We start from the raw sequence: 45,812 nt of genomic DNA, 5'->3' as shown, positions 1-45,812 counted from the left end.
CGGACACATCGCGCCGATTCAAGCACTCAAGGACTGGCAACAACAATGCCCCGAACGCTTCAAAAAGCGTGTCTATAATCTCGCGGGACTTGACAACTACGTTTATCAACAGCGTCCCGAACTGCCGCCAGAATGCGTTGATGCGCGGCTCACATCTTTGCCCGACACACCCTTGAATGCGTTGCGCCACACATTGCGCACCCGTCTGCTATCGGCGATAGCGGTCGATCATCCCTGCTGCACCCTAACCCTCCCCACTGGTACCGGCAAAACTCTGCTTGCCGCAACCTGGGCATTGACGCAGCGCATCCGAGCGCATGTCACCGAATCAACGCCTAAGATCATCATTGCGCTGCCGTTTTTGTCGATCATTGATCAGACTGAACAGGAATACCGCACGCTGCTCGGGCTGAATCCGCATGACCGTGCTCAGAGCAATCAATTGCTGGCCAGTCATTCATTGTCATACAGCGAATATGAGATTGAAGGTCAGACGCTTGGCGCGAATGCCGCCCGCTTTTTTCTTGATACCTAGCAAGCGGAAATCGTTATTACGACCTTTGATCAGTTGCTTTTGGCACTGTTCTCGCCAAAAACCCGACATCAGATGCGCTTTCATGCACTGATGGATGCGCTGATTATTCTCGATGAAGTGCAGACCGTGCCGTGCCGATTGTGGGATCTGGTCGATCAGGCATTGCGCGGTCTGACAACCGAGAGCCGCACGCACATTCTACTGATGTCAGCAACCCAACCGGCGCTATTATCCGGCGCACGCGAGCTGGCGGGTGATCCCGAACAGGTCGCGGCGGTTTTTGCGCAATTCAAACGTTATCGGCTTCGGTTGTGTCATCGCGAACGGCAGGAGCTGAGTGCATTTATTCAATCACTGCAACCGCGTTTAACGGCATGGTGCGCACAGGGAAAACGGGTATTGATTACACTCAATACCCGCGCCAGTGCTAAAGCGGTCTGGCGGGCTATGCGTGCGCAACAGCCAGATATTCCAGTCTGGTTAGTGAGCGCCGATGTTACGCCACGCGACCGGCTGATTAAAATTGCCGCGATTAAAGCATTATCAAATGGTCAGCCTGGAATTGTAGTTTCAACCCAAACCATCGAAGCCGGAGTCGATATTGATCTGGATATTGTGATTCGTGATTTTGCGCCGCTGGATGCGCTCATTCAAATTGCTGGGCGGTGCAATCGTAATAACCGTCTCGGCGATCATGGCGGTCAAGTCGAAATTGTTTCGCTGACAAATCCGCGTGGATGTGAATATGCCCAGATGGTATATGATGCGGGTGATCGTCAAGCTAGATCGGGGCAATTCGGATTGTTAGAAATGACCCGTGAAATATTAGCTGATCTTGATGAAATCGGCGAGGAATCTATTTTAGAACTTCCGTCAGACCGCGTAATTCACAACCCCAATTCTTTCCACCGCGCCTCAATCCGCTTCACCGATACCGGATACGCTGTACCAAGCTGTTGCGCAAACAGCGAAACACGCAATTCTTCTAATAACCAACGAATTTCATCTAGCCGCGCATCATGACGCCCGGCTGTTTTAGCAGCACTATTACGCTCCCGCCAACGTGTTTGAATACCAGCCATCTCTTGCATCCAACGTCGATCACGGTCAGGCGCATGAGCAAGACGTTCAATCCGCTGCGCAAGTGCTTTGAGATAACGCGGATAATCCTCTAAATGACAATATGGAATCTGCTGTGGAAAACCGCGAAAAATTAAGCTATCAAGCTGCTCGCGGATATCAAGGATCGACGGCATCCAATTAACTTGTATTATCGCAGCTAACCGTTTACGCAAGGCATGATAATCGCTCAGAATTGCACCAATTAATTGACAAACCGCTTGCGCAGTTGGAATAAGCTGGGCGCTGCCCGTTGCTAAACGCTGCTCAAATATTGCTTGAGTACGCAGCGGCGGTTGATGATCGATAAAGGTTAAATCCAGACTCAGCGCAATTATTTCATCAGCTAAATCAGCCGGTTGTGCGGCAAAAACAGGCGCTTTAGCATATTGCAAACGCATTCGATCTAAATTCGGCAGATGTTTGCGCAATTGGCGAATATCTGTGCTCAAATGCAGCATAATCAAGCGCCGTAATCCGGCTCTGTGTGCAATCGCGGCATTGTCTGCTGAATCAAGCACGTTAATTGCCACAGTATCGCCTTGATCGACAAGCGCCGGATAGCCGCGCAATTGAATGCCAGCGCGTGTTAAATCGACGGTTTCAGGCAGATCGCCAAATGTCCAGCGCGTCACGCCCGTGCGTTCCAGTGCGGTATCTGTATTCGGCAATTGCGTAAAACCCTGTGCGCCCTGCGCGGCAAATTGACGTTTGAGCGCAAGGGGATCATCACCAATCGCCAGCGCCTGTCCGGTTTCATCAATTAGCCGAATTTTCATACGTAAATGCGGCGGAATCACCGATTGATCCCAAGCATCTTCTGGAATTTGTACGCCGCTGAGTGCGCGAATTTCTTCAGCTAATGCCTGAATTAACGGGCGATCCGATGGTTTAAGTCGTGCCGCCAAGCGTTTTGCGGTATCGGGAATTGGGACAAAGGCTTTACGTAATGTTTTAGGCAGACCACGCAGCAAGGCGGTAATGCGTTCTTCTAATAATCCAGGCACCAGCCAATCGAGCCGATCCGGTGAAACTTGATTAATTAGCGGCAATGGCACAACCAATGTCACGCCATCCGTTATTGCGCCTGGATCAAAACGATATTCGAGCGGCAGAGCCGTTGCGCCAACTGCAAATTGATCGGGAAATACGTCGGCAGTAATTTCCGCTGCCGCATGGCGCATGAGATCGCTCAAGCGTAAATGCAAAATCTTTGGCGTTTGGCGTGTGACTTGACGCAACCAGCGTTCAAATTGCGGTGTGGAATAAATTCCCGTCGGCACACGTTCGGCATAAAACGCATAAATCGCTTCATCATCAACCAAAATATCACGTCGCCGCGATTTAGCTTCTAAATGATGCACGTAATCAATCAGTTCGCGGTTGTGACGCCAAAATGGGGCGCGAGTGTGAAAATCGCCTTCGGTCAGCGCGAAGCGTAAAAAAATCTCACGCGCTTCCGCTGGATTGATTGGGCCATAATTCACACGCCGCTTGGTTACTAAAGTGATGCCAAATAATGTGACGGTTTCAAATGCCGCGACCTGACCGGATTTCGCTTGCCAATGCGGTTCAGAATAACTGCGCTGGAGTAAATGACCGGCGGCGTGTTCAATCCAGCTAGGCTGAATACTTGCGGCAATACGTCCATAGTGGCGCGTGGTTTCAACCCGTTCCGCAACCATCACCCATTTCGGCGGACGTGCAAACAGCGCCGAACTCGGATGAATAAAAAATCGGCTATTGCGCGCGCCCTGAAATTCGCGTTCCGCTTCGCGGAAGCCAATATTTCCAAGCAGACCCGTGAGAATAGCGCGATGAATGGCGGCAGAGCGGTCAGCATCCAGCGGCCAGCCACCAGCAGCCAGCTTGATAGGATCAGCATTCGCTAAGGGCTGATAGTTGGCGGCTGGAAGCTGCTCCCGAAATCCCATTTCTAGCAATTGTTCACGCAATTGAGCATGAATATCGCGCCATTCTTGTACCCGATTCCAAGATAAAAAATGGCGCTGACAAAGCTTGAGGAATTTATTACGTGAGAGTTGATGGCGTTCGCGGTCGAGAAAGTGCCAAAGATTGAGAAAGGTAATAAAGTCCGATTCGGGATGATTAAAACTGGCGTGGATTTCATCAGCGGTTTGCTGTTTATCGTGCGGGCGCTCACGTGGATCCTGTACGCTCAATGCAGCGGCAATAATTAACACTTCAGCGAGACAGTGATTTTCAGCGGCGGCCAGCAGCATCCGTCCAATACGCGGATCGACCGGCAGGCGTGCAAGTTGACGCCCAAGCGTCGTCAATTCGCCGCGATCATCGAGCGCGCCGAGTTCTTCCAGCGTGCGATAACCGTCGTTAATCAGCCGCGAATCCGGTCGGTCAATAAACGGGAAATGTTCAATCGCACCAAAACCAAGCTGCTTCATTTGCAAAATGACCGCAGCAAGATTCGCCCGCGCAATTTCCGGTTCAGTAAATTCGGTGCGGGCGCTGAATTGATCGGCGCTATACAGCCGAATACAAACCCCAGCAGCGATACGCCCACAACGACCACTGCGTTGATTGGCGCTGGCCTGCGAAATGCGCTCCACCGGCAGCCGTTGAACTTTGGTGCGATGACTATAGCGGCTAATACGAGCAAAGCCCGGATCAATCACGTAATGAATGCCGGGCACGGTCAGCGAAGTCTCAGCGACATTCGTCGCCAGAATCACTCGGCGTGTGCCATGCGGCTGAAAAATACGCGCTTGTTCTTGTGGCCCTTGACGCGCAAATAACGGCAGAATTTCAGTTGAAGGCGGATGATGGGCGCGGAGTGTTTCCGCTGTGGTGCGAATTTCGCGCTCGCCAGAAAGAAACACTAATACATCACCGCGCCCAACTCGCGCCAATTCTTCAACAGCTTCGGAAATTGCCCGCTGCATTGATTCATCGCACTCGGCGGCGCTCGCTTCTTCGGGCGGTCGGTAGCGAATTTCGACCGGATAGGTGCGGCCAGAAATCTCAATAATTGGTGCTGGACGATGTTCACTATCAGTAAAATGACGCGCAAATCGCTCGGGATCAATCGTCGCCGAGGTGACAATTAGCTTAAGATCGGGGCGGTGCGGCAATAAGCCTTTAAGATACCCGAGCAGAAAATCAATATTCAGCCCGCGCTCATGGGCTTCGTCGATAATCAATGTATCGTAATCATTAAGCCAACGATCCTGCTGGATTTCAGCCAGCAGCATCCCGTCGGTCATCAGCTTAATCGCGGTTTCGGGGCGTACACGATCATGGAAACGCACCTTATAGCCAACCAGCCCGCTGTTCTCAACGCCCAGCTCCTGCGCGACGCGACTGGCCAGACTGCGCGCGGCAAGCCGACGCGGCTGGGTGTGACCGATGCGCCCAAAACGCCCGCGCCCCAAATCCAGACACAGCTTGGGTAACTGCGTTGACTTGCCTGAGCCAGTCTCGCCGCACAGCACAATCACCTGATGACGCTCAATCAGCGCCGCCACCTCATCGCGCCGCTCGCTGACCGGCAATTCGGGCGGATAGTTAATAATTGGCACCAATGCCTGCCGCTGTGCCACCAATAATTGAGATGCCTGAATACACGCCCAAAGTTTAGTTAGCGCCTCGTCAATTGGCTGACCAGCTCGCGCCCGTCGCCGTAAATTGCGCAGCCGCGATTGAATCGAATAGCGGTCGCGGATTAAACAGCCCGCAATATCGTGCTCAGTGGGGAAATTCATGTTGCGCAGATGCGATCAATAGAGACAGGATTGACAAGATTTTTCAAAATTAAAAAATTTCAAAAACTAAATATATTCTATCCTGTTAATTCTGAATAATCCTGTTTATCCTGTCTGAAATCACCGCTGCCAAAAAGCAGGCGCTAATAATACCAATAATGTAAAAATCTCCAAGCGCCCCAATAACATCGCCACACAGAGAATCCATTTAGCCGTATCATTAAGATCGGCATAATGTGGGCCAACAGTGGCTAATCCAGGCCCCAGATTATTGATGCAGGCTGCTACCGCTGAAAACGCGGTCACTAAATCTAATCCAGTCGCCGCCAGCATCAAATACATCACACTAAAACTGGCCACATAGAGCGAAAAAAAGCCCCAGACCGCATCAACAACACGATGATCGACGGTTTTGCCGCCAATGCGCACCGGAATTTGCGCATTCGGATGAATCAAGCGGCTGATTTCGCGCACGCCCTGCTTAATCAATAACAAAAATCGAATCACTTTAATACCGCCGCCGGTTGATCCTGCACAACCGCCGACGAAACTGGCTAATAACAGCAAAATTTCAATAAATGGTGGCCAAAGATAAAACTCAGCGGTGGCAAATCCCGTCGTGGTACTGATTGACACCGCTTGAAATAAGCCTTTGGTGAAGGCGTCCCACCAAGTCGTATAGGTCTGACTGTCATAAAGTGCCAGTGTTGTAATCGTAATTACACTGCCCAGCACAACTAAATAGAGCCGAAATTCGCTATCCTGAACATAAATCCGCAAATCTTGACGACGCACCACCATAAAATGTAGGGTAAAATTCATACCGGCCAGCACCATAAACCATACTGCAATCAGCTCAATTTCCGTGCTGTGAAAATAGCCAATACTTTGATCGTGCGTTGAAAAACCGCCGATAGCAATGGTCGCAAACGCATGACCAATGGCATCAAATAAACTCATACCCGCCCACCAATAAGCAAGGGTACAGGCAATGGTCATCCATAAATAGATATACCACAGTGCCTTTGCCGTTTCGGTAATACGCGGGGTGAGTTTGGAATCTTTCATGGGGCCGGGCATTTCAGCGCGGAATAATTGCATTCCGCCGACCCCTAACATCGGCAATACCGCGACCGCCAGCACGATAATCCCCATGCCGCCTAGCCATTGCAGTTGCTGACGATAAAATAAAATCGACTTGGGCAGATGATCGAGACCGATAATCACGGTCGCGCCGGTAGTAGTTAAACCGGAAATCGATTCAAATATCGCATCCGTGACTGAAATCGCTGGATTCGGTGCTAACCAAAATGGCAGCGCACCGGCTAATCCCAATACTGTCCAGAAGAGCACCACGACGAGAAAGCCATCGCGTACCCGTAGCACTTGGCGCGAATGCGCCACTGGCAGAAAAATGAATAATCCCAGCCCAAAGATTAAGCCAAATGCGACCCAAAATGGCCAGGCCCAACCCTCGTTATAAATCAATGAAACAATCACTGGCGGGAGCATACTGAAACTAAACAGTATCAGCAGCAGCCCGAATACTTTTTGAACTGCGCCAAAGGTCATAAAAAAGTCACGCCGACCTGAAACAGTCGCTCAACCTCCTGAATCCGGCGCTTATCCTGTAAAAATAAAATAACATGATCTTCGGATTCAATCACAGTATCACTGTGCGCAATTAAAACATCTTCACCACGTACTAATGCGCCGATCATTGCGCCCTTCGGTAATTTTAATTCAGCAATCCGCCGCCCGACGACTTTACTGGAATTTGGATCGCCATGCGCAATGGCTTCAATTGCTTCAGCCGCGCCGCGCCGCAAGGCATGTACCATCACCACATCACCACGCCTTACATGCTTGAGCAAGCTGCCGATGGTGGCTTGTTGTGGCGAAATGGCAATATCAATTGCGCCCGAATGCACTAAATCGACATAGGATGGGCGATTAATCAGCGCCATGACTTTACGCGCTCCGAGCCGTTTCGCCAGCATCGCGGAAATAATATTGGCTTCATCATCATTGGTCACGGCACAGAAAACATCGGTATTTTCGATATTTTCTTCAAGCAGCAATTCTTGATCGGCTGCATCGCCATGCAGCACAATCGCACGTTCTAAATGTTCGGCAATCTGTTGGCTGCGTTTATAATTTTGTTCAATCAATTTAACCCGAAAACTCGGTTCCAGTGCTTTCGCTAGTCGCATCCCGATGTTGCCACCACCGGCAATAATCAGCCGTTTATAAGATGGATCTAGCCGCCGTAATTCGCTCATCACGGTGCGAATATGCGCCGGTGCTGCGACAAAAAAGACCTCATCATCAACTTCAATGCGCGTATCGCCTTCGGGTTGAATCGCATGATCTTGGCGATAAATTGCCGCAACCCGCGCTTTAACATGCGGCATGTGCTCATGCAGAGCGCGTAATTCCTGACCTACTAATGGGCCGCCATGAAAAGCACGCACGGCGACTAAACGAATGCGACCATTGGCAAAATCGAGCACTTGGAGAGTGCCGGGGTTTTCAATTAAACGCAGAATATATTCAGTGACTAATGCCTCGGGACTAATCGCAACATCAATTGGCAGGGCATCACTGCCAAAAAGTTTCGGTTGATCGAGAAAACTTTGCGCCCGCACCCGCGCAATTTTAGTCGGGGTATGAAAGAGCGTATAAGCGACCTGACAGGCAATCATATTGGTTTCATCGCTGTTGGTGACAGCGATAATCATATCGGCATCTTCAGCGCCAGCGCGGGCGAGCACATCGGGATGAGCGCCATGACCTTGCACGGTGCGCAAATCAAAACGATCTTGTAATTCGCGCAATAAATCCGCGTCTTGATCGACGACAGTAATATCATTGGCTTCGCTGACTAAATTCGCCGCGACCGATGAACCAACTTGACCGGCACCGAGGATGATGATTTTCATTGTGAGCGACCAGCTATCAGCCGCCAGCCTCCAGCTTGTTTAATTTGATGATGGGTTGGTGTTGTCGTCATATTAAACTAAAAGCTGGAGGCTGAAAGCTGACCTCACCTCCGCTCCTTGATTTCAATTCCTAATGAGCGCAATTTGCGATAGAGATGAGTGCGTTCCATGCCAGCTTCTTTCGCCATTTTGCTGACATTGCCTTGATGTTTTTCGAGCTGATAATCGAGATAGGCTTTCTCGAATTGCTCGCGGGCTTGGCGCAGTGGCTGATCGAATGAGACCAGACCTTCAAGGCTTTGCGCGTGCATCATCGGTAAAGCGCCGAGGGCGCTTTCGACTTCTTTGAGGCTGATTTCATCGCCTGATCCCAAAATCAGCACGCGCTGGACGAGATTTTTTAATTCACGCACATTGCCCGGCCAATCGTAATTACGCAGAAAATTCTGCGCTCCGACGCTAAAACGCCGATAGGGGAGTTTTTCGTGGGTGGCGAAATAATCGAGATAGAAATTCAATAAATCGGGCACATCTTCAGCATGGTCGCGCAAAGGTGGAAGATGTAGCGGGACGACATTGAGATGATAAAATAAATCCTCACGAAACCGTCCGGCGCGGACTTCTTCTTCTAAATTACGCTGGGTGACAGCGACAATGCGCACATCAATGCGCACCGGTTCACCACCGCCGACGCGCAAGAATGATCCGCTATCCAATGCGCCGAGTAATTTCGATTGCGCATCCCATTCCATATCGGCGACTTCATCGAGGAGTAATGTGCCGCCAGCGGCTTTTTCTAAGCTGCCGTAATGAGTGTGCTCACCTTCTTCGATGCCGAATAATTCGACTGCCGCTTGATTACCCGCGAGCGCCGAGACGCTTAAATCAACAAAGGGGCGTTCGCGGCGGGCGCTTTGGGCATGTAAATAGCGGGCGAAGGTTTCGCGGCCGCTACCGGCTTCGCCGGTAATGAGCACCCAGGTATCGTGTTGGGCGATGCGTTTGACTTGCTCGCGCAGGCGCTGCATGGCGGCACTGCGTCCGACTGGTTCGTGAACCTGTGGAGCGCGGCGTTTGAGGCCGATGTTCTCTTGTTGAAGCTTTTCGGCTTCCAGCGCCCGTTCAATGGTGAGCAAGAGCTTGGCCATCGACAGCGGTTTTTCAAGAAAGTCATACGCGCCCAAGCGCGTGGCTTCGACGGCGGTTTCCACCGTGCCATGTCCCGACATCATAATCACCGGACAGGGTAGCCCGGCATCGTCGCTCCATTCTTTCAGGAGCGAAATGCCATCGAGATCAGGCATCCAGATGTCGAGCAAAATCAGATCGGGGCGGCGGTCGCGCAGGGCGTGGCGGGCCGCTTCGCCGTTTTCGGCCACGGCAACGGCATAGCCTTCGTCTTCGAGGATTTCTTTGACGAGGCCGCGAATGTCGGGTTCGTCATCGACAACCAAGATATGGGTGGCGCTCATGTGCTTGTAATGCTCCCGACTGTTTCTCAAGCTTGCACTGCCGCAGCGGTGGCGTGCCAGACAGGTAGGCGAATCCGAATCAGGGCACCCGGATCGCGGTTTTCGACTTCGATCATACCGCCATGCTCTTCGATTATCTTCTTGACAATCGCCAGCCCCAAGCCTGTCCCCTTTGTTTTGGTGGTGACATAGGGTTCAAACAGCCGGTCGAGCAGTTGCGGGGCAAAGCCAGGGCCGTTATCGACGACCTGAATTTGCACACTCGGCTTGGTGGCGTGAGCAATGAGTTCGGTGGTAAAGGCAATCTGACCCTCGGGGCGACCGTCGAGGGCTTCTTGTGCATTTTTAATCAGATTATGAATCACTTGGCGCAAACGCAGTGGATCGCCGCGAATTTCAACGTCCGGTGCGCCCAATTCCACAGTGAGCGCCGGAATGCCGGCACTGCGATAGAGATCGAGCACCGCCCGCGCCAGCTGATCGAACACCAGCGGCTCGGCCTGTAGTTTCGGGCTTTTGGCATAGTCAGAAAAATCGTTGACCATCGCTTTCATGGCCTCGACCTGCTGAATGATGGTGCTAGTGGCGCGGTCAATAATCCGCGCATCCGTCTCATCCGCTTTGGCCAAGAGTTTATGCCGCAACCGCTCGGCGGAAAGCTGAATCGGCGTGAGCGGATTTTTAATCTCATGCGCCAGCCGTCGCGCCACTTCCGCCCAAGCTGCGTTGCGCTGGGCGACGATCAACGAGCTGATGTCATCAAACACCACCACATGCCCGCGTTGCTCAACATCGGGCAGCGGCAGCGGACTGCCGCGACACATCAGCGTTTGGCTGAGTTCATCGCGTTGCAGCGTGACTTCCGCCCGCCAGGGTTGCGCCTCGGCGATATGACGGCGCACGGTCTCTGTCCAGGGTGTTAGCCAGGGGCGGTCACGTTCTAAGGCTTCAAGCGTGATGGCTTCCTGTGTGACATCGACGGCCAGCGCGAGAATCTGGAGCGCCGCCGGATTCGCCGTGCGCAACTGGTGCGCAGCATCGAACGCGACCACGCCCGAAGATAGCCGCCCGAGGATGGTTTCGAGATGATTGCGCTGAGTTTCAACCGCCTGTTTGCTCTGCGCGGCGGCATCGCGGGCCTGCGCGATTCGCCGTGACATGGCATTAAAGGACGCGACCAAAAACGTCAGCTCATCATCTTGGCGCGGCACGGTGATTTGTTGCTCATACTTGCCATCGGAGATCGAGCGCGTGGCGCGGGCGATGTCGGCAATCGGTGCCACCAGCCGCCGTGCGGTATGAAACGCCGCAATCAGCGCCGCCATCAGCCCAAACAGCAGCACCAGCGACAGCGTGAGCGAAAAGCTGAGTTTGAGCGATTGGCGCAAATAGGCCAGTTCGGTATAGCGGTTATAGGCACTTTCCAGCCGCTCGGAGAGTTCGGTAATTCGCGCCGAGGTCGGAAATAAGCCCTGCATCAGCATGTCGCGGCCACGCGGATCCGGCACCAACGTGCGCACCACTAATTCCCCGCCAACGCGGGTTTCCAGCCCGACATAACTGGCTCCAGCCCGCACGCTGTGATGTAGCTCGCGATCCGATTGACTCGGCACCAGTTGCGTCGGATCTTCATTCGCGGTGCCGAGCACCTGCCCGGTTGCGCCGTAAACGGTCAGCTCAATCGCTCCAGCTCGGCGGCGCAGATCGTTGAGACTGAGCGCAATCGCTGTTGCCGAGCGATCCTCAATGCCAGCTAATAACTGTTCGCTGATTTTGACCAACAGCCGCTGATTGAGATCGAGCGAGGCTTGATTGAGCACCAGTGCATCCTGCATCGCCCGACCGATTTCGACATCAAACCAGCTATCAATGCCGCGCAGCAAAAATCCGAGCGAAAAGTAATACACCACGCCGACGGGTAACAACGAAATCAGCGCAAATAGCACCACGATGCGGGCGGTCAAGCGCGAGCCAGCGGCTTGGCGGCGATAGCGGCGCACCAGCTTGACGATATTGACGACCACCAGCACCGCCAGCGCCAGCAGTCCAGTGAGCACCAGCGCCAGCAGCGGCAAAAAAGCACGACTGAGCGTTTCCGAGTTTTCCACCGCGTCGCGCATCAGCACCAGCACGACGAACAGGCCAAAAATCAGCAGCGCCACCGGCAGCGTGCCTAGTCCGCGATGCCAGCGCAAGCGCCGCCAGTTCCAGTTCAAGGTTTGAAAGGCCATGTTGTCCAGCCGCTCGACAGATTCCAAGACGGCGTTAAATAGGCCATCGGACGCAGGGGCAGCGGTAGCTCCTCAATATCCAGAAACACCTTGATTTGCAACACATAATCGGTATTCGGGTCGAGCCGATCACGGCGCATCAGCACCTGATCGCTCAACTCGCCGAGGGCGCGAATCGCCGCATCCCGCGAAACGAAATCGCGCCCGTCAGGACGCGGCACGCGGTGGATTTCATAGCGTTGTGACAGCGGTCGATAGCGGATCGTGTAGCGGCGCTGTTCATCGAGCACGCTTTCTTCCCAGAGCCAGGCATCAGCGCGGCGCACCTGAAGCTGAAACACCAGCGTCAGCGGCACACCATGATCGAGGGCTTCGAGCACCGGCTCGCTAAACGCAAAGGCCACCTGCGCATTAAATCGTAGCTGCTCCCCATCGCCGCGCACCTGTGCCTGACGAATGCTGAACTCGGCGTCGGCCTGTGCCGCCAGCGAGAGCGTTAGCAACACCCCGAGCAAGCCGGTGAGCGTGAGGCGGGAGACCGAACCGCGCATCAAGTCCCATCCTTGATGAGCCGCGCATAGAAAAAGCCGTCATGTCCGTGTTCCGTCGGCAGCAGTTGCCGACCGCAGGCGCGTATCTGACCCCAATCAGTCGGCAGCGCCACTGCCCGCGCATCAGTGTGACGGGCGAGAAAGGCATTGATTTGCGCAGCGTTTTCTTCATCAAACAGCGAACAGGTGGCATACAGCAGGGTGCCACCGGCTTTCAGCAACGGCCAGAGTGCCTCCAGAATCTGCGTCTGGGTCGCAGCCAGCGCCGCGATGTCATCGGGTCGCCGCAGCCATTTAATATCGGGATGCCGCCGCATCACGCCGGTCGCCGAACAGGGCACATCGAGCAACATCCGGTCGAATGGGCGTTCTGTCCACTCACCCTGAGGCGCGGTGACATCGCCGACCTGCACCTGTGCGTTTAATCCCAAACGGCGCAGCGTCGAATGCACCGTCGTCAGGCGTGTGGGATCACTGTCGAGCGCGATCAAATCGAGCGCATTGCCCGCCCGCTCCAAGATCGCCGCTGTTTTACCGCCGGGCGCGGCACAGGCATCGAGCACCCGTTCGCCCGGCTGGGCATCGAGTAACTGCGCGGCTAATTGTGCGCCGCTGTCCTGAATCGACACCCGCCCCGCCGCAAAACCGGGCAGATTGCGCATCGCACACGGCTGCTCAAGCTGCACGCCGCTGTCGAGTCCGGCAAGCGGATGCGCTGCCAAGCCCGCCGCGTCCAGTTCGGCTAAATAGTCATCACGGCTGATGCGCAACGAATTGACGCGCACCGCCATCGGCGCACGGGTATTACTGGCCAGCAAGATCGCTTCCCAGTCATCCGGCCAGTCAGCTTGCACCCGTTCACGTAACCAAGCGGGACAGAGCCACTGGGCTGCCGGGTCGGTCGCAATCGCTTCCGACAGGGTTTCATGTTCGCGCAAAAACCGCCGCAACAACGCATTGACCAATCCGGCCAGCGTCGGTTTTCCAAGCAGGCGCGTGGCCCCGACCGTCGCCGAGACCGCCGCATGAGGCGGTGTCTGCATCGCGCTGAGTTGATAAAGTCCAATCAAAATCAGGGCTTGAACATCGTTGTCACGCGGTTTGAGCGGGCGGTCGAGCAACTGGTCAGCAAACAGCCGCAGACGCGGTAGCACACGCAGTGCGCCGTAGACCATTTCCTGAATCAGAGCTTGATCGACCAGCGTGCGGCGCGTCGGATCATTGTGCAGCAAGCGCGAGAGCGATTGACCGCGATTCAGCACGGCATGAAGCGCACGGGCCGCTGCTGCCCGCGCTTCAGCACCGGGCACCATTGGGGCGCGAGAGGAGGAAGCAAACCGTTCAGCAGCCAAAACGCGCACCCTCTAACTGACGAGCATTCAAATACTCTGCGGCGCTCATAGGCTTTTTGCCCGGCGGTTGCAGACGAGTCAGACGCAGCACACCGCTGCCGGTGGCCACGCGGATTCCGCGCCGCTCGGCGGTGAGCACGGTTCCGGGCAGGATATGCGCGGGTTGCGCGGCGGTTTCGGTTTCGATTTCGACTTCGGCTGACCAGATGCGCACCGTAGCCCCATCGAGTTGCGTGTAAGCCACCGGCCAGGGATCAAAGGCCCGCACTTGCCGCGCAATCAGCGCCGCCGGTTGCTGCCAGTCGATTGCCGCTTCATCTTTGGTGAGCTTGTGCGCATAGGTCGCTTGGCGATCATCCTGCGGCTCCGGGGCACGCGATCCGGCGGCAATCTCCGGCAGTGCCTCAAGCAATGCCTGTGCGCCGAGTGCCGCGAGCCGATCATGCAACTGGCCGCCGCTCATCTGCGCATCAATGGGGGTCGAGATCCGATGATAGACCGGCCCAGTATCTAAGCCGGCTTCCATGCGCATGATGCAGATTCCGGTTTCCGCATCACCGGCGAGCATCGCCCGTTGAATCGGAGCCGCGCCGCGCCAGCGCGGGAGCAAGGACGCATGGACATTGACGCAGCCCAAACGCGGCGCAGCGAGTACCGCTTGCGGCAGCAGCAGTCCATAGGCGACCACCACCATCAGATCCGCGCCCAGTGCCTGAAGCGCGGCCACCGCTTCGGGATCGCGCTTCAGGCTTTCGGGTTGATAAACCGGCAAACCCTGAGCGAGCGCGGCGGTTTTTACCGGACTCATCTGGAGCTGGCGGCCGCGTCCGGCGGGGCGGTCAGGTTGCGTATACACGCCGATCACAGTCTGTCCCGCCTCTAAAAGTGCGGTGAGACAGGGAACGGCAAACTCCGGCGTACCGGCAAATATCAGGCGCAAGGGAGGCATTGGTATGAGTATCCAGCAGCGTCAGATCGCACGACGGCGAGCGTGCGCCGTGCCATCGCGGTCGGCATCGGCCTGCTGGCGCTCTTTGCGCTGCTTTTCGAGCTTATGGCGAATGCGCTGGCGCTTGATGATCGAGATGTGATCGACGAACAGCTTGCCGTCAAGATGATCCAGCTCGTGTTGAATGCAGACAGCCAGCAGGCCATCGGCTTCCAGCTCAAACGGCTGGCCGTCGCGGTCAAGTGCCGCAACCGTGACGCGCTCGGCGCGGGTGACGGTCTCAAAAAAACCGGGAACTGATAAACAGCCCTCATCCCTCTGCTCGCTGCCCTCGCGGGTAAGCAAGCGTGGATTGATCAGGCACAGTGGCGCGTCTTTGTTTTCCGAAATATCAATGACGATGATTTGCCGCTGCACATCGACCTGCGTGGCTGCCAAGCCAATGCCGGGGGCGGCATACATGGTTTCGAGCATATCGTCGATGAGTTGCCGAACTGAATCATTAACCTCGGCAACAGGCCGCGCTTTTTGGCGCAGGCGCGGATCGGGAAAGGTGAGAATATCGAGTATGGCCATGCGAATACGATTAAGAGATGAATGGTAGGAATGAGGCTGAAGGTCTACAGGTGGTCGCGGGGCAGCGGTGTGCGCTACTATTTGGACTGATTATCTTCAGGATACTACATCCCATTGTGGAGAGACCATGCGCACCCTGTCACGCTCTTTCGTTTGGGTCGGTTTATCTGGGTTGCTCGCTGCACTTGTAGTCGTAACACCAAACGTTTTTGCCGTTGAGCTGGCTGCGGGTGCGCCGACGACCTATACCGTGCGCTCGGGTGACACGCTCTGGGACATCGCTGGACAGTTTTTGCGTGATCCCTGGCGCTGGTCAGCCGTCTGGCGGGCCAATCCCGATCTCGCCGATCCTGACCGCATCTATCCGGGCGATACGCTGATGTTGACGCAGATCGACGGCCAGCCGGTCATCACCCGCGCCGAGCGACGCGGCGGGCCGCGTGTGGTCAAGCTCAGTCCGCAGGTGCGTAGCGAGGCGGTGAGTGCGCCGATTCCAACGATTCGCCTCAATGTGATCGCGCCCTTTCTGACGCAACCCTATGTTGCTGAATCCAATGATCTGAAACGGGCGTCCTATGTTGTCGGCTTTCCTGATGAACATCTTGTCGCCGGTCTCCATGATGCGATCTATGTGCGCAAAATTCGCTCTGAGGCCGTTAAGCACTTTCAGATTCTGCGTCCGGGCGAGCCGCTGACGGCCTTTGATGACCCCGATCAGGTGCTCGGTCATGCGGCAACCTTTGTCGGCAATGCTGAGTTAGAGCGCACCGGCGATCCGGCACGGTTGCGCGTGACGCAAGCGGCACGCGAAGTGATGATCGGGGATCGGGTGATTCCGGCTAAAAATGAACAGCCATTCGTCGATTTTTTGCCACGTCCCGCACCTGCTGGTGCGCGGGGGCGGATTCTCTCGGTAATGAACGGGATATCACAGATCGGACAATATGATGTCGTGATTGTGGATCGCGGCAGTCGGGATCGGATTGAACCCGGGCATGTGTTTACCGTGTTTGCCGGTGGGCAGCGCGAACGCGATGAGGTGCGCACCGGCATCGCTGATTCGGATTGGCTGATGGATAGCCCGGCATCGACATCATTTTGGTACGGGCGCGAATATAGCTTTACTGGCTGGAGCGACGAGCCGCGCACACCAGATTCGAGCTTTGCCAAACATCCTGAGTTTCAGCGCAGTACCGCCGCCTATGTCAAACCCTTCGAGCCAGCTGGCGAGCTGATGGTGTTTAAGACCTTTGAGCGCGTCAGTTTTGCGCTGATTCTACGTGCCACCCGCGCACTGCAAGTAGGCGACTGGATTGCCCCCCCTCCAGTTTGATCCGCCACCTGCTGCGCCGGATGCCTCGGAAGATGCAGCGGTGCGCGATTGGCTGACCCTAAGCCTTGCGCCGCGTATCGGGCCGCGCACTTTTTTGCGCCTGCTGGAGCAGTTCGGCTCACCAAGCGCGGTGCTCGCGGCCCGTGACACACAGCTTGCCAATAGCGGCCTCAAGCCCGACACCATCGCCGCGCTCAAACGCCCCGATCCCGACCAGCTCGCGCCGATTTTCGCTTGGGCCAAGCGTCCCGAAGCGCATCTGATTACCCTGATCGACCCGCGCTATCCGCCACAACTGGCCGAGATCGCCGATCCGCCGCCGGTGCTCTATGCACGCGGTCAGGTCGCGTGGCTTGCCGAGCCACAGCTTGCCATTGTCGGCAGCCGCAATCCCAGCGCCGCCGGACGCGAGATCACCGCCAGCTTTGCCCGCTGGCTGGCCGAGCAAGGCTTGATTATCACCAGTGGATTGGCGGTCGGCGTCGATGGCGCGGCCCATAGCGCGGCGCTCGAACGCGGTGCCAGTATCGCCGTGCTGGGCACCGGGCCAGATCAGGTCTATCCCGCCGAGCACCGCGATTTAGCGCGACGGCTGGTCGAACGCGGCGTGATGGTCAGCGAACTGCCGCCCGGCACCGGGCCGCTGGCGCGGAATTTTCCACGGCGCAATCGGCTGATTAGCGGCCTGAGTCTCGGCGTGCTGGTCACTGAAGCGGCGCTCAACAGCGGCTCATTGATTACAGCGCGGCTGGCGCTGGAGCACGGACGCGAGGTGTTCGCCATCCCCGGCTCGATTCGCAATCCGCTGGCGCGGGGCTGTCATGCGCTCATCCGCGATGGGGCCAAGCTGGTCGAAGAACCGGATGACATTTTGGCGGAACTGGCCCCGCGTTTACGTGCCGAGCTGACTGCCGCCGAGCGTCCGGCGCTGAGTACGCGCAGCGCGAACCGCTCGAACTCCAGCCCCATGACCATCAGCGCGAGCGCCCAGCCGCCACTTGTGCCCACAACGCCGCTGTCACCGGAACAGGCGCAGTTGTTGCAGACACTCGGGCATGATCCAGCCAATCTCGACGAGCTGACCGAGCGCACCGGCTGGGCGGTGGAGCAGATTTCGGCGATGCTGTTGCTCTTAGAGCTAGAGGGTCATGTATCATGCCTGCCGGGTGGCCGTTATGCTCGCGTTTCCAGCGCCACTTAAGCGCGTCGCGGTGCGCCTGTCACCCTGATTAGTCAGCTTTTGGTTGATTCCATCCATTGAGTAATGACGATGAACGAAAACATGGTCGATGTCCTGATTTATCTCTACGAACATTACATGGATGGCGAACAACAACCGCCGGTCGCGCAAAGCGATTTGGAAGATGAATTGAGCCAAGCCGGCTTTTCACAAAGCGAAATTGACAAGGCACTCCATTGGCTTGATGAATTGGCGCTCGGTGTGGAAGCGGCCCACGAACATGCGCCACTCAGTGAATCGATTCGGATTTACAGCGAACAAGAATGCGAAAAGCTCGATCTTGAAGCACGCGGTATGCTCATGTCATTAGAGCACAGCGGTATTTTAGATCCGATCAGCCGCGAGCTGGTGATTGATCGGTTATTAGCGATTGACCATCCACAGGTTTTAGTGGAAGAAGTCAAATGGGTCGCGCTGCTGGTGCTAATGAATCGTCCGGGACGGGAAGAAGCCTTCGATCAACTCGAAGAAATGCTCTACGCTGAAGAACCCGTTTATTTGCATTAAATCTTGTATTGATTGTTGCATTGATTAAGTGCATTGATTCTGCCGCGCCTCTTTATCACCACCCGAGCACACGCCAACCGTTCTGCATGAATCTCGTCATCGTCGAATCCCCGGCTAAAGCCAAAACCATCAAAAAATACCTCGGGCCAAGTTTCGAGGTTGTCGCCTCCTATGGCCATGTGCGCGATCTGGTGCCCAAAGAAGGCGCAGTCGATCCCACGCAGGGCTTTGCGATGAAATACCAGATCATCGAGCGCAATGAAAAACACGTTCAAACCATTGCCAAAAAGCTCAAAGAGTGCGAGGCGCTGTATTTAGCCACTGACCCTGACCGCGAAGGTGAGGCGATTTCTTGGCATATTCACGAATTGCTCAAAAGTCGGCGGCAGCTTGGTGATAAACCCGTGCATCGCGTGGTGTTTAATGAAATCACCAAACGTGCCGTACAAGACGCCATTGCCCATCCGCGCCAAATTTCTTATGACTTAGTGAATGCGCAACAAGCGCGTCGCGCATTGGATTATTTGGTCGGTTTTAATCTCTCGCCGCTGCTCTGGCGCAAAATTCGGCGCGGATTATCCGCTGGGCGGGTGCAAAGTCCGGCCTTGCGTTTGATTTGCGAACGCGAAACCGAAATCGACGCCTTTGTGCAGCGCGAATATTGGACAATTGAAGCCGATGCGATTAAAGCCGAACGTGCCTTAATTGCCCGCTTGACGCAATTTGGCGGTGAAAAAGTCGAACAATTCACCATCACTGATGAAGCCCGCGCCACAGCGGTTAAAACCGCGCTAGAAATAGCCGCGAATGGTTGGCTGACTGTTGAACAGGTCGAGCGCAAACAGCGCAAACGCCAACCTGCGCCCCCTTTTATTACTTCAACATTGCAGCAAGAAGCGGCACGTAAACTCGGATTTACCGCGCAGCGTACCATGCGCATCGCCCAGCAATTATATGAAGGCGTTGATGTTGGCTCGGGCGCAGTCGGTTTAATTACCTATATGCGCACAGATTCGGTGAATTTAGCCCAAGAAGCGATTGCCGAAATCCGCGACTATATTTTAGAGCGTTACAGCGCCGCTGAATTACCCGAAACGCCGCGCTTATTTAAAACCAAAGCCAAAAATGCCCAAGAAGCGCATGAGGCTATTCGCCCGACTTCGATTCGACGTGATCCAGCGTCGGTGAAAGCGCATCTTGCCGTGGAACAATTTAAGCTCTATGAATTGATCTGGAAACGCACGCTGGCCTGTCAAATGGCGCACGCGCTCATCAATCAGGTCGCGGTTGATTTTAGCGCCGGTGCGGGCACTCTACTCCGCGCCACCGGATCAATGGTTGTTGAGCCGGGGTTTATGCGCGTGTATTTAGAAGGGCGCGATGATGCGCAGGGCGCAGATGATGACGAAGACCGAATGCTTCCAGAAATGCAGATTGGCGAACGTATTGCACTGTTAGCAATTCGTCCCGAACAGCATTTTACTGAACCCCCACCGCGTTATAGCGAAGCGAGTTTAGTTAAAGCATTGGAAGAATTTGGCATCGGGCGACCCTCAACCTATGCGTCAATTATTTCTACGCTGCAAGATCGCGAATATGTCATTCTCGATAAAAAGCGGTTTGTGCCGACTGATGTTGGGCGCGTGGTGAATCGCTTTTTGACCGAATATTTTACTGCTTATGTTGATTATGATTTCACTGCACGCTTAGAAGATGATTTAGATGCCGTCTCGCGTGGTGAAGCTGAATGGATTCCGCTCTTAGAGCGGTTTTGGCAGCCATTTAAAGAGCGCGTCGATCATACGCAAGAGCATGTAAAACGCAGTGATGTGACGCAAGAGCGTATTGAAGAAGCCTGTCCGAAATGCGGCGGGCCGCTGGCAATTCGCCTCGGGCGTAATGGGCGCTTCATTGGCTGCACGCAATATCCTGAATGTGATTACACCCGCGATCTTGATCCAAATAAACCTGAACGCAACGCGCCTGAAATTATTGAAGGGCGGGCCTGTCCGCTGTGCGGATCGACGCTGGAAATTAAACATGGGCGCTATGGTAAATTCATTGGCTGTAGTGCTTATCCGAAATGCAAGCATATTGAGCCGCTGGATAAACCGGAAGATACCGGCGTCACCTGTCCGAAATGTGGTCAGGGGACATTGCAAAAGAAAAAATCGCGGCGCGGTAAGCTCTTTTATTCCTGCTCGACCTATCCAAAATGCGATTATGCTGTGTGGGATACGCCATTAGCTGAAGCGTGCCCGCACTGTAATTGGCCAGTGTTGACGCTGAAAGTCACCAAAAGTCAGGGTGCAATGAAAGTCTGTCCGCAAAAAGACTGCGGTTATCGTGAACCGATTGCTGAATCTGAGACGGCAGCAGGTGATTAGCGATTTGTTTAGAGCGTCCAGTGTTTAGCTATCAGCCGTCAGCTTCGAGCCGCCAGTCATTGATGTTTGGCACGCGAGCGAAGTGATTAACACAGTCATTTTGAGTTGTATACCGCTTTGAATACGACATCCGCTACTGCAACTGTGACCTATTCGAGTTTGGAAAATTGGCTTGAGGTTATTCGTGACCATAAAATGCCAATTTTTGAGCAAACTGTGCATCGTATTTTGCTGATTGCTGAAGATGATCGCGCTCCGGCTTCAGCATTGGCGAATATTATTTTGCAAGATGCAGCACTTACTGCCCGCTTGCTGCGTTTAGCTAATTCTGTTTTATATAATCCAAGCACGACGACAATTAGCACCGTGACCCGTGCTGTGATTGTGCTGGGATTTAATGTCGTGCGTGAGTTATGTTTAACATTAGTGTTGGTTGAAACGCTACTGCATGGACAAGCAAAAGTCCGCTTAGAGCGGGAATTAGCTCATGCGCTTCATGCGGCAACTCAGGCGCGTGCCTTAGCAGTGGCATCAGGGGATCGCTCACCAGAAGAAGTCTTTATTGCTACGCTGCTATATCGTATCGGTGAATTAGCGTTTTGGTGTTTTGGTAATGAATATTGCGACCGCGTTGAGCAGTTGATGCAAACGGGTCAGACACCGGAAATTGCGCAAGAAAAAATTCTCGGTTTTCAATTATCAGCACTCACGCGGCGCTTAATTCACGAATGGCGCTTGACTGATTTATTACAAGAGGCGATTGATCATCCGATGCGCCAAGATGATCGATTGCAGACACTGCGTTTAGGTCAGCATATTGCGCATTGTGCAACTGAATTTGGTTGGGAATCCGATGAGATGACGCACTGGGTGCAGCGCAGTGCGGAATTGCTGGACATAACTGAAGCGGAAGCGCGAGAGCTATTACAGCGCAAGGCAACTGAGGCGGCAACGATGGCGCGGGAGTGTGGCGCATCGGGTGCGGCCAAGCGTATTCCGCTGCCTGGCGAAGAGCATTGCTGTGTTGATAGTGTATTTACGGATCCGTCGGTTACGAATAATCAGAGCACTATCGCTGATGATGCGATAGCGGCAGCGCCGTTAGTTGCTGTTGAAACGGGGGCTGAATACGACGCCGATCCAGAAATTTCCGCTTATCCGCAGCCCGATCCGCATTTGCAATTAAGTATCTTACGTGAACTTGGGCAGGCGATTGATAGCGCAAACTGTGATTTTAGCGTCATTATGGAGTTGGTATTAGAGGGGATTTATCGCGGTGTGGGTATGGATCGCGTGATTTTTGCGCTGACGACACCGGATAAGCAATTTATCAATTCAAAATATATGATTGGTTTTACCGACGAGAATGGCAAAACAAAATCCTTGCGCTGCAAACGCCCAGAAAAAAGCTCGAATATTTTATTTGATGCGTTGGATACTAAACAGGCGCATTTAGTTACATTGATGGAACGGCGGCGGAATCCAAATTTAGTGCCAGCGGAATTAGTCGCGCAGATTGGCAATGTTGCCTTTATGGTCGCGCCGATTTTGATCAATCAAAAAGGCATCGGGTTATTTATTGCGGATCGTGGTTTGAGTCAACGTCCGCTTGATACCGAGAGTTTTCAGAATTTTCAGCATTTTGTGCAGCAGGCGAATTTCGGATTGAGTGTTGCGCGGCAGCGAAAAAGTTGAATTTTGGCTATCAGCGGCCAGCTTCCAGCAATGCACGTTCATTATCAGGCTTTGCGTATTCAGGTAATTCAGCGTTGATGGCGTGTTCACAACAGCGATTACGGCGGGCGGTGCAGGTGTTGCGGCAGGGCGGGATAGTCGCGTATCCGACTGAAGCTGTGTATGGTCTCGGGTGCGATCCCTGGAATGCACAGGCGGTTGCGCGGTTGTTGGCGATGAAGCGGCGGTCGATATTGAAGGGGTTGATTGTGTTGGCGGCCAGTCCTGAGCAGCTTGCGCCCTTTGTCGAACCGCTCGCTGTCGGGCGCCAGCAGGCGATTTTGGCGACTTGGCCCGGGCCGCATACTTGGCTGTTGCCAGCGCGTGCAACAACGCCGCTGTGGTTGACGGGGCGTTTTGCGACGCTGGCGGTGCGGGTAACGGCGCATCCGTTGGCCGCTGCACTCTGTCGCGCTTATGGTGGGGCGATTGTTTCGACTAGCGCCAATCAAGCGCAGCGCCCAGCGGCGCGTACCAGTCTGCGGGTGCGGTTGGCGCTGGAGACGCCGCCGGATTATGTGTTAGGCGGGGCGTGTAGCGGGGCGGCGCGTCCGTCGCTGATTCGTGACGGACGCACCGGACAGGTCATCAGGGCATGATGTGAATCGGCGTGCCGTCCTTGACCAGACTCCAAATCTCATCCATTTCGTGGTTTTGCACGGCGATACAGCCTTCTGTCCAATCCCGATTCGCGTATTGTTGACGCAGATTCGGTGATTGGATGTAGTTCGGCAGACCGTGAATCATAATCATCCCACCCGGATCGTTATAACCGAGCTGACGGCTGACGGCGCGATCCTGCTCGCTGGGGTAGGAAATGTGCAGGGATTTGTAAAAATTGCTCTTGGGATTGCGCCAGTTGAGGCTGTAACGGCCTTCGGGGGTGCGCTGATCGCCTTCGCGGTATTTGTGTCCGACCGGTGCCGAACCGAGGGCGACGCGATATTGACGCACCACCTGACCGCGACTGAGAAGTTCCAGTTGGCGCTTGGATTTTTTGACAACCACCGTATCAACCGGCCCCGTAGCGCGGGTGGTTTTTGACTGCGGTTGGCTAGAACAGCCGCCGAGTGTCAGGATTCCGGCGAGCATCAGGGTAAGGCCGAGACGGGTGCGGCGGGTGGTGGCACAGGCAGACAGCGCCGCGCAAGCTGAGTGCAATGAGTGGACGGGCATGGCGTTCATCGTTAGCTGATCGAAATCGGGCTGGAGTGGGTTGAAAGCGGGTGCAAAGTTTAGCTGGAACTGGCTGGAGCGGTTGGCATCACTAGGCCGCGCTTGGCGCGTGCAAAGCAGGTTGTGTGCCAGCTTTGAGCGGTCAGCGACCAGCTTTCAGCGCCCAGCAGTTGGGCGCTTGCGGTGATTGATCGTGTCTGGCTTAGGCGGCAGGCAGCGCACGCACAAAGAGCGTTTTGAGATAGGCGGTTTCGGCAATTGCCGGATGTACCGGATGATCCGGCCCCTGTTGGCCGATTTCGAGCAGTTGTAATCGACGGTCGGCGCGTTGACCAGCTTGGAGCACGATGCGCTGAAATCCTTCGCGGCTCATGTGAAATGAGCACGAAGAAGTAACGAGCAGTCCGCCTGGTTCGAGCAGGTCTAATCCCAAGCGATTGAGGCGCTGATAGGCGGCGGTGCCGTCTTTTTCATCTTTGCGCCGCTTGATGAATGCCGGTGGATCGAGCAACACGGTGTCGAAGCGTCGCCCCTGTTCGCGCAGTTCGCGCAAAACTTCAAACGCATCGCCCTGATGGGTGCGCACCCGCGCCGCGAGTCCATTGCGTTCGGCATTGGCTGTGAGTCGTTCGAGCGCCGTCGCCGAGGTATCGACGCAGGTGACTTCAGTCGCGCCAAGCGCGGCGGCGCGTAGTCCCCAAGCCCCGACATAGCTACAGACATCGAGCACCCGTTCGCCGACCCCATAGCGAGCGAGTCGGGCGCGGTTTTCGGCTTGATCGAAAAACCAGCCGGTTTTTTGGCCATGCAGCGGGTCGATAGCAAATTCCAACCCCTGTTCGGTCAGTGTCCAGTCAGCATCTGTGGTATCGAGCAGGGTTTCGACGCTGGTTGCCAAGCCTTCTAATTCCCGCACCGCTGTATCGTTGCGTAGCACAATTGCCGTCGGGCGTAGCACTTGCTCCAGTGCGGCCAGAATTTCACCGCGCACCCGTTCCATACCAGCAGTTGTGATCTGTACGGCAAGCCGGTCGCCATAACGGTCAACAATCAGCCCAGGTAGACCATCGCTTTCGCCAAATACAAGCCGATAAAATGGGGCGCTATAAAGCCGTTCGCGCAAGGCCAGTGCTTCATGTAAGCGTTGCAGCCAAAACGTTGGGGTCAGTGGGTGCGCCCGCTCACGGCTGACCAAGCGGGCGCAGATGAGCGAATGTGGATTAGCATAACCGTAGCCGATCCAGCGTTTGCTTTGGCTAAAAATCTCGACCGGCTGGCCGGGTTCGAGTGATTTCAAAGGGGTCGCATGGGTGTCGATTTCGTTGCTGTAAATCCAGCAATGACCGGCGAGCAGGCGGCGTTCCTGATCTTTGCGCAGGATAAGGGGCGGTGTGTGCATGGCGGCTCGTTTGCTATCGATGGGGAGCGTCAGGAACGGGATAAATCACGTACCTTTCAGTTACAATCGGGGAGGATACGCGATCTGGCGCACTGATCGTGGCATTTTATGACGCTTGGAATGTGGTGTTGTGCGCCTTACATGCGGTTTGAGTGGGCTGCGTGCGTTGCAAAACATTTTCTATAAAAAATTAGACAGGATTAACAGGATTGTTCAAGATTAACAAGATTTTTAAATTTGAAAATCCTGAACAATCCTGTTAATCCTGTCTCAATATATTCAAAACATCACCCCGCTATATCCAGCGGGGTTGTTTATTAAACACATAACATTATTGCTGGCGGCTGATAGCTGATTACGCATTCTCCCGTGTGCGCCGGAGGAATTGGATGTCGAGCGCCAAAAACCGCGAGACCCTTGAAGACCTGTCCGATTTAGCAAGCGAATCGACAGATCTACCCCCTGATGAAATCGATACCGAAGCCGATTTACTCGCTGCTGATGAGATAAATCAATCGAACTCAGATGAATTAAAGCTGATCGATGATACGGTCTCAGAAATCACCGAAGCGCGATTGATCGAGTCGCTTGAAGCTGATTTCGATGCGACACGGATGTATTTGCACGCTATCGGTGATTCGCCATTATTGAGCGCCGAGGAAGAGGTACATTACGCTCGGTTGGCGTTGACGGGTGATGCAGCAGCGCGGCAACAGATGATTGTGAGTAATCTGCGGCTGGTGGTTAAAATTGCGCGGCGCTATCTCAATCGCGGCTTGCCATTACTGGATTTAATCGAAGAAGGGAATCTCGGACTGATTCGAGCGGTTGAAAAATTCGATCCCGAACGCGGATTCCGCTTTTCGACCTATGCGACCTGGTGGATTCGCCAGACGATTGAGCGGGCAATTATGAATCAAACGCGCACCGTGCGCTTACCGATTCATGTGCTCAAAGAAATCAATCTTTATCTGCGTGCAGCACGTCAATTACGTCAATATTTAGATCGTGATCCAACAACTGAAGATATTGCGCAATTACTCGACCGCCCAGTTAATGATGTCAAACGCTTGTTTGGCCTCAACGAGCGCATTACCTCAGTCGATACACCCTACGGCAAGGATGCAGAAAAACCGCTACTCGATACTCTGCAAGATGACGGTGCTAACGATCCGACTCAGCATCTTCAGGAAGATGGAATTCACGTCAATATTGAGCATTGGTTGAGTCTGCTCACCGATAAACAACGCGAAGTAATCGAGCGCCGCTTTGGATTGCATGGTTATGAAAATGCGACATTAGAAAGCGTATCGCGTGAATTAGGCGTCACCCGCGAGCGGGTGCGGCAAATTCAAACCGAAGCGTTGCGCCATTTGCGCAATATTTTGCAGAGTGAGGGGTTTTCCGTCGAGGCATTTTTTAAGTGAGCCACCAGCGCAGCGTATTAAAGCTAATAGCTGGTAGCTGATCGCTGGAAGCTAAATTCACCATGCGCTACTTTTATTTCAGTCTCAGTATTCCGCGAGCCGAATATCTGCGTTATTACCAGGGCGCAGCGGCGCGAGTGGTGGTGCGGGCGCAAGATGGGTGCACCCTCTCATTGCCTGCTATCAATTTACGGCGTTTTGTGTCTAATGCCGGCGTGCATGGCTATTTTCGCGCCGGAATTGATGAAAACAATCGCCTCGTATCATTAGAGCGGCAGGGTGTTTGATGGCTCAGATGATTCGTCGGTATCATGCCAAATCTGGAGCCACTGTTCGAGTACTGTGACCGCTTCCGCAAAACGATAGTGATCGATATGCCGCGCAAGCAGGGTGAGCGTGTCGCTCGGTAGAGCAGCCGCCAGCGTGTTGCGCTGGATGCGAAAATACTCTTCAGCTTCGACATCCCCGACCCGCGCCAGCGCCAGCAACGTCGCAAGATGCGGGCGAGCGGTCGCAATCGCTTCGGGGCTGGCTGGACTATCCGGCGTCATCAGCGGCGGTGCCTCAAGCGTGGGCGTGGTGAACGCCGGGGCAAGCCATCGCTGAAGCTGGCCAAATAGTTGTCCCAGATCAATGGGTTTGGTGAGATAAGCGTTCATCCCAGCCGCCAGCGCCTCGCGGCTATCTTCCAATTGGGCGCGGGCGCTCAGGCCAATAATCGGCACGCTAGCCCCATCGGAACGGGCGCGAATCAGGCGTGTTGCTGCCAATCCGTCGAGTTCCGGCATTTGAATATCCATCAAAATCACATCCCAAGCGCCGACGCCTTCCTGTTCGAGCCGCTGCAACGCCTCGCAGCCATCAGTCACCTCAGTAATCACCAGCCCAGCGCGTTCGAGCATCAGGCGCAGCAGTTGGCGATTGACCGCGCTATCTTCGACAATCAACACCCGCTGTCCGACCAGCGCCTCAGCCGAGACAAAGGGCGCGGGCGGGGCCAGCGCCCAATCAGCCGGCGCATAGGCCAGCCGAACACTAAACCGAAACGTGCTGCCTACCCCTAAGCGGCTGCTGACGCTGATTGTGCCGCCCAACAGATCAACCAAGCATTTGCAGATTGACAAGCCCAAGCCGGTGCCACCATAGCGGCGCGTAATTGAGGTGTCGGCTTGTTGAAATGGTTGGAATAATCCCGTCATCTGTTCGTCACTCAAGCCAATTCCGCTATCTTCAACCGCAAAGCAGAGGCGCACGCCCTCGGCGTCTTGCTGTTCGCAGGTCACGCGCACGCAAATTTGCCCGTGCGCCGTGAATTTAATTGCATTATCCGTGAGATTAATTAGCACCTGACCCAAGCGCATCGCATCGCCACAGAGCGCATCGGGAATTGCTGGATCCGCATCAAAGTGCAAGGCTAATCCCGAATCCACAGCTTTGCGGCTGACGACCACGCGCAAATTATCGAGCACGCCGGATAATAAAAAGGGCGCGTGTTCGAGCTGTAAATAACCGGATTCGATTTTAGAAAAATCCAGAATATCATTGAGCAGCGCCAGCAGCGTTTTCGCTGCCCGTTGCGCTTGTTCAAGATAATGACGTTGCGCAGCATCTAATTCCGTATTGAGACATAAATACATCATGCCCAGCACGGCATTCATCGGTGTGCGAATTTCATGGCTCATATTGGCTAAAAAATCGCTTTTGGCGCGGTTGGCGGTATCGGCAGCTTGACGCGCTTGAATCAATGCCGCTTCAGCCTGTTTTTGGGCGCTGATGTCACTGATGACGCCTTGCCAGCGGCAGGAACCATCGGTCTGCGGTTCAGCAATGGCTTCGAGGCGAAACCAGCGCGTTTCATCGTTAATGAGCATTCGCCCTTCCCAACAACAATCTTGGCGCTGGCTGATCGCCATGTGTCGGTGCCGCCACAAATCCGCCTGATCGGTAGGATGGACGCGCACGAATAGGGGATCACAGTCAGCAAGTGATTGCGGGTCGGTGTGCTCGATAGCCAGCAAACTAGCCGCTTTGGGGCTGAGATATTCAATCGCTTCGCGTCCATCGGCGTGATGGTAGGCAGTGAATAGTCCAACCGGAATTAGGCGCACCAGATCATCATAGCGAGCATGGCTGACTTGCAGCGCCGCTTGGGTCAGCGTCAAGCGGCAGTTCCAATACAGAATGCTGGCGATGATGACAATCAAAAATCCCGATACTTGCCAAAGTAGTGTGTAATCCGTCTGGATGCGGGGAGGAGTTTGCATCCAACGCTGCTCAATGGCTTCGCGTTCTTCAGTACTGATGGTGTTTAACGCTTGGTTGAGGATGTCAGCTAAGGGGGCGAGTTCGCGCCGCACCGCCATGCCGAGAGCAAAGCGATAGGGGGTATTGCCAGCCATGCGTTGACGCAGTGAGGGATCGCGGCCAATAAGGTGACTGGCGGTGAGCAAACTATCAACAAACGCAACAGTCTGTCGGCGTTCTAATGTGCGTAATCCAGCAGCACTATCGGACACAGTAACTAATTTTAATTCTGGATGATCGCGGCGTAGCCATTCTTCGGTTGCTGCGCTAGCAATAACTGCTACGGGTTGCCCGCGTAATGCGTCCAGATCGCCATAAAAGGGCGCGTTGATCGGCGCAAAAATCGCCACCGGTAGATTTAAATACGGCTGGGTGAAGGCCAGATAATTGCGGCGTTCGGCAGTGATAGCCGCTGTTGGGAGTAAATCAATTTCACCGGAGCGCAGTTTATTGAGGGCCACTGTCCAGCTTGCTGTTGGAACATAGTCGAGCTGGAGATTGAGGGCGTCGGCCACCTGCGTGAGATAGTCTTGACTGATGCCAGCAGGCGCTCCGCTGGCGTCGTGGTATTCAATCGGGGCGCGGTCTTGCCATTGGGTGTAGCGGATGACCGGGTGCGCGGCGAGCCAAGCGCGTTGCGCGGCGCTGAGGTGTAAGTCGGCGGCGGACAGCGCAGTTTCCGCTGATTGTGTTGTGGTGGGTGGTTGCGTCGGCGTCGCGGAGGTCAGTATAGCCGCTGTTGATAAAAACCCTTTTAAAGACTGTGCTTGGCCAGGAACGCCAATTTCTAATAAATGCTGCGCGACATGTTCGATACAGGATGGCGACACCGCGCCAATCGGTCGCAGTTGTGGCTGCATGAGTTCGCGGGTGCGGTCGGCTTCATAGCGTAAGGCGGCGCGACTACGCTGGGGTGCGTATTGGGTGTGAATCAGCTCAATGAGTTCATCAACATGCGCAAGGGCATAGGCCCAACCAGCATGACTCGCGGCAATGAAATCACGGATCAATTTCGGGTGTGTGTGTGTCAGGGTTTCGGCTGTGAATAAATAACTGTCGCCTAATCCAGGTACAGCGCCGCCGATTTCGATGACTTGAAAGGGAATGCCTTTGTTTTCCAGATCAAAGGGGTCATTGGTGATAAAAGCAGTCATAGCGTCGATGTCGCCGCGAATCAGCGGCCCAGCATCGAAGGTTTGCGGCACAATGGTCAGGGTTTCGCCCGGAATTAAACCCGCGTCACGGAGTGCCGCTTTCATTAATGGCGATTGCAAATCGTCGCTGTCAGCCATTAAGCGCCGCCCGCGTAAATCAGCGAAGCGATGTAAGCCTGAGCGGGCTAGGAGTACGAGGGGCGGTTTTTTAAAGTAGTTGGCAAGTAAGATGACCGGCTCGCCACGTAACCGCCATTCGATGACTTGACCATTGGTTAGGCCAAAGGTAGCGGCACCAGTTAAGACGGTTGTGCGTTGATCAAGTCCTGGCTGATACTCACGGAGTTCAACCGCTAGTCCGCGTTCACGATAAAACCCTTGTGCAAGGGCGGCATAAAATCCAGCAAACTCGAATTGATGTTTCCAGGGTAGTTGGAGTGAGACGGGTTCGAGGGCTGAGTCTGTTGCAGTGGCTGCGTGTGTAGGCGTCGGTATCAATAAGGTGACGCTGAATGCGCTGAATAAACTGAAAACGCTGAAAAAGCTGAAAATTCTGAGTGGGAATGTGAGCGTAGGTGCCCACCACGGTCGCCGCTGTTTCACGCTAATACCGGTAGCGTTAGCCGCAGGCATGTCCAATTCTCAAGCGGTGAGGTTTCCATGCTTAAGCTAAGGCCCATCGTGTCAGCCATAAGCTTGGCTGAGTAGGTGCCTAATCCGGTTCCGCCGCGTTTGCCGTGGGTGCGGTATTTTTCAAAGAAATGGTCGCGGATCACTTCGGGCACGGTGCCGCGATTGCGGAGTGTTAGTTCGACTGTTGTCGCTTGGCGCTGAAGTTCAAGCTCAATGGTTGCGCCATCAGGTGAGGCTTCAATTGCGTTGATCCATAAATTCGAGAGCAGCGAAAATAGCAGCCGATCATCAGCAGTAGCCCATAATTCTTCCGATTCCGCACACGACCGCCCATCAAGCCGCATCTGGACTGTGAGGGTTTTGTCACGTAAGCGTACTTCAGCAAACTGCTGTAAGCGCTGCAGTACGACGAGGATGTCGATGGATTGAGCAAAATAGTGATAGTGGCCAGTTTCCATTTTGAATAGATCCAGCGATAGCTCGATCATGTCGTACATTTGCCGACCGGATTCCTCGATCATGCCAACATATTTGCGCGATTTCTGGCTTAGGCTGTCGTCATTGAGGATTAAACTCGGCAGCGCAATCATCGCGTTGAGTGGCCCTTTGAGATCGTGGCGCATGATGCGCTGCACATCTTCTTTGACCTGTTCCAGTGCCCACTGTTCGGTTACATCGAGCGCCAAGCCTTCAATCAGCTCGCGTCGCTGGATGTGATCCTGAACGCGATATTCGTGAATGAGCAGATGGCGTTGTCGTCCGTCGCTCGGTCGATAGGTCAGCTCGTATTGCACGATATTCGTCGTTGCGTTGAGGTGTTCTGACATCACCACCGCATCCAGATTCGGTATCAGCGCCGGCAGCAGATTCGGCCAGATACACCCAATCGCCTGCTCCGCCGGGCCGATGCCGAAACTGTTTGCCCCTTCGCTTAGATAGAGCAACTCGCCTTCCAGCGTGCGACTGAAAAAGAGCAGCCGATCTTTGAGCGTTTGCGTGAGGCGTTCAAATCGCGCTTGACTGGCACGTAGGGCTAATTCCGTGCGCTCATGCTCGGCAATCTCCGCTTGTAGCTGCTGCGCAAGGGTTTCAATAGCATCACGTTCGCTGCTAACTTGCGCGACAAGCTGTTGTGAACGGTCGCGTTCAGCGCATGCACGTCGCATCTGGGTCGCCAGCGCCAGTTGCGCACGGATACGCGCACGTAACACCGGCGGATTGATCGGTTTACTGACATAATCGACCGCGCCTAGCTCAAAACTCCGGGTTTCGCTATCGGTGTCGATTTTCGCAGTGAGAAAAATAATCGGAATCTGGGCGAGACGTGGTTGCTGCTTGATGCGCTGGCAGGTTTCGTAGCCATCCATAATCGGCATCATAATATCCAGCAAAATCAGATCCGGTTCCGGTGGCGTTCGCAATAAATCCAGTGCAACGATACCATCGGCAGCAATCAGTACACGATAGTCTGGTTTCAACAAGTTGACTAAGAACTTCTGGTTGTCGAGTTGATCGTCAACAATCAAAATTGACGGTTTGCAGACCATCATGCACCTGTCCTGTTGTCACGCACTGACCGGATCTCGTTATGCAGCATTCTGTGTTCTATCACACATCACTGATACGCCAACTGTGTAGCGAGCAGGTCATTATATGCTAAGTATTTGGCCGCCGGTGTCTCTTCGGCGTGTGCCAAAACGGTTGCAGCGTGTACTCCAGCGCCTGCGCCGTCACCGCTCTCCACCGCCGCCACCATCCCCCTGCCCCTGTCATCTCAAAACCACGCTCGATCAGGTGCGTGATAGTGTCTTGACGTTCGATCCTGACACCTTGCGCCTCACCTATGTCAATCAGAGCGCAGTGAAACAGCTTGGCTATAATGCAGCAACGCTGTTAACCATGCGCCCGTTTGATTTCAAACCGGATTTCGATGAAGCACATTTTCGTGCGCTCGTCGGGCCATTGCAGCGCGGCGAGCTGTCAGAACTGCGTTTTGAAACCCGTCACCGTCACCGCGACGGACACGATATTCCGGTCGAGATTTTTATGCAGTATCTCGCGCCAACGAATCAGCCCGCCCGCTATGTCTCAGTGGTGCGTGATATTGCCGAGCGTCAAACCTATGAGGCACAGTTAGCGCAACAAATCCGCGAGCTGCGTGAACTCGAAGCACGGCTGCAACGCAGTCAAACCTTTGCCAAAATCGGCTCTTGGGAATGGGATATTGCCAGCGGTACGCTGTATTGGTCAGAGCGCATCGCGCCAATGTTTGGTTATGACGACCTCAGTATTCAGCCGTCTTATGCACTGTTTTTAGCCGCGATTTATCCCGATGATCGTGAAGCCGTCCAACAGGCCATCCGCGCCTGTCTCGAACAAAATCAAGATTACGATATCGAACATCGCGTACTCTGGCCCAACGGCGAGCTACGCTGGCTGCATGAACGCGGCAACGTCATCCGCGCCGCCGATGGCACCCCGCTCAAAATGCTCGGTGTGGCGCAAGATGTCACCGAGCGCCGCCAGCTTCAGGACGCCAGTACGCAAGCTAATCAGGCCAAATCCGCCTTTCTCGCCCGCATGACGCATGAACTGCGCACGCCACTCAATGCCATTCTCGGCTTTGCCCAGGTGCTCGCGCACAGTCGCCGTGAACCATTATCTGAACGCCAAGCTGACCAACTGCACTACATCGAAAACAGCGGGCGACATCTCTTAGAATTGATCGACGGCATCTTGGAGCTGGTCGAAGCGCAATCTGAATCGTCGCCACCCATCGTTGAACCCATCGCGCTCGATGATGTGGTACACGATTGTCTCGCCGAACTCAGCGATCACGCCAACGAGCGCAGCATTACGCTGCACTATCAACCCGCTGGCGCAGCAGTCTGCCTACGCATCGATCATCAGCGTTTTCGGCAAGTCCTACGACATCTGCTTTCCAACGCGATCCAATACAATCACGATGGCGGGCGCGTGCAACTCACCTGGCGGCCAGTGGCTAATCAACGCCAACGGCTGGAAGTCCACGACACCGGCCCCGGCATTGCCGCTCAAGATTACGAAGCGATTTTTGAACCCTTCAACCGCCTTCAGGCCGATCAAGCCGCGATTGCCGGCATGGGCATTGGGCTGGCGCTGGCGCGTGAACGCATGGCGCGACTCGGTGGACAGATTGGCGTTGACAGCGTTTTAGGCCAGGGAAGCACATTCTGGATTGAATGGCCCTTGACGCGCCCGGCTACCGATGTGATTTGAGTCTGTCGCACTCACTCCAGAACATAGAGACCGAATGTAAACCGATGACCTATTCAAGCCTCGAAACCGCTATTCGCCAGTCACGCATTTTAATTGTCGATGACAATCCAGCCAATATCGCGCTGCTTGAAGTCATTCTCCAAGAAGATGAATTTGAAAATTTTGTCGGTATTACCGATCCGCGCAAAGTTCAAACCCTATGTGAAGACTGGGAATTTGATTTAATTCTGCTTGATATTCGGATGCCCTATCTTGATGGCTTTGAAGTTATGGAGATATTACGCACCCAGATGGCTGATGACTATTTGCCCGTCATTATTCTCACTGCGCACACGGATGCAAAAACGCGCCAACGAGCCTTAGCACTCGGTGCCAAAGATTTCATCGGCAAACCCTTTGAACCCTGGGAAGTCATGTATCGCATCCGCAATATGCTCGAAATGCGGTATTTTTATCAACGTCAACGCCGCCGTACCGATGAACTCGAAGATTTAGTCCGCGAACGCACCGAAAAAATTCGCTTCACGCAATTAGAAATTGTCCAACGTCTTGGATTAGCCGCCGAATACCGCGATAACGAAACCGGCAACCATGTACGGCGCATGAGTCGCGCCTGTCAATTATTAGCCGATGCTGCTGGTTGTGATCCCGCGCTTTGTGACAATTTACTCTATGCCGCACCCATGCACGATATTGGCAAAATCGGCATTGCTGATCACATCTTGCTCAAACCTGGCAAACTCACGCCGGAAGAATTTAAGCTGATGCAGGAACATACCGTGATTGGTGTCAATATTCTTGCCAGCGGCGAATCTGAATTATTGCAGTTAGCCGCCACGCTCGCATTAACCCACCACGAAAAATGGGACGGCAGCGGTTATCCGCACGGTTTAGCTGGCACAGCTATTCCACTCGTTGGGCGTATTGCGGCAATCTGTGATGTATACGACGCGCTCACCTCCGCACGTCCATACAAACGCGGTTGGTCAGAAGCAGAAGCCGTAACCTTTATCAGCCAACAAGCTGGCACGCATTTTGACCCAGATTTGGTGCCAATTTTTCTACGTCTGATGCCCAATATTCGCGCCTTACGTGAACAGTTTCACGACGATTGATGTGACCTTATTCGGCGCACCAATTCGACCGTCATTTGTATCTAGCTGGAGAGCTTTCAATGTCTGAACATGTATCTAAATTCCGCTTAGTCACCCGTAGCGATTTTGACGGTCTGGTATGCGCAGTGCTTCTGAAGCATCTGGATTTGATTGATGAAATTATGTTTGTCCATCCAAAAGATATGCAGGATGGCAAAATCGCGATTACCAGCCGCGACATCACGACCAATTTACCCTATGTCGAAGGCGTGCATATCGCATTCGATCATCATTTGTCCGAAACGCTACGCACTGGGCAACATGATAATCATATTATTGATGCCGAAGCCCCGTCAGCCGCGCGCGTCGTCTGGCGCTATTATGGCGGCTTTGATGTCTTTCCGGCCGCTTGGGGCGACATGATGGAAGCGGTCGATAAAGGCGATTCGGCCCAATTCGATCAAGAAGAAGTCTTACATCCGACTGGCTGGGTGCTGCTGAATTTCTTAATGGATGCCCGCACTGGATTAGGGCGTTTCCGTGAATTCCGCATCTCGAATTATAACTTGATGATGGATCTCATCGACTATTGCAAAAATCACGACATCGACCAAATTCTCGCATTACCCGATGTCCGCGAGCGCGTTGAACTCTATTTTGAGCACGAAAATCGCTGCAAAGAACAGATTTTGCGCTGTGCAACCGTTCACAATAATTTAGTGGTGCTAGATTTACGCCACGAAGCAACCATCTGGGCCGGCAATCGCTTCATCATTTACGCACTCTTTCCGCAGTGCAATATCTCAATTCACGTTCTTTGGGGTGTTAAACAGCAAAACACCGTTTTTGCAACCGGCAAATCCATTTTTGACCGGAGTTCACAAACCAATGTCGGTGAATTGATGCTCGAATACGGCGGCGGCGGTCATCAAGCAGCGGGCACCTGTCAGGTTGAAAATGATCGTGCCGAGCAGGTATTAGGCGAATTGATTGCGCGGATCAATGCCGATGGGTGAATATAGAGCTGCCAGCTATCAACCACCAGCTTCCAGCATTATTATGCTGGCGGCTGAACGCTGGAAGCTGATAGCTCACGCTCATTCCGCCGTTTGAGCCAAACCGCTAATCCCTGAGCGTTGAGTTCAATATCAACGCTCAGTAATGAATAAATATGCTCGTCATCCAGCTCCACCCCATGCACTCGCGCTCGCTGAATAAAATAGGCGCGGAGAGCGTTTTCAATCCGCTGTTGCTGTTCTGCTTCCGGCTGGTGCGCTGCGCGGATTGCTAATTCCGCTAAATCACGAATGCTCTGACGCAAGATCGCAACCTGTGCCGCAGGTTGATCGAGCCGTCCATAATGCGTCAAATACATCGCCTGTGGCGCATAGGTCATCAATTTATCCAAACTCGCTAACCAAATATCTGGCTCAAAAGCAACCGGCGTGGTCGGGGCAAAGAGCATTGGGCCGTGCGCGGTATTAAACTCACGGTAAGCGATGCCAAAGGTATCGCCACTAAATATGCCGTGCGTTTGCTGGTCGAAGATACAGCCATGATGATTCGCGTGTCCGGGCGTATCAATAAAGGTCAGCGTGCGCCCATTGAGATCAAACGTCTGCCCATCTTCAGCAATTAAAACGCGTTCGGCAGGAATTGGTAGCGGTGCGCCAAAATCGCGCTCAAAATACACTGCACCATATACAGCCGTCGCACCGGCAATTAATTTACTCGGATCAATCAGATGCGGTGCGCCTTTGGGATGCGCAATCAGTTGTGCATTCGGGCATTCAGCCATTAAATGACCAGCCGCTCCCGCATGATCGAGATGCACATGCGTCGGCATCACATACGTGACCTGTTCTGGAGTTAAATCAAGCGCACGGATCGCAGCAAGCAACAGTGGCGCTGCTTTAGCTGGGCCAGTATCAATTAACGCAAGTTGCTGACCCGAACGTACCAAATAAGCGGCAGCGAGTCCGGGGCGATACAATCCGGTTTCGATACAATAAATGCCATCAGCGATCTCGTGAATGTCCTGAATCAATGCTTGGGTCATCACTCTCAATTCTCAGTTTAGGCTTAAAAATAAGCAATGTTATTGACAAAATGCAACGCAGACTTGCCGACCCTTAACCATGCCGCCACAATTTTGATAGCACAGATTATATTCAGCTTGGCACTGACTTGTATCGGGTTGACGGTCGCCGCAATATGTATTAACCGAGCATGACACATGCGCGGCATCTACTTTTGCAGCAGCAATACACATTGCATAATTAAATGCTATTTGCTGCTGACAAATCATGCGTTCTTGATTAGCCTGTTGTTCAGCAGCGACGCGACACATCGCTCGCATGTGTAGGCAATGATTCAGGCATTGTCTACCACTAGCGTCTTGTGGTGGACTGTAATCATAAACTGTGCGATAAACGGGAGCACAGGCAGTAATCATGAGGATAATAGCTAAAAAAATGAGTAAACGATTGAATAAACGATATGAGTCTAACATTGATGAAAATTCCGTTATTGATAATAAGCATGTGTGCTACCTATTGAAAGCTGGTAGCTGAACCAATCACTCACCCCAAATCCAACACCAGATCTGTTGCCCCCGCACGCGCTCCGAATACGCGAATATCCTCACGAATACGCTCACGACAGGCCACACCCAGCAATTCACGATTCCCGTGCATTGTCACTGTTAAACGCAATGCTGGCTCACGCAAACAGATACACAACCGCAATTCAATACGTGCGTGTTCAAGTGGCGGCTTGAGCCGTAAATCCAGCGTTAATTCAAATGAAGTGGTCGCTAAACGCGGGCGGCGCGTCCAGACGCTCATCAACGCACAATTGGGATCTTGGCAATGACGCCGCAGCGCATAAGCCAATTCACGATCACAAAAGACCGCAACCATGCGCTCAATCTCTGATACATGCCGCTGTGCTTCGCGCAAGCGTTGCGGCGTCACGCGACTATCATCAAACTGCTGACGCATCACGCGGCGCAGTCGATCAAATGATTTCGGCAAGGTGCCACTATGAAAACCGCGCCGTAAAAAACCGCGCAAGGTTTCACCATGTGAGCCAATAATAGCCGGTTCAACTGGAACGAATGCAAATTGCTCGCGGCGCACTGCATATAATCCAGGCTTCACATCCATTTCATTCCCTGTTGGCGAATGATTTATTGTATAAATTTTCCAGTTTTCTTTTAATTCCCACACTAAAAAACCTGCCAACCCAGGCAATAATAATACTGTCAGCGTCACAAATGGAATCGCAATCCATTTTGGCAGCACCGGTTCTAGCATTTCGACCATCAGTGACGTAATAAACGGCAAAAATGGTAACATGATTTTATGCGCAATTGTCACCAGTGGAAAATGCTTAATCGGGTTAATTTGCGGCTCGACTAACACCGTCACATAAAACTGAATCACCCACTCCAGTACCCGCCACAGCGGTACGAGAATCGCTTTGAGCGTTAAGGCAATCCAGGATTCACCAAGATGATGACTTAAACGCTCTTCAATGCGATGTAATCCCTGTTGAAAGCGGCGCGTAACTTCTTTGAAAAACAGCATCAATTCCTGAATCAATCCAATCACCAGCGTTTGATTCAGGCGGCGCAAGAATTGCCCGCTTGCGCTCACAAGGTCATCAAGTATGCGCCGTCCGCCGGGGGTATTACGCATCAACACACCTAATGCCAGTGTCAAGGCGGCCAGCGAAAGATTTAATTCTATTAAATGCCCTTCGATTAAACTCGCCACGCCAATAACCGGCAACATCAGCAGCGTGCCGCTTAAAAACGGGCGCAAGATATGCCGATCTAAACTGCGCACCCATTCGGTTTCGAGCAATTTTCGCACCGGATGCCAGCGCATTAAGCGCCGCAAACCATCAAATAACAACAGTCGTAACATCCACCATAGTGTACGCAACAAGACCCGCGCCCCTAAGCGTCCAGCGCGAGTATAGGCCAGCGCATTGATTGCAATGCCTAATCCAATAATGAGCCAAAGACTGGTTAAATGAAAGGTCGCCTCTAATGTCGGCAGAATGCCAATTAAGACATCTAATGTTTTCAAGCCAAGAAAGGCTAAACCAGCCGGAATAATCACATGCCGCAATAAACGGCGACCTTGTGGCGTGCCAAATAGTGGCGCAGCGAGTCGTTGCAAACCTTTAATATAGAACTCACCCGGACGGTATAGCCCAAATAATGCCTGTTGAGCACTGCGATCAAAACGGGCGAGTTGATCGCCACTATGCCATTCGTCAAACGTTAAATCAGGGAGGCGCAGTAAATTACGCGCCACAATATCGCGCATGTCAGTGAATTTCAGATGTCGCCGCCGTTCGATGACATCTAGCAGTTCGCGGAGCAATTTATTAAAAGCGACTTCTTCGCGATGCGTGCGCGGGGTAAATCCGGCGGTTTCCAGTGCGTTTTTCAGATGCGGTTTGAGTTGACGTTCTAAATGCTCGGTGATGCGTCCAGATAAGGCGCTTAAAGGTCGGCTAAAGCGTTCAACTTCTTCTACTGGCCAGCCGAGTCGTTCTAAACGATTCTGTGCGGTATCGAGGGCGCGGAGGGCTTTTAAATCGGCTTGAAATGGCAATAATTGCCGCACCGGAAGCTGTCCGCGTGCGTGCAGCCAACTGAGTAGATTTAATTGATAATAAGTCGCGTGACTTTCAATCCAAACGCGCTCTAAATCTTTAAATAAACTTAGGGCTAATCGCTCACGTGTGAAAATAGCTGCCGCTAAACATTGGAGCAGGGCTTTTAATTCACGCGCCATGCCGGGCGTAAGTGTCCAGTGCGCCGTCAAGCGTTGCGCCAGCGTATCGGCAGCGGCTTGCTGTCGCTGTTCGAGGCACATTAACACCTGTTGCGCACGCTCGGCGTTGGCATTTGCCGAGGCAATGCGAATCAACCGCTGGCGAGCACGGGCGAGCTGAACGAGCTGGACGGCAGCGCGTTCGGCATGCTGGGCGCGGCGCACAGCACGAGTAAAGAGCGCCACGCAGAGCACACGTAACGGCGGTGGAGAGCAATATTCTGGCCAATAGCGAGCAAGCAGACTCAACAGCGGCGTGAGTAACACGGCGATACGCTCGAACGTCCAGGCCCGCAGCCGTTGCCAGCGGTGCGGCGCGGTGCTGACTGATGCGGGCGCAAATACTGCCAAGCATTGTGCCAGCGTGTGTTCGACTGGATGCGCGGCAGGCGGCGGCGCTTTGAGTGCGTTTGGTGTATGCGGTGCGGCGGCGAGCGCCTCAGCTTTGGCGGCGCGGGCGGCACGATGTATGAGCAAATCCGCATCTGATTTGCTGTAGGGAAAGCCCGAAGGCAAGCGCGGGAGGCGTGTTGGATATCCGCATTGTGGATCGGGGCGGGCAGCGGCCAGCAGCGGCGGCAGCGGGCCATCAAGACTCGGCGGCGGCAGTGTCAAGCCGCTATTACAAATCCAAGCATCCAGCGCACGCCAATCCTGAATTGCCGGAAAGACATAACCGCGTGCGCCGGGGCTGAAATAGCGCAGGCGAATCACTAACGCGACAAAAGCGCGGCAGACCCAACTCTCACCTAGTCCAAGTGGAAGTACGCCATCGCGGGTAAGAATATCGCGTATTTCGTCAAATGCGATCTCACCAATAAGCGCCCGAAATTGTGCCGCATAATTGGGTGCGGTATCATTAAGCGATGTTGTAGCTGATTCTTGATCGCGTGCTAATTGCCAAGCCCGTGCAATTTCGCCCTCAAAGCGGCGTGCCCAATAATCGCGTAATAAGCGAATAAAACCGGCGTGATCTTCGGGAAAATCCAATGGAATCGGCAGTAAAATCACATAGTCGGGCAGGCTTAATCCTTCAATCACAACCAGTGCTTCGGGATTTTCATATTCGAGTGCGCTGAGAAAATCCTCACGCGACATGACGTGATAGTTCAGGCTGGGAATAGAACCCGTGCAGCCAAAGGGTTCAAGATGCTCGGCGACTAAGCGTTCGAGCGCCCGCGGATGAAATAAAAAAATTCCTTCAGCCGGTTTAAAAACACGGGCGCGAAAATCCTTCGCGGCAGATTCAGCAGTGGTCGGCAGCGGGCGGGGCATAACACCAAGCGCGTGAACGTAGATGATGAGCGTGCGGGCCGGATAGCGGAGCAGTGTTTGGATCGGCAATCAGGGGTATAATTAAGCGTTTTGAACGGCTCACCCCCAACCGTGCGGGGCAGCGCGGGTCATCATAGCACGCCCACACTGGCGGCCCCGGAGCGATCACGGCGTTTCTAGTTTCCACTGGATAGCGAACTCGCCCATTATGCACTATCGCGTCTTTTATCTCTTTGCCCGGTCTGGTGAAGCCATTTCCTCGGCCAGTGCCGTGGAGATGAGCGCCAAAGCCATCACCGAACAACTGGTGCCACGGTTACAAACTGAGGATGATTATCTCGGTTTGATTGATGCGCAGGAAACCGTGTTGCAAATTCTCTACGAACCGGCTGAACAGCGTTACTGGGTGGAATTGCCAGTCGATGCCGCCAAAGCCTCTTATGGCTGTTATCTCGCGGGCGAGGCGCTCAAGGCGTTCCTGCTTGCCCTGCCGAAGGTGTTTGAGCGCGAGCACATCTCCGGGCTGGAATATCGCCCCTGGTAGCGCCACCGTGCGCCCGAAATTAGCGCGGCGCACCTGGCGCGACGCCGTCGGCTGGCGGTTGCCGGTTCAGGGTACCGCGCACCAACCGGACACTGCCGCCCTGAATTTTGCTGGTGCGAAAGGCGCGGCCACTAAAAAAACTCACTGCCCAAACACGATTACTGCCGCTGCTATCCAGCGACGTTGACCAAAAGTTACTGGTCGGCGTGTTGGGAAAAACCTGAATATTCACCGTCGGCCCGGTGCGACATTTCTCGACGATAGTCAAGAGTTCCTCGGCGTTCGGCATCCGCCAGCCATCTTGCGCTTTCGATGCGGCTTTTAGGGCGCGTTCCCAGTCACGATTGAGCGGACGCCCCAGACACCCCTTCACGGCGGCATCCCAACGCAGCCCCAGGGGGCAACGCTGCCATTCAAGCTGGGTCGTCTCGTGCCGCACCACCGCGCCCTCGGCGAGCAGGGTAAAATCACTCGACGGCGTGGTTTCGGACGTACCGTTCAAACAGGTATCGGTCGCAGCGGGAATAGCATTGGGGTCAGGTTGCGGCGCGGGTGTTGCATTCTGCGCCTGTAAAATCGGCGCGATCCCCAGCATCAGCAGCAGACACACCAAGTGCGCTCGATCAATCAAACAGTTGCGTCGCATCATTTCAACATCTCATTGCAGTGCAATCTTGATCCAGATTCAGCGCCGAATCACGCAGCATTCTGCATGGTAACCCCATCATCCGGTATTTTCGTGTAGGCTTAAAGTGCGTTCACGCCCAAAGCTGGGCGCTGAAAGCTGAACACCAAAGCGGCAGCAACATTTGGGCCGCAATCCTGTCCGCCACACCACAGGCGGCATTTTTTTACCTAATCAATTATTCTCAAGAGGCTATTTGATGAACGACTCTACGACCGTCTCGGAACTCAATCTGCCCGCAACCGTCACCTTTCCGACCGGCATTCCTGGGTTTGAATCGCTCACAGCCTATCGCTTAACGCACTCGGAAACCGAAGTTGGTTATGTATTCCGCTTGCGTGCCGAAGCAGATGCCGAAGTTGAATTTACCCTCGTCGATCCGCGTCTCTATGCACTTAATTATGTGCTCGAACTGGATGATGCGGAACAGGCGCAATTACAAGCCGATGATCCAACCGAAATCATGGTGCTGCTGATGGTCTGGAAAGATGCCAGCGCACCAGCGGCTCAAGGACTGAATGCCAATATCGGCGGCCCGATCTTAATTAACATCGAAAAAGGGCTGGGTATACAAAAGCTCATTGACCAGCCGCGTTTTGAATTCAGCGATCAGCCGCATGCTGAATGCAGTATTTCCAATTAAAGCACGTTGAGCGACGTTTTTTGCGGGCGCATTGCGGATTGTACAGGCCGCATGTGCCCGCTTACGCTATCCTAAGGCGCGATATTCACCATTAACTAACCGAGACCGGAACCTAAGCGCCCGTGAAAAACTTTATTGAACTGATTCAGCATTACCTGACCGATGTCCGCGAGATCATGCCCTGGGATCTGGAAGAACGCCTACAGGCGAATCCTGAATTATTGATCGTCGATGTCCGCGAACCAGATGAATTTGCCGCGATGCACATTGCTGGTTCGATTCATGTGCCGCGTGGCATTTTAGAATCGGCTTGCGAATGGGATTATGAAGAAACTATTCCTGAATTAGTCCAAGCACGGGAACGCGAAGTCGTGGTCGTCTGTCGTTCAGGCAATCGCAGTATTTTAGCCGCGCATTCGCTGAATGTGCTGGGTTATAGCAATGTGGTGTCATTAAAAACCGGCTTGCGCGGCTGGAAAGATTACGAACAACCGCTCGTCAATGGAGCAGGACAGCCGGTTGATCTCGATGACGCCGATGACTATTTCACGCCGCGCTTGCGGCCTGAGCAATTTCGACCACGCGGATGAGCGACGATTTTAATTCACTCAGCGCCAGCGAGCGCCATGCAATGATTGCCGTTGCGGCCTATTATTTAGCCGAGCAACGCGGATTTGCGTCTGGTCATGCTGAGGCCGATTGGTTGCTCGCCGAGCGCACTATTGATGCCATGATTGCCCAGCGTCAGCTCACTACGCGCACGGATGCGATAACACGCGGGCGATTGATTCGGAATGCATTGGTGTTGGCTGAATCGGGGGTGGGGTAAAGTATGTAGCAGGATTTTCTGGTGACAAAGCTCCGGCTTCGTCACTGCTTAATCTGTTGCTAAAATAAAAAAGGTCACAAAACTGAAGCTTCACCACTAGCAAATTAAGCTAACCGAGTGCCTCTATGATGGATACCCTCTATTTTGGCGATAACCTCAATATTTTACGCGAGCAGCTCAAAGAAGAATCGGTTGATCTGATTTATCTTGATCCGCCGTTTAATTCTAATGCCAATTACAATATCTTGTTCAAGTCACCGACCGGCAAGGACAGTGACGCACAGATTGAAGCCTTTACCGATACTTGGCATTGGGATCAACAGTCCGAGCGCGAATTTGGTGAATTGCTGTCGCAGCCTAATACCGATGTCGCTAAATTGATGGCAGCACTGCGCGGATTTTTAGGCGCAAATGACATGATGGCTTATTTAACTGCAATGACGATTCGATTATTAGAATTGCAGCGCGTGCTGAAATCAACTGGGAGTTTATATCTGCATTGCGATCCAACCGCCAGTCATTATCTTAAGATTGTGCTAGATGCAGTATTTGGTAAAGAGCATTATCGTAATGAAATTATCTGGAAGCGCACAACTGCTCACAATGATGCAAACCGCTTCGGAAAAAACACAGATAGCATTTTCTTTTATACGAAATCGACTACGAATACTTGGAACACGATTTATTTGCCGTATTCTGAAGAGTATCTTAAAAGATTTCGTTTTACTGATGACGATGGGCGGAAATGGATGGACGACAACTTAACCGCTAAAGGACTCACAGGCGGCGGTTATACCTATGAATATAACAACATAACATCATTGTGGCGCGTGCCGCTAGAAACAATGCAACGATTAGATGATGAAAACCGACTACATTACACCAACAAAGGCGGAATTCGTCTCAAACGCTATTTAGATGAATCGAAAGGAATGCCAGTGCAAGTATTATGGGATGATATTTCTCCGATTAACTCACAATCCCAAGAACGCATCGGCTATCCCACACAAAAACCGCGTGCGCTGCTAGAGCGCATTATTCAAGCCAGCAGCAACGAAGGCGATGTCGTGCTGGATCCATTTTGCGGCTGCGGCACTGCAATTCATGCTGCCCATGCGCTGAACCGCCGCTGGATCGGGATTGATATTACCCATCTCGCTATCAGCTTGATTGAAAACCGCCTCAAAACTGCGTTCCCAGATGTCAAGTCCCGCGAGATTATAGACACGCTTTTTGAAGCGTTCGGGGCATTGTTGTTGCCAGTCCTTGAGTGCTTGAATCGGCGCGATGTGTCCGAGCGCCTTCTGCGGGATCTGATGATTGTATAACCGCACGTAGCCGTTGAGGGTGTCGGCTAGGTTCTGGGAGGAATCAAAGCGGGTGGTAGCGAGCACCTCGGCAATGCGCCCATTGAAGCGTTCGACCATGCCGTTGGTCTGCGGATGACGGGGGGCAGTGAGGCGGTGTTCGATGCTGTGATCGGCACAGCCTTGGTCGAAGAGATGGCGTCCGGTTGGTTCACGTTCGCCGGTGGCGCAGAAGCGATCAGTGAATTCCTTGCCGTTGTCGGTGAGGATCTTCTCAATCGTGAACGGGGCTTTTTCGACCAGACGCCGCAGGAAATCGCGGGCGTTGGCGGCGGTTTTCTCGGGCAGGATTTCGACATAAACCCAGCGCGAGGCGCGGTCGATGGCGACAAACAGGTATTGATGTGCCGCTGCATCCGGCATCTGCGGCAGGTATTTGACATCGATGTGGACAAACCCTGGTGCGTAGTCCTTGAAGGTTTTGACCGGCTTGGCTTCGCCTTCCGGTTGCGGGATCAGGGCGCTGAGGTTGGAGACGCCGTGGCGGCGCAGACAGCGATCTA

The 45,812-nt window shown here is 53.7% G+C and carries 33 protein-coding genes and 3 pseudogenes; 18 read left to right on the top strand and 18 right to left on the bottom strand.

Annotated features, from left to right (window positions below; translation table 11 throughout):
• Both BLW10_RS08415 and cas3 read left to right on the top strand, forming a co-directional pair.
• On the top strand, positions 1-535 hold a 535-nt coding region (locus BLW10_RS08415; RefSeq protein WP_177169026.1), incomplete at its 5' end, for a DEAD/DEAH box helicase family protein.
• A gap of 9 nt (positions 536-544) precedes the next feature.
• Positions 545-1,276, top strand: a pseudogene (cas3, locus tag BLW10_RS14265) (CRISPR-associated helicase Cas3'); the annotation flags it as partial.
• Between the two features lie 146 nt (positions 1,277-1,422).
• Here cas3 and hrpA read toward each other — a convergent pair.
• The 9 genes from hrpA to def all read right to left on the bottom strand — a co-directional run bounded on the left by hrpA (position 1,423) and on the right by def (position 15,467).
• On the bottom strand, positions 1,423-5,394 hold the full coding sequence (gene hrpA, locus BLW10_RS08405; protein WP_091333854.1) for an ATP-dependent RNA helicase HrpA: 3,972 nt from the start codon (positions 5,392-5,394) through the stop codon (positions 1,423-1,425).
• Positions 5,395-5,514: 120 nt separating this feature from the next.
• Positions 5,515-6,966, bottom strand: coding sequence for a TrkH family potassium uptake protein (locus BLW10_RS08400; RefSeq protein ID WP_091333853.1), 1,452 nt, complete (start codon positions 6,964-6,966; stop codon positions 5,515-5,517).
• Positions 6,963-8,336 carry a Trk system potassium transporter TrkA gene (trkA, locus tag BLW10_RS08395; protein WP_091333851.1) on the bottom strand — a complete coding sequence of 458 codons (1,374 nt, stop codon included), beginning with the start codon at positions 8,334-8,336 and terminating at the stop codon, positions 6,963-6,965. The genes BLW10_RS08400 and trkA overlap by 4 nt, the downstream gene beginning before the upstream one ends.
• Before the next feature lie 104 nt (positions 8,337-8,440).
• On the bottom strand, positions 8,441-9,808 hold the full coding sequence (locus BLW10_RS08390) for a sigma-54-dependent transcriptional regulator (protein WP_091333849.1): 1,368 nt from the start codon (positions 9,806-9,808) through the stop codon (positions 8,441-8,443).
• A gap of 26 nt (positions 9,809-9,834) precedes the next feature.
• Complete coding sequence (locus BLW10_RS08385) at positions 9,835-12,039, bottom strand: sensor histidine kinase (RefSeq protein ID WP_091333848.1); 2,205 nt, start codon at positions 12,037-12,039, stop codon at positions 9,835-9,837.
• A complete protein-coding gene (locus BLW10_RS08380; protein WP_177169025.1) occupies positions 12,021-12,590 on the bottom strand; it encodes a DUF4390 domain-containing protein in 570 nt (189 codons plus the stop codon). The genes BLW10_RS08385 and BLW10_RS08380 overlap by 19 nt, the downstream gene beginning before the upstream one ends.
• Entirely contained in the window at positions 12,590-13,903 is a 1,314-nt protein-coding gene (rsmB, locus tag BLW10_RS08375) for a 16S rRNA (cytosine(967)-C(5))-methyltransferase RsmB (RefSeq protein WP_091333845.1), read from the bottom strand. The genes BLW10_RS08380 and rsmB overlap by 1 nt, the downstream gene beginning before the upstream one ends.
• Before the next feature lie 28 nt (positions 13,904-13,931).
• Positions 13,932-14,891, bottom strand: coding sequence for a methionyl-tRNA formyltransferase (gene fmt / locus BLW10_RS08370; RefSeq protein ID WP_091333843.1), 960 nt, complete (start codon positions 14,889-14,891; stop codon positions 13,932-13,934).
• A gap of 21 nt (positions 14,892-14,912) precedes the next feature.
• Positions 14,913-15,467 (bottom strand): peptide deformylase, encoded by a 555-nt coding sequence (gene def / locus BLW10_RS08365; protein WP_091333842.1) that lies wholly within the window; start codon positions 15,465-15,467, stop codon positions 14,913-14,915.
• A gap of 127 nt (positions 15,468-15,594) precedes the next feature.
• Between def and BLW10_RS08360 the strand changes: the two genes are divergently transcribed.
• The 6 genes from BLW10_RS08360 (at position 15,595) to tsaC (ending at position 23,267) form a co-directional block, all read left to right on the top strand.
• Positions 15,595-16,800, top strand: coding sequence for a LysM peptidoglycan-binding domain-containing protein (locus BLW10_RS08360; RefSeq protein WP_091333840.1), 1,206 nt, complete (start codon positions 15,595-15,597; stop codon positions 16,798-16,800).
• Positions 16,781-18,001, top strand: coding sequence for a DNA-processing protein DprA (gene dprA / locus BLW10_RS08355; RefSeq protein ID WP_177169024.1), 1,221 nt, complete (start codon positions 16,781-16,783; stop codon positions 17,999-18,001). The genes BLW10_RS08360 and dprA overlap by 20 nt, the downstream gene beginning before the upstream one ends.
• Positions 18,002-18,070: 69 nt before the next feature.
• The gene (locus BLW10_RS08350) at positions 18,071-18,547 is read left to right on the top strand and encodes a Smg family protein (protein ID WP_091333838.1); all 477 of its coding nucleotides are present in this window, start codon (positions 18,071-18,073) and stop codon (positions 18,545-18,547) included.
• Positions 18,548-18,633: 86 nt separating this feature from the next.
• A complete protein-coding gene (gene topA / locus BLW10_RS08345; RefSeq protein WP_091333836.1) occupies positions 18,634-20,934 on the top strand; it encodes a type I DNA topoisomerase in 2,301 nt (766 codons plus the stop codon).
• A 117-nt stretch (positions 20,935-21,051) separates the two neighbouring features.
• Positions 21,052-22,629 (top strand): HDOD domain-containing protein, encoded by a 1,578-nt coding sequence (locus tag BLW10_RS08340; protein WP_245709238.1) that lies wholly within the window; start codon positions 21,052-21,054, stop codon positions 22,627-22,629.
• A gap of 77 nt (positions 22,630-22,706) precedes the next feature.
• The gene (tsaC, locus tag BLW10_RS08335; RefSeq protein ID WP_091333864.1) at positions 22,707-23,267 is read left to right on the top strand and encodes an L-threonylcarbamoyladenylate synthase type 1 TsaC; all 561 of its coding nucleotides are present in this window, start codon (positions 22,707-22,709) and stop codon (positions 23,265-23,267) included.
• Here the strand turns inward: tsaC and BLW10_RS08330 are convergent.
• Both BLW10_RS08330 and BLW10_RS08325 read right to left on the bottom strand, forming a co-directional pair.
• Positions 23,257-23,844 (bottom strand): L,D-transpeptidase family protein, encoded by a 588-nt coding sequence (locus BLW10_RS08330; protein ID WP_177169023.1) that lies wholly within the window; start codon positions 23,842-23,844, stop codon positions 23,257-23,259. The two genes, tsaC and BLW10_RS08330, sit on opposite strands and share 11 nt — an antisense overlap.
• A gap of 202 nt (positions 23,845-24,046) precedes the next feature.
• Positions 24,047-25,243 carry a class I SAM-dependent rRNA methyltransferase gene (locus tag BLW10_RS08325; RefSeq protein ID WP_091333835.1) on the bottom strand — a complete coding sequence of 399 codons (1,197 nt, stop codon included), beginning with the start codon at positions 25,241-25,243 and terminating at the stop codon, positions 24,047-24,049.
• Between the two features lie 389 nt (positions 25,244-25,632).
• Between BLW10_RS08325 and rpoS the strand changes: the two genes are divergently transcribed.
• A complete protein-coding gene (gene rpoS, locus BLW10_RS08320; RefSeq protein ID WP_091333833.1) occupies positions 25,633-26,670 on the top strand; it encodes an RNA polymerase sigma factor RpoS in 1,038 nt (345 codons plus the stop codon).
• 62 nt (positions 26,671-26,732) lie between these two features.
• Positions 26,733-26,957, top strand: a complete 225-nt coding sequence (locus tag BLW10_RS08315) for a DUF2835 domain-containing protein (protein ID WP_091333832.1) — start codon at positions 26,733-26,735, stop codon at positions 26,955-26,957.
• Here BLW10_RS08315 and BLW10_RS08310 read toward each other — a convergent pair.
• Together BLW10_RS08310 and BLW10_RS08305 are read right to left on the bottom strand one after the other, a co-directional pair.
• Positions 26,937-30,626: an ABC transporter substrate-binding protein gene (locus BLW10_RS08310; protein ID WP_177169022.1), complete on the bottom strand. Its 3,690-nt coding sequence runs from the start codon at positions 30,624-30,626 to the stop codon at positions 26,937-26,939. The two genes, BLW10_RS08315 and BLW10_RS08310, sit on opposite strands and share 21 nt — an antisense overlap.
• A gap of 101 nt (positions 30,627-30,727) precedes the next feature.
• Complete coding sequence (locus BLW10_RS08305) at positions 30,728-32,311, bottom strand: hybrid sensor histidine kinase/response regulator (protein ID WP_245709236.1); 1,584 nt, start codon at positions 32,309-32,311, stop codon at positions 30,728-30,730.
• A 103-nt stretch (positions 32,312-32,414) separates the two neighbouring features.
• Between BLW10_RS08305 and BLW10_RS08300 the strand changes: the two genes are divergently transcribed.
• Genes BLW10_RS08300 through BLW10_RS08290 form a run of 3 tightly spaced genes read left to right on the top strand, consistent with a single transcriptional unit; the run spans position 32,415 to position 36,129 of the window.
• Complete coding sequence (locus BLW10_RS08300; RefSeq protein WP_091333829.1) at positions 32,415-34,019, top strand: sensor histidine kinase; 1,605 nt, start codon at positions 32,415-32,417, stop codon at positions 34,017-34,019.
• Positions 34,020-34,063: 44 nt separating this feature from the next.
• Entirely contained in the window at positions 34,064-35,134 is a 1,071-nt protein-coding gene (locus BLW10_RS08295) for an HD domain-containing phosphohydrolase (protein ID WP_091333827.1), read from the top strand.
• A 59-nt stretch (positions 35,135-35,193) separates the two neighbouring features.
• Positions 35,194-36,129: an exopolyphosphatase gene (locus BLW10_RS08290; protein WP_091333826.1), complete on the top strand. Its 936-nt coding sequence runs from the start codon at positions 35,194-35,196 to the stop codon at positions 36,127-36,129.
• Between the two features lie 41 nt (positions 36,130-36,170).
• On the opposite strand, the gene BLW10_RS08285 is transcribed toward BLW10_RS08290, so the two are convergent.
• The 3 genes from BLW10_RS08285 to BLW10_RS08275 all read right to left on the bottom strand — a co-directional run bounded on the left by BLW10_RS08285 (position 36,171) and on the right by BLW10_RS08275 (position 41,241).
• The gene (locus tag BLW10_RS08285; RefSeq protein WP_091333824.1) at positions 36,171-37,172 is read right to left on the bottom strand and encodes an MBL fold metallo-hydrolase; all 1,002 of its coding nucleotides are present in this window, start codon (positions 37,170-37,172) and stop codon (positions 36,171-36,173) included.
• Between the two features lie 39 nt (positions 37,173-37,211).
• Positions 37,212-37,625, bottom strand: coding sequence for a hypothetical protein (locus BLW10_RS13775; RefSeq protein ID WP_143117040.1), 414 nt, complete (start codon positions 37,623-37,625; stop codon positions 37,212-37,214).
• A 70-nt stretch (positions 37,626-37,695) separates the two neighbouring features.
• Positions 37,696-41,241, bottom strand: a complete 3,546-nt coding sequence (locus tag BLW10_RS08275) for a hypothetical protein (RefSeq protein WP_091333859.1) — start codon at positions 41,239-41,241, stop codon at positions 37,696-37,698.
• A gap of 208 nt (positions 41,242-41,449) precedes the next feature.
• Here BLW10_RS08275 and BLW10_RS08270 point away from each other — a divergent pair, with 208 nt between their 5' ends.
• Complete coding sequence (locus tag BLW10_RS08270) at positions 41,450-41,785, top strand: hypothetical protein (protein WP_091333820.1); 336 nt, start codon at positions 41,450-41,452, stop codon at positions 41,783-41,785.
• Positions 41,786-41,804: 19 nt separating this feature from the next.
• On the opposite strand, the gene BLW10_RS08265 is transcribed toward BLW10_RS08270, so the two are convergent.
• Positions 41,805-42,434: an Lcl C-terminal domain-containing protein gene (locus tag BLW10_RS08265; protein WP_245709225.1), complete on the bottom strand. Its 630-nt coding sequence runs from the start codon at positions 42,432-42,434 to the stop codon at positions 41,805-41,807.
• A gap of 235 nt (positions 42,435-42,669) precedes the next feature.
• Here BLW10_RS08265 and fliW point away from each other — a divergent pair, with 235 nt between their 5' ends.
• The 4 genes and pseudogenes from fliW to BLW10_RS14530 form a co-directional block, all read left to right on the top strand.
• On the top strand, positions 42,670-43,113 hold the full coding sequence (fliW, locus tag BLW10_RS08260) for a flagellar assembly protein FliW (RefSeq protein ID WP_091333819.1): 444 nt from the start codon (positions 42,670-42,672) through the stop codon (positions 43,111-43,113).
• A gap of 122 nt (positions 43,114-43,235) precedes the next feature.
• Positions 43,236-43,703, top strand: coding sequence for a rhodanese-like domain-containing protein (locus BLW10_RS08255; protein WP_091333817.1), 468 nt, complete (start codon positions 43,236-43,238; stop codon positions 43,701-43,703).
• Positions 43,700-43,942: a DUF2934 domain-containing protein gene (locus BLW10_RS08250; RefSeq protein WP_091333816.1), complete on the top strand. Its 243-nt coding sequence runs from the start codon at positions 43,700-43,702 to the stop codon at positions 43,940-43,942. The genes BLW10_RS08255 and BLW10_RS08250 overlap by 4 nt, the downstream gene beginning before the upstream one ends.
• A 125-nt stretch (positions 43,943-44,067) precedes the next feature.
• Positions 44,068-45,054, top strand: a pseudogene (locus tag BLW10_RS14530) (site-specific DNA-methyltransferase); the annotation flags it as partial.
• 90 nt (positions 45,055-45,144) lie between these two features.
• Here the strand turns inward: BLW10_RS14530 and BLW10_RS08240 are convergent.
• Positions 45,145-45,812, bottom strand: a pseudogene (locus tag BLW10_RS08240) (DDE-type integrase/transposase/recombinase); the annotation flags it as partial.

Source organism: Allochromatium warmingii, assembly GCF_900107145.1.
Taxonomy (GTDB): Bacteria; Pseudomonadota; Gammaproteobacteria; order Chromatiales; family Chromatiaceae; genus Thermochromatium; species Thermochromatium warmingii.
Note: the sequence above shows the minus strand (reverse complement) of the source record. Positions and strands in the feature narration are given on the sequence as shown.

Coding starts and splice junctions, on each gene's coding strand:
- BLW10_RS08290 (WP_091333826.1), top strand. CDS start 35,194: ATGTCTGAACATGTATCTAAATTCCGCTTAGTCACCCGTAGCGATTTT.
- fmt (WP_091333843.1), bottom strand. CDS start 14,891: ATGCCTCCCTTGCGCCTGATATTTGCCGGTACGCCGGAGTTTGCCGTT.
- BLW10_RS08270 (WP_091333820.1), top strand. CDS start 41,450: ATGCACTATCGCGTCTTTTATCTCTTTGCCCGGTCTGGTGAAGCCATT.
- BLW10_RS08385 (WP_091333848.1), bottom strand. CDS start 12,039: ATGGCCTTTCAAACCTTGAACTGGAACTGGCGGCGCTTGCGCTGGCAT.
- BLW10_RS08305 (WP_245709236.1), bottom strand. CDS start 32,311: ATGATGGTCTGCAAACCGTCAATTTTGATTGTTGACGATCAACTCGAC.
- fliW (WP_091333819.1), top strand. CDS start 42,670: ATGAACGACTCTACGACCGTCTCGGAACTCAATCTGCCCGCAACCGTC.
- BLW10_RS08295 (WP_091333827.1), top strand. CDS start 34,064: ATGACCTATTCAAGCCTCGAAACCGCTATTCGCCAGTCACGCATTTTA.
- BLW10_RS08350 (WP_091333838.1), top strand. CDS start 18,071: ATGAACGAAAACATGGTCGATGTCCTGATTTATCTCTACGAACATTAC.
- BLW10_RS08315 (WP_091333832.1), top strand. CDS start 26,733: ATGCGCTACTTTTATTTCAGTCTCAGTATTCCGCGAGCCGAATATCTG.
- BLW10_RS13775 (WP_143117040.1), bottom strand. CDS start 37,625: ATGTTAGACTCATATCGTTTATTCAATCGTTTACTCATTTTTTTAGCT.
- trkA (WP_091333851.1), bottom strand. CDS start 8,336: ATGAAAATCATCATCCTCGGTGCCGGTCAAGTTGGTTCATCGGTCGCG.
- BLW10_RS08250 (WP_091333816.1), top strand. CDS start 43,700: ATGAGCGACGATTTTAATTCACTCAGCGCCAGCGAGCGCCATGCAATG.
- rpoS (WP_091333833.1), top strand. CDS start 25,633: ATGTCGAGCGCCAAAAACCGCGAGACCCTTGAAGACCTGTCCGATTTA.
- BLW10_RS08275 (WP_091333859.1), bottom strand. CDS start 41,241: ATGCCCCGCCCGCTGCCGACCACTGCTGAATCTGCCGCGAAGGATTTT.
- topA (WP_091333836.1), top strand. CDS start 18,634: ATGAATCTCGTCATCGTCGAATCCCCGGCTAAAGCCAAAACCATCAAA.
- BLW10_RS08325 (WP_091333835.1), bottom strand. CDS start 25,243: ATGCACACACCGCCCCTTATCCTGCGCAAAGATCAGGAACGCCGCCTG.
- BLW10_RS08380 (WP_177169025.1), bottom strand. CDS start 12,590: ATGCGCGGTTCGGTCTCCCGCCTCACGCTCACCGGCTTGCTCGGGGTG.
- rsmB (WP_091333845.1), bottom strand. CDS start 13,903: ATGGTGCCCGGTGCTGAAGCGCGGGCAGCAGCGGCCCGTGCGCTTCAT.
- BLW10_RS08285 (WP_091333824.1), bottom strand. CDS start 37,172: ATGACCCAAGCATTGATTCAGGACATTCACGAGATCGCTGATGGCATT.
- def (WP_091333842.1), bottom strand. CDS start 15,467: ATGGCCATACTCGATATTCTCACCTTTCCCGATCCGCGCCTGCGCCAA.
- BLW10_RS08390 (WP_091333849.1), bottom strand. CDS start 9,808: ATGAGCGCCACCCATATCTTGGTTGTCGATGACGAACCCGACATTCGC.
- hrpA (WP_091333854.1), bottom strand. CDS start 5,394: ATGAATTTCCCCACTGAGCACGATATTGCGGGCTGTTTAATCCGCGAC.
- BLW10_RS08400 (WP_091333853.1), bottom strand. CDS start 6,966: ATGACCTTTGGCGCAGTTCAAAAAGTATTCGGGCTGCTGCTGATACTG.
- BLW10_RS08360 (WP_091333840.1), top strand. CDS start 15,595: ATGCGCACCCTGTCACGCTCTTTCGTTTGGGTCGGTTTATCTGGGTTG.
- tsaC (WP_091333864.1), top strand. CDS start 22,707: ATGGCGTGTTCACAACAGCGATTACGGCGGGCGGTGCAGGTGTTGCGG.
- BLW10_RS08330 (WP_177169023.1), bottom strand. CDS start 23,844: ATGCCCGTCCACTCATTGCACTCAGCTTGCGCGGCGCTGTCTGCCTGT.
- BLW10_RS08300 (WP_091333829.1), top strand. CDS start 32,415: ATGCTAAGTATTTGGCCGCCGGTGTCTCTTCGGCGTGTGCCAAAACGG.
- BLW10_RS08265 (WP_245709225.1), bottom strand. CDS start 42,434: ATGATGCGACGCAACTGTTTGATTGATCGAGCGCACTTGGTGTGTCTG.